The following is a 57,366-nucleotide window of genomic DNA, read 5'->3' as shown; positions in this document are numbered from 1 at the left end:
TGCACCTCAAGACCGGCGCCTCAGTGGCCCGCCCCGTTGGCGTGAAGCGGGTTATAGGCATATGAGCTGGTGCTGTCAACGAGGCTGAAGACAAAACTTCAAAATTTTCACAGGACTGGGGAAACTTTTTCAATAATCGCAAGTCCTGTATTTATATGGTGCGTAAAATCGCATTTTGAACGGCAAAATCATTATTTTCTCGCCAATTCGATTTTTTCTATAATTTTTCAGAGTATCAGCGACAAAATCCAGCCGTATTTTTCTTTCATCAGTTGTTCCCGTCTTCAGCATTGTCTATCAATCGTAACTATGTGATGCGGACATCTGCTGCAGATGGCCTCTCTGCCGATTTGGGGAAAGATAAGTAGCTCGATGAATTCTGGTAGGTTCCATACTAATGGAAGGCCTTCCGTCAATCTTGGCAATGAACCAGCTTGATGGTGGATAGCCTTGCAAGTTCGTCTGACCAGCCTGCGCGACTAAACGGTCGCTGGCTGATTGGAACGATCCTCACCGGCATGACATCTATGGTGTTAATGGGCGGCGCTCTGATGGCAGCTCTTGATGGCCAGTATACTTATAAGACAGCCAAAGCCCCTGCGAGCAACGCGGCAGATCTGACACCACAGCGTAATACCAGCGGAAAAGGCGATCGCCTGACCTCCGCGACCGACGGTTTCTCCAATCGCCAGATTATTGAAGTGAACACCGTGACCCGCAGCGAAGGCCGCGATCACGTGAAAGCCAAGCCGTATGCACTCGTCAGCGCAAGCCTGGAGAGCTTCAAGAAACAGGAAACCGCCGCAGACATTCCGCCATTTGATCCTATTACTATGTATCAGGGTGAACAGGTGGCTCCGCTGCAAGTTGCCAGTGACGCGATCTATGGCGCGGACATTGAGGCGAAGTCTCTATCTCTCAGCGCGATTTCCCACTGGAAGCAATGAGCATGGTCGCTCTTCCCGATCATAAGGAAGAGGCTGTTCAGCAACAGGTAAAGAAGGCAGCGATGTTCATGCTGGATAACTCCACGGACATTGCGGCTATCCCGAGCGTGGAAGACATCAACGCCGGCTTTGCCCCTCTTTCAGAACAGTCATTTGAAAACATCGAAGTTCGTATTACCGAAGAAAACGTCTCCTTCCAGCCGAAATCCCGCAAAACCACTCAGGCCAATCAGATCGAAGAACGCATTGTTCCGATCCTGACCCAGACTGACTTTATTGACATTCTGCTGGATGGTGAAGCGTCCGAGACAGAAGCGGAAGGCTACATCAAGGCGTTTACAGATAACTTCGGCATCGACTCCATTAAAGCCGGCCAGATTTTCCGCCTCTCTCTGAACACTGATCAGATCGAAGAGGACGACGGAATTCTCGTGCGCGTCAGTATCTATGAAGATCAGCGCCATGTCGGCACCATCGCACGAAATGATGAAGGCGAGTTTGTTGTCGCACCAGAGCCAACCACACAGATGGCAGCGGATGCGTTCAACTCGCAGCAGCAGAATTCAGTTGGCCCACGCGCCACATATTATGACTCGATCTACCAGACCGGCCTTGATAACGAAGTTCCATCCTCTCTTATTAAAGAGCTGATCCGCATCTATTCTTATAGTGTGGACTTCAATGCATCCGTGAAGAGCGGCGACGAGATGAGCGTCTTCTATGGTCTGGATGCAGACCAAAACACCGGCGCCTCAGAGATTCTCTATACCTCGATCACCGTGAATGGCCGCAGCCACCGTTTCTACCGCTTCCGCACACCAGATGATGGTGTTGTCGACTACTATGACGAGAACGGTCAAAGCGCGAAGCAGTTCCTGCTCCGCAAGCCAATCGCAGCAGGCCGCTTTACCTCCGGCTTCGGTATGCGCCGTCACCCTGTTCTGAAAACCCGCCGTCTCCATACAGGCACGGACTGGGCAGCTCCACGCGGCACCGCAATCTTTGCAGCGGGCGATGGTGTTATTCAGAAAGCCGCATGGTCTGGCGGATACGGCAAGCGTGTTGAGATCAAACACGCCAACGGTTACGTCACCACCTATAACCACATGACCCGCTTTGCCACTGGCATTCAAAAAGGCCAGCGCATCAGACAGGGTACGGTTATCGGCTACGTCGGCACCACAGGCCTCTCCACCGGTAACCACCTCCACTATGAGGTGAAGGTGAATGGCCGCTTCGTAAACTCACTGAAGATTAAGGTGCCACAGGGCCGTGTTCTCGAAGCGCAAGTGCTTGAAAACTTCAAGCGCGAACGGGATCGCATCAACGCTCTGATGGAAACTGGCCGTCCAAGCCAACGCGTCGCTTCACTGCGAAACTAAGTTTTGCAGTGAGCCACCTGCTTCAGGATCAAATCCACCACATCAGCTGGCTGCTTATCAGAGATGTCAAGCGTCAGCTCATTCTCATGATTGGGCTTGAGCACGGTGGAGTTCCGCACCGCATAGCGTGACCGTTCCGGATCCATACTTTTCAATCGCAGAGCCCGCTCCGGAGAAACCACGCGTTTGGCGATCTCATCCTCATTACAAAGCAGTCTGACAGGCAAAAACCGGGCCTTTCTCCGTTGAGCTGTTTCCCGAATAGCCTCATAGATCTGCCGATCACCGGCATCATCCTCAAAACCTTCATGCGTAAAGATGTAACTTGCATGAGGTGCGCCAAGTGTCGCCACAGTCTCCAGCACCGCGTCTCGCACTTTGTCGATCTGCCTCCAAACACCTTCCGGGTAAGGTGTCAGCCGATCATGATCGAGCAATCCAAAAATCGGATTGTTGATCCATTGATTGTCGACGACTTTGGCGCTTGTAGCCTCAGCCAGTGCCCGGGCAATTGTTAGCTTTCCGGTTCCAGCAAAGCCAACCAGATAAATAAGTACATTTTCCAAATTCAAATCCTCAGGCTCAAAAGCCCAAACACATCAGCGAGAGGCTAAAACACTCCCAACCTTCTGACGCTTCTGCAGCAAAATCAAAACAAACCAAAGATAAGCACCGGTCTCCAAAACCCTCTGCAGCAGACCGCTCAAAGAAGTTTCCAGCATCAGGCTCAGGAACAATGCGAATAAAACCAATCCTGGAACAAACCAGTAAGACCACCCTTCTTGTGCGCGGGCAAGCAGACACAGCCCGACAACAGCACAAAAATAAGCAAATAAGCCAGCAGCGGAATGGATCAGCTGGCTTTGGCTCGGGTCAGCCATCCTGCATTCAAAATCACAGGGAAAGAGCGCGGCAAGACCAATGAAAAGCGGATAGCCTGCGAAAACCACCAGAGCGACACGTTCTGCCCTGCTCCGCATCAGATCAATAAAGCAGATGATGAAGCTCGGCAGCAGCAGAAGCTCAACCGCCAGGAAGCCCCAGAAGTTGACGGTTGGTCCGTGCGGAGCTCCCGTTGCACCAAGAACACTCATGAAATGAGAGATATGGCTGTACCCCGGATAGAACTGGGCGCCAATCGCCACCGTAGCCACGAGCCAGAGATAGCTCATCGCCACAAATAAGAGTGCAATATCAGCTTTTCTCATATCCGCCGCCCGCAAGATGCCCGTCTTCATCCAGCAGAACTAAACACTAAAAACAGATAATCGAAAAGGTACGGATGTCATCTGCCAAGGTAGATAGCAAAAAGGGCCGGAAAATCCGGCCCTTGTCTTCAATTCACAGAGTGGCTCATCAAGCCCTGTCGAACACCAGTCGATCAGACCCGTTAGAGACTTTGATCGTCTGCCCGTCAGAGATGGAACCAGCCAACAACATTTCTGCCAGTGGATCCTGTACCTGTTTCTGGATAACGCGTTTGAGCGGTCGGGCACCGTAAGTTGGGTCATAGCCCTTCTCGGCAAGCCAACCCATTGCACCATCATCCAGATCCAGAACCATCTTCCGGTCATCCAGCAGCTTTTGCAGACGCGTCAGCTGAATTTCGACGATCTTGGACATCTGAGTACGCTGCAAGCGGTGGAACAGAATGATTTCATCCAGTCGGTTCAGGAACTCAGGACGGAAATGCGCTTTCACAGCATCCATCACCGGACCACGAACAGCCTCAGCATCTTCACCCTCGCCCTGAGCTGCGAGGAACTCAGCACCAAGGTTCGAGGTCATGATGATCAGCGTATTGCGGAAGTCCACGGTACGGCCCTGCCCGTCTGTCAGACGGCCATCATCCAGCACCTGAAGCAGAACGTTGAACACATCACCATGTGCTTTTTCTACTTCGTCAAACAGAACGACCTGATATGGCCGGCGACGAACCGCTTCTGTCAGCACACCACCTTCTTCATAGCCAACATAGCCTGGAGGTGCACCAATCAGACGCGCAACGCTGTGCTTTTCCATGAACTCGGACATGTCCACACGCACCATCGCCGTCTCATCATCAAACAGATAGCTGGCAAGTGCCTTGGTCAGTTCCGTTTTACCAACACCGGTTGGGCCGAGGAACATGAACGAACCGATAGGTCTGTTTGGATCCTGCAAACCAGCACGGGAGCGGCGAACAGCGGTGGAAACCGCATGAACAGCTTCCTGCTGGCCAACAACACGTTTGGCAAGCTCGTCTTCCATACGAAGCAGCTTTTCACGCTCACCTTCCAGCATCTTGTCGATCGGAATACCGGTCCAGCGAGAAACAACCTGTGCAATGCTTTCGCTGCTGACGGTCTCATTAAGCATGGTGTTGTCAACATCCTCAGCAGTCTGAGCGTTTGCCAGCTTCTTCTCCAGATCAGGAATAACGCCGTAGCTCAGCTCACCAGCACGCGCCAGATTGCCAACACGTTGGGCCTGCTCCAGTTCAGTGCGGGCTTCATCCAACTGCTCTTTGATCTTCTGCTCACCGCTCAGCTTATCTTTTTCAGCTTGCCAGCGCTGTGTCAGGGCATTGGATTCCTCTTCCAGATCAACCAGCTCTTTTTCAAGACGCTGCAAGCGATCTTTCGTGGCCTCATCATCCTCTTTCTTCAGCGCTTCCCGCTCAATCTTCAGCTGAATAATCCGGCGGTCCAGCTCATCCAGCTCTTCCGGCTTGGAATCCACCTGCATGCGCAGGCGGCTGGCGGCCTCATCAACAAGGTCGATGGCCTTATCCGGCAGGAAGCGGTCTGTGATGTAGCGGTTCGACAGCGTTGCTGCGGAAACAATCGCGCTATCGGAGATGCGCACACCATGGTGAAGCTCATACTTCTCCTTGATACCACGCAGAATAGAAATGGTGTCTTCAACCGTTGGCTCACTTACAAACACAGGTTGGAAACGACGGGCCAATGCCGCGTCTTTTTCAACGTGCTTGCGGTACTCATCCAGCGTGGTCGCACCAACACAGTGCAACTCACCGCGAGCCAGAGCAGGCTTGAGCAGGTTGGAAGCGTCCATCGCTCCGTCTGTCTTACCAGCACCAACAAGCGTATGCATTTCGTCGATGAACAGGATGATCCCGCCATCAGCGGCCTGCACTTCATTCAGAACACCCTTCAGGCGCTCTTCAAATTCACCACGATATTTCGCACCAGCAATCAGCGCGCCCATATCAAGCGCCAGCAGCTGCTTATCTTTCAGGCTTTCCGGCACATCGCCATTGACGATACGCAGTGCCAAGCCTTCCGCAATAGCGGTTTTACCAACACCCGGCTCACCAATCAGAACTGGATTGTTCTTGGTACGGCGGGAAAGAACCTGAATAGCGCGGCGAATTTCTTCATCTCGACCAATCACAGGGTCGAGCTTGCCTTCGCGCGCAGCTTCAGTCAGATCCTGAGCGAACTTCTTCAGCGCATCAAACTGGTTTTCAGCAGAAGCCGAGTCAGCCGTACGTCCTTTACGAAGCTCATTGATCACTTCGTTCAGCGCATTTGGCGTAACACCAGCCTGTGCCAGCGCTTTACCTGCTTTGCTGTCCTTATCCATGGCCAGCGCCAGCAGCAGACGTTCCACGGTGACGAAGCTGTCACCCGCTTTCTCCGCAATCTTCTGCGCTTGCTCAAAAAGACGTGCTGTTTCAGGTGCCAGATACAGCTGTCCGTTGCCGCCACTTACTTTTGGCAGCGCTGCCAGATCAGTCTCGATCTGCAGACGAACATCCTGAACACGACCACCAGCCCGCTCAATAAGACCAGCCGCCATGCCTTCGCTGTCATCCAGCAAGACCTTCAAAATATGTGCGGGAGTAAACTGTTGATGCCCTTGTCCCAGAGCGTATGTTTGCGCAGACTGAATGAACCCACGCGCACGGTCGGTGTATTTTTCAAAGTCCATATATAACTCCTATGTGCCGTGTCACCCGAAGCATGACGAAGCATTTTGGGAGGATCCGAGCCTCATAAAGAGCACCCGAAGCAGGAGACTTCCTCCTGCACTCTTCATATAGTGGTTCAAACTGCCGACAAAAGAGGGCGCTCGCAAGATCTTGCCACAATCCTTTGTTTCTCATAGTTTCCACCAGCTTAAACAACGGAATTTAATATGACTTTTTCGCCTGCGCATATCACCGCACTCGCAACACATCCAGTTAAAGGCCTCACGGCACACCCACTTCAGACGGCAACTGTAGAAGCTGGAGCTGTCTTCCCGCTGGATCGTGCCTACGCTATCGAAAACGGCCCATGCGGTTTTGATCCTGCAGCGCCAAAACACATTTCCAAAAGCAAATTTCTCGTGCTGGTCCGCTACGAAGACGTAGCCCAGGTCAAATGCACCTATGATCTGGAAAACAAAAGCATCACTCTTTCCAAGCCCAGTGAGGATGACGTCACCCTCTCGCTGGAAACCGCCGAAGGACAGGAAGCTCTCGCCGCTTACTTCACTGCGCACATGGGTGATAAAGCAGCTGGCCCACTGAAAGTCCGTCACGCAGACGACCACGCCTTCACCGACACCGCCGAAAACTTCGTGCATGTTGTGAACCTGGCCAGCGTCAAAGCTCTTTCCGAGACCATGGGCGTCGAGATCGACCCAAAACGCTTCCGCGCGAACATCTATGTGGAAGGCCTGCCAGCCTACGAAGAGTTCAACTGGGCCGACAAAAAGATCCGCTCAAGCTCCGGTGTTGAGTTCAAATTTGCCAAACGCACCCGCCGCTGTGCAGCTGTTGACGTCAACCCAACCACTGCAGAGCGCGACACCAACATCAACAAGACCCTCTACGACACTCTGGGCCACATGGACGTTGGCATCTACCTGGAAGTGCTCAACAACGGCACCCTCTCCGTCGGAGATACGCTGATCGTGGAATAAGCCCACGCAAGCTGGCCATATAGCAAAAAGAAAACCCCGCCTTGTGAGCGGGGTTTTTCGTGAAAATCCGAAATCGGTAAAGAGACTAGTGCATCCTCAGATGCTTAGCTTTCACCGTCTCCGGTTGTTTCCAATGCCGCTGGAGCTGGTGCATCCTCTGCAGGAACACGAGCTGCGCGGGTGCGCTGCGTGCGAGCTGCACGTGGAGTACGTGCACGAGGCGTACGGCGTGGCTTAGGAGCTGCCGTTTCATCCTCACCACCTTCAGCCGCTTCAGCAGGAGCTGCTGCACTTGCAGAAGAAGGCGTACGGCGAACACCGCGACCACGAGTGCCACGAACGCGGCGGCGTGGTTTGTCGTCTTCTTCATCACCTGCAGCAGGTGCCTCAGCAGCTTCAGCATTCTCTTCAACCACTGGGGAAGCTTCGATAAACGGCTGAGGCGTATCAAGGCCAATCACAGGCTGCGTGCTTGCAACAGCAACATCCTGCTCTTCGCTTGCCGCCGCACCGTTTGGCGCTTCAACAACAGCTGGTGCAGCTTCTTCTTCTGCGCGAGCAGAAGGAGCAGCACTTTGAGAGTTCTGGGGTTGAGCAGCAGCGACGATACGCTGGTAATGCTCAGCATGCTGATAGTAGTTTTCGGAGGTTACACGGTCTCCGGAGGCCTGAGCATCACGCGCAAGTTGCTGGTACTTTTCAGCAATATGCAATGCGGTACCTCGGATTTTAACATCCGGTCCATTTGACTCATAAGTACGTGTCAATGGATTTGGAGCCTTACGCCCCCGCCCACGCATGCGCTTGTTATTCTGATTTCCTGGTCTCATTCTGCCGTTAACTTTCCGGAATAGCAATCGAACCTACAGCGAGGTTCATGGGAGTAAGTTCTCCCGGATTCCAAATGCCGTTAATAAGCTTGCATGTTGATTAAGCCAAAGGCCACCAACATCGAAATGCAATCGCATTCGATCATATAACTGCTTCAATGCGATATCCGACATCCGATAGCAGCAATACAAATGCATTGCTCTCTCAGTTCTACGATACGAGGGGTCGCTCAACTATCTGCTTTGAAACTATCAACCGACGTCTCTGCCAGGCTCGTCTCACTGTCAGTGAGTGCCCATCCCCATCGTTTTCAGCTGTTAGCTGGTATCGCTTGTCGGCGAGATGAAACTATCTCGTTCCGACGTATTTTCCAAGGGCTTTTTTCCAGATTATTGAATTCTTCGCCAATCATGGAAAAACTACAACAATGACCCTTGGTTGACCGGCCAGATCATGCTCACAACGAACCTCCAGCCCCACAAGTTCCCTTGCAAGAGTTGAAAGTTCCTCCGCTTGATCAAACCCGATCTCCATTAGGAGTCCACTATTTCTCTTAAGAACTCGTTTAGCGTTACCTATCAATTCTTTATAGGCAGTAAGTCCATCGTCTCCACCATCCAGTGCCAGCATCGGGTCATGCTGTTTCACTTCATGGCTCAGCCTTCAATCACAGCGCTGCGGATGTACGGCGGGTTACTCACAACAAAATCAAAAGTCCCGTTCAACGCATCCAGATAAGAACCCCGAACAGGGATAAAACGGCTTTTAAATCCGTTATTTGCTGCGTTTTGTCGCGCAGTCTCCAATGCCTCTTCGCTGATATCAACAGCAACACAAATTGCATTGGGCAACTCACTCAGTAGAGCAATTGCGATGGCACCAGTTCCGGTTCCGATATCCGCAAACACCCATGGCTTATCAAAACCACCATTGGTCTGACAAAATGCCAGTGTCGCCTCAACCAGCGTCTCTGTATCAGGACGCGGCTCCAGTGTTGCCTGTGAAAGAGAAAATTCCAGCCCCCAGAATTCACGCTTACCCAGAATGCGCCCAACCGGTTTACCAGCCAGCCGTTCTTCCGCATATCGCGTGATAACCGTAAGCACTTCTGTCGAGATCTCACGATCATATTCCAGAACCAGATTACGCGGCTCAATACCAAGAGCTTCAGCCGTCAGTACCCGTGCATCCAGATCAGCTTCTGCCAGACCCGCATCACGAAACAGGCTTCGCACCGCAAGGTACAAAGCCTGCACATTTCTGAGCTCAACGTTTTCAAAGATGCCGGACATTAAAGCCCTTCAGCAGCAAGCAGGTTCGCCTGATGGTCCATAATCAGAGCATCAATAACTTCACCTGTCGCTTCACCGGCCATCATCTGATCCAGCTTGTACAGGGTCAGGCCGATACGGTGATCCGTCACGCGCCCCTGCGGGAAGTTATAGGTACGAATGCGCTCGGAGCGGTCACCGGAACCAACCTGAACACGGCGGGCTTCAGTTCGCTCATTCGCAGCACGCTCGCGCTCAACATCATAGATCTTCGCACGCAGCAGCTTCATTGCGCGGTCTTTGTTCTTGTGCTGAGAACGCTCGTCCTGCACGGCTACCACAATACCAGTCGGGTTGTGCGTAATACGAACAGCAGAGTCAGTAGTGTTCACGTGCTGACCACCTGCACCCGATGCACGATAGGTATCGATGCGCAGATCAGCTGGGTTGATGTCCACATCCACTTCTTCCGCCTGCGGAAGCACAGCAACGGTCGCCGCTGATGTGTGAATACGGCCACCAGATTCTGTTTCAGGAACACGCTGTACGCGGTGAACACCGGACTCAAACTTCAGTTTACCGAAAACTTCCTGACCAGTGACCGCAGCAACAATCTCCTTAAAGCCACCCATATCCCCTTCTGAAGAGGACATGACTTCAACCTTCCAACCATTGTTGTCAGCAAAGCGCTGATACATGCGGAACAGGTCGCCTGCAAAAAGCGCAGCTTCGTCACCACCGGTACCAGCGCGCACTTCAAGAATAACGTCGTGAGAGTCAGCTTTATCTTTTGGCAGAAGGCCGATACGAACCTTCTGTGTCAGATCTTCAATCACTTCCGCAAGCTCGTCGCGCTCAAGCTGCGCGAGCTCTTTCATCTCTGCATCGCTTTCAGGATCAGACAGCAGTGCCTCAGCACCTTCCAGATCACCTTCAGCTTTACGCAGATCACGGATGGATTTCACAATCGGCTCAAGTTCCGCGTAGTCCCGAGACAGCTTGATGTAAACCTCTGGCGCAGGACCAGATGCCATCTCAGCCTCAATACCTTCAAAGCGTGCTAGCAGTGTATCTAGTTTTTCTGGTGCCAGCATTTCGCGGCAACTCCTCAAGCGTTCGTCAGCTAAGCAAAAGGCACAACAGCCTCTAAGGTCTGCGGCAATTTAAATTTGCGCTGCTTATACAGGAATATTGTTTTCGGATGCAAAGTTCGAAAGGAACTCGCGAATATCTTCCGACCCTTTACCCGCTTCCAGCTGTTTCAGCAACTCTTCTGAAAGTGCTGATAGATCCAAAGAGCGTAACATCGCCTTAACAGGACCAATGGAAGCCGGAGACATGGAAAGGTTTCTATAGCCGATCGCCAACAGAGCCATCGCAGCAAGCGGCTGGCCACCAAGTTCACCACACAGGGTCACTGGTGTATCCATCTTGTCGCCGACAACGACAATCTTGCGCAAGGCCCGCAGGAAGCTTGGAGACAGCGCTTCAAAACGCTCCGCCACCAGCGTGTTTCCGCGATCAACTGCATAGAAGAACTGGAACAGGTCATTCGAACCAACGGAGACGAAGTCTACTTCTTTGTAAATCTCTTCAAGCTGGTAAAGCAGTGCCGGAACTTCCAACATCACACCAAGCTTCAGCTCTTTTGGCGTATCGTGACCGTGCTGACGCAGATGCTTGAGCTCACGCTCAACGTAATCCCGCGCCTGCTGGAATTCAGCAACATCCGCCACCATTGGGAACATAATGCGTAAAGAGCGCCCTGCCCCTGCATGCAGCATAGCTCTGATCTGGGTGCGCAGCAGGCCCGGACGATCCAGTCCGAAACGAATTGCGCGCCAACCCATAGCCGGGTTCTCTTCTTGCGCAAGACGCAGATACGGCAGAACCTTATCACCACCAATATCCAGAGAACGGAATGTCACCGGCTTGTCGCCAGCCGCATCCAGAACCTTGGAGTACAGCGAGTGCTGCTCCTGCATTCTTGGGAAGGCTGAAGCAACCATGAACTGAAGTTCGGTACGGAACAGACCAACGCCATCCGCACCCGCATCTTCCATGCTCGGCAAGTCAACAAGTAGACCAGCATTCAGCTGAAGCTTAACGTCCACACCGTCTTTGGTAACGGTCGGCTCATCACGAAGCTGGCGATAAATTTCCTGACGCTTGGAGCGCAAGCGAACCTTGTCTGCAAATGCCTGTTCAACATCATTTGCCGGACGCAGGAAGATCTGACCGATCTCACCATCTACGATGATGGCATCAGTCGCTTCCACCAAGGAAACAATGTCTTCAACCTGACCAACTGTTGGAATGCCAAGAGCACGGGCAACAATAGTCACGTGACTGGTCGGGCCGCTCTCTTCCAGAACCAGACCTCGAATACGGTCGCGGTCATAATCCAGCAGCTCAGCAGCGCCCATGTTGCGCGCAATGATGATTGCGTCTTTCGGCAGATCATCTTCGCCGCTGTGGTTCTTACCCATCAGCTCACGAATGAGGCGGTGCGCAAGATCATCCAGATCATGCAGGCGCTCACGCAGGTAAGGATCGGTCTGCCGGAGCATCTGAGCGCGTGTATCGCTCTGAACTTTCTCAACAGCAGCTTCCGCCGTCAAACCATTGCGGATCGCTTCATCAATCTTCCGGATCCAGCCACGGTCATAGGCAAACATCCGGTAAGCTTCCAGAACCTCACGGTGTTCACCGTGCTGGGAAAACTCACCACTGGCCAACATGTGGTCCAGAGATTGGCGCAGACGCGTGACGGATTCTTCAAGACGCTTTTTTTCAGTATCCGCGTCTTCGGCAATCAAATTGGTGATAACAACGCGTGGCTCATGCAAAACAACATGGCCAAGGCCAATGCCATCAGCAAGGGCAACACCCTTCAGATGCATCGGACGGATCACATCAATTGTTGTGCCTTGCTGCGCAATTGCTTCAAGCTCACCAGCCGCGACCATCTCAGCGATAACCATCGCTGTGGTCTGCAGGGCTTCCACTTCATCTTCGAAGTAAGTCCGGTGGTCTTTGTTCTGAACAACAAGCACGCCAAGCGTACGTCCTGCACGCAGGATCGGCACACCAAGGAAGGAGTTGTAATTTTCTTCGCCCGTTTCCGGACGATAAGCAAACGCTGGATGCGCCTGCGCATTTGGTAGGTTCAGCGGTCTAGCATCAGAGGAAATCAAACCAACAAGACCCTCACCGACCTTCAGAGAAGTCTGGTGAACCGCGTCCTTATTCAGGCCCTCTGTCGCATACAGCTCAAGAACCCCATCCGCGCGCAAGATGTACACGGAACACACTTCCGCAACCACATTTGCCGCGATCAGACGTACAATCTTGTCGAGCCGTTCCTGCGCATTAATCGGCTCCGCCATAACTTCACGAAGCTTACGGAGGAGTACGCGCGGTCCGGCCAAGCTGCTGCGCATGCTCCGCCCTACCTATAATTCTGCTGGCCTTTTTAACAGGCCACGTTGTGCCTTGGAAGTTGTCCAAGACACAACAATATTCTCGACAGTAGGAAACCTAGCCGTCAAGTCCGTATAGCGAATGGAGAGTACGAACCGCAAGTTCCGTATACGCGGAATCGATCAGAACAGAGATTTTAATCTCAGATGTCGTAATCGCGCGGATGTTAATCCCCTTCTTAGCCAGGCCTTCAAAACACTGGGCTGCAACACCGGCATGCGAACGCATACCCATGCCGATTACGGAAACTTTTACAACATCAGTAGCGCCTTCGATATTCTCGAAGCCGATTTCCTCGACGTTCTCCTCAATTACCTTGCGCGCACGCTCGTAATCGCTCTCTGGAACGGTAAAGGTGATATCGGTCGTCTTCCCATCTGGAGAGATGTTCTGAACGATCATGTCTACGTTGATGTTGCCTTCGGCCAACGGGCCAAATACTCTGGACGCAATGCCAGGTTTGTCAGCAACGTTGCGGATAGAAATCTGTGCTTCGTCTTTTGAGTAAGCGATGCCAGTGACGACTTGTTGTTCCAAAATCTCGTCCTCGTCGCAAATAAGTGTACCTACAGGGGTTCCGTCAGCGCTAATCTGCGGAGCATCCGGATCATCAAAGCTGGAACGTACAAACGTACGAACGCCGTGAACCATCGCCATCTCAACAGAACGGACCTGCAAAACCTTCGCACCAAGAGACGCCATTTCCAGCATCTCTTCAAACGCAACACGTTCCAGACGCGTCGCCTTGGCCACCACACGTGGGTCAGTGGTATAAACACCGTCCACATCCGTATAGATGTCACAGCGGTCTGCCTGAATAGCCGCAGCAATCGCCACCGCACTGGTGTCAGAACCACCACGTCCAAGCGTCGCCAGCCTGTTGTCAGGCGCTACACCCTGGAAACCAGCGCAAACTGCAACCTGTCCACGCTCAAGGCGTTCAATGAGAGTTTGACCTTCAATACTCTCAATACGCGCTGCGCCGTGGGCTTCATTCGTGCGGATAGGAATTTGCCATCCCTGCCAGGAACGTGCATCCACGCCCATATCTTGCAGCACAATCGCCAACAAGCCGGAAGTCACCTGCTCACCTGAGGCAACAACCGCATCATACTCACGCGCATCATGCAGCGCTGCGGCTTCTTTCGTGTAGCCAACCAGCGTGTTCGTCACACCAGCCATCGCGGATACAACAACGGCAACCTGGTTGCCTGCTTCCACTTCACGCTTCACGTGCCGCGCAACATTTCTGATACGCTCTAGGTCGCAACGGAGGTGCCGCCAAACTTCATAACCAAACGGGCCATCGCTTCCCAAATTCCTCCGAGGGCCTTTGTGATGAACCGATCATCACTACAAACGGCGCTAATCCATACAACTAGCGCCCTTCTATCGCAACCAGCGGCTTGACAAAAACCGCGATTAGACCCACCAGTACCGGGATGAAAGTGGAGAGTTGAGCTATGAGCACCGCGCAAAAACCAAGCAACGCCGCCAAAAACCCGGCACAAACCACAATCGACCCGGCGGAAGTTGCGCATTTCTCATCAATTGCATCGGAATGGTGGGACCCTACTGGAAAATTCCGTCCTCTCCACAAATTCAGCCCAGTCCGCATCTCCTATATTAAAGAGTATGCCTGCGACCACTTTGGCCGGGATGAGACATCCCCTAAAGCCTTAGAAGGTCTACGTATTTTGGACATCGGCTGCGGCGGTGGCCTCCTCTCCGAACCTATGGCTCGCATGGGCGCAACTGTGGTCGGAGCAGACGCATCCGAGACCAACATTAAAGTAGCCACACTTCATGCACAGCAGTCCGGCCTCGATATCGACTATCGCGCGCAAACCGCTGAATCTCTCGTTGAGGCAGGTGAACAGTTCGACATCGTACTCAACATGGAAGTGGTAGAACATGTCGCAGACGTTCCACTGTTCATGAAGTCCTGTGCAGATCTTGTGCGTCCCGGTGGAATGATGTTCGTTGCAACTATCAACAGAACTCTGAAAGCCTACGCCCTCGCAATTGTCGCAGCAGAACGCGTACTCTGCTGGCTACCAAAAGGCACTCACCAATACGAAAAGCTGGTTCGCCCGGAAGAGCTGGAAGCACCGCTTAATGAATCCGGCATGAGCGTCTATGAGCGCTGCGGCGTCAGCTTCAACCCACTGACAGACAGCTGGTCCAGAACGACCGATCTGGATGTAAACTACATGGTAACAGCTCGGAAGCCAGAGTAGCAGCTGGCATCCAATCAAAAAGGAGAATGAAAATGCCAGACACAGCAACAGCAGAAACTGTCGTTTTCATTCCCGGCCTGACCAGCACTGGCGCTTTGTTCGGGCCTCAAATCAACTCTCTGAAAGAGCATCCGATCATCATTGCGGAAACCTGCGGCATGGATTCCATTGAAGCCATGGCAAAAAGACTGCTGGACCACACTCCTGAAAAATTCGCTCTCCTCGGCATGTCCATGGGTGGTTACGTTGCCCTGGAGGTGATTCGACAGGCGTCTGAACGTGTCAGCCGCCTTGCGCTGGTCAACACAAACGCCAGAGACGACACCGCAGCCCAAACACAGCTTCGTCATACACAAATGGAAATTGCAAAGAAGGGTGGCTTTCACAAGATCGCCTCCATGCAATACCTGCAGCTCGTCCACCCTGCCCGCCATGACGACACCGCTCTCAGACAAGTGGTTTTCGATATGGCTGCCGAGATCGGTCCTGAAGATTTCCTGAAGCAGCAAACCGCCATCATCAATCGCCGCGATCAAAGGCCAAACCTCCCGGCAATCCAGTGCCCGACCATGATCATCGCTGGCGAAGAGGACAGCCTGCTCCCGCTCGACAGATGCCGCGAAATGCATGACGCAATCGCAAACAGCAAACTGCACATCATCCCGGATTGCGGCCACATGTCGACGCTGGAACACCCGGTTCATACAAGCGAGCTCGTTCAGGACTGGTTAGCTGCATAGCAGCACCCCCAAGGTTAACAAGTCCTTCAGAAAAAAGCCGCTGAAATCCCTTAGAATCCAGAATATCCTTTTGCCAATATTAGCGCCTATAAACAGGAGGGTGTACGCGGCGTAAGTTACCGGCAAACGAGCTTCTTCCAAAATCCCTGATCGCTCGAAATTTATTGTCTCAAAACCTAAATCGCCGCCCGAGAACTTGATCGGAGTCCGGAGGAGACACGATGCTGAACATGGACAAAGAGATGAAGGAAGCAATGGACCGCTGGACCGTTGCTGCAGATGGAATGCCTTGGCAAGGCTGGTTCTGGGCGCAGGGTGGAGATCAACTATCCAATACGGCTTTGGAGCATGCAATCTCCAACAACAAAGCCATGCTTGAAAGCTATCAGGCAATCATGGCTGCCAACATCGCATTCTTCAACAAACGCATGAAAGCCAACACCGATTTCATTCAGGAGATCTGGGATTGCCCAACAGGCATTGAGCTTTCAAAACTCACCAGTGACTTCATGCAGCAAGCTTTCGAAGATTGCCGCCAGGAAGGCGCCCGCCAGATGAACCAGATGTCCTCAACGATGAAGGGCACAGTTTCCAAAACTCAAAAGGCAACCTCGGAAGCGCTCACCAGCATTGATGATCTCAAAGCAATGGCTCAGGCTGCTCCAACAAAGGTACCTGCCAAACCACGTCGCCGAGTGCCTCGCAAATCCACCAGCACCCGGACACGCGCAAAGAATGCGGACAAACCTTCCGCATCCCGAGCCCCGGGCAAAAAAGGCGTTTCAGCCTGAGTGAGCGAGAAATGAAAAAGGCGCCCTAAACGAGGCGCCTTTCGTTTGTCTGCTATTCAATCTGCAGCCAATCAGTTGCGATCTTCCGGCAAAACAGGAAGCGGCATCAGCTCAATGCCCTCTTCCAAAAGCTCTTTCGCGTCGTCCGGTGTCGTTTCACCGTAAATCCCGCGCTCTTCGCTCTCGCCATAGTGGATCTTGCGTGCCTCTTCAGCAAACTTGTCGCCAACATACTCAGAGTTGGAAACGACCTGTTTGCGGAACTCTCGTAGAGCTTCCACCAGCTCCTTCGCTTTTTCAGGAACTTTCTGCAGATCAACATTGGATGCCGACGTCGCTACAGCCTGCTCTGAACTCGCAGGAGCGGCGGCAGCCGGTTGCTGTTCTTTCGCGACCGCAGCTTCCGATGCTTTCGCCTGAGCTGCTGCAACAGCTTTCGCAGCCTGATGTTCAACCTGCGCCTTCTTCTGGCTTCGCGAGGTCGACACATTTGGCGCCATTAAGCGTTTATGGACTTCTGAACTGTCACAGAACGGGCACGTGACCAGCCCCATTTCTTTCTGCTTGTCGTAGTCGCCAGAATTCCGAAACCAGCCATCAAACTCATGCCCATTATCACAGGCGAGAGAGTAATTAATCACCTGACCATCTCCCCACTCAGGGAAACCGTGGCCACGGAAAAATCTCGTGCATTCTCAATTGCCGGAATGCGGCGGCGGGCTTCATCAACCTTTGCCATATCAAGCTCACCAAGCAATACACCCGGCTCATCATGATCCAGTTCTGCAATCACACGGCCCCACGGATCCACTATCAGGCTGTGCCCATAAGTTTGGCGATCATCTTCATGCGCACCACCTTGTGCAGCGGTCACAACAAAAGCACCGTTTTCAATAGCACGCGATCTTTGCAGTACATGCCAATGCGCCTCACCTGTTTGCTTGGTAAAGGCAGCAGGTCCAGTCAACACTTGAGCACCGGCTTTGGACTGCTCACGGAACAGGGCTGGCTGACGAATATCATAGCAGATAGCCATACCAACCTTGGCAACACCAAGATCAACTACTGGAGAGACACTGCCAGCACTATAGCTTTCAGATTCACGCCAGCTTTCACCGTTCGGCAAGTCCACATCGAACATATGGATCTTGTCATAACGCATTACGACCTCACCTCGCGGGGAAATCATAAAACCACGGTTTGCCAGCTTGTCATCTTCAAGCCGAATAGCCAGAGACCCGATATGAACCCAGATGTTCAACTCATTCGCTAGAATGCCCAGACGCTTCAGGAAGGGATCAGCTTCTTCAAAACTGGAGGCAGCAAGTTGTGCTTTGCGGCTACGTTCCAACACATTGGTCATCTCAGGCGTTTGCACATAAACCGCGCCTTCAGCAGCAGCTTCTCTAACCAACGCCTCACAGACATCAAGATTTTCGAGCGGGTTTCGTCCCGTTCTCATCTGGATACATGCAGCCACAAAACTTGTCATCAAATCTCACTTTCAAAGCGCAGTGTGTAATACGCTTCCTAAGCTTCTTTAAATATCAGCACTTAGCAGACCATCCAAGTGGCCACGACGCTCCAGCGCAAACAGGTCATCACAACCACCAATATGCTCTGATCCAATGAAGATCTGCGGGAAGGTGTTCGCACCGTTCGCCTTGGAAATCATTTCCTTACGGATTGTAGGATCTTCGCTGTAGTTGAATTCTTTATAGTCAACACCCTTCTCATCAAGAAGTCTTTTTGCACGAGCACAGTAACCGCACATGTCACGGGTGTAGATAGTAACTTGAGCCATATTTTTGTCCTTTGGATACACAGCGAAGGCCAATAAAATTCAGCCATCAAAACTGAAGTCTATATGGCTCACAGCCAAATAAACCGCAAGTCCACCTCAACTCAAGTTGATCACTTGGTTATATCAAGCATACAAAACGCCGTTTCAACAGCAGCTAAGCATTATAGTCAGACAGATTTTCAGGATCTACCAGCGCAAAAACCAGTACATCAACTTGCTTTGCACCCGCTGCTTTCAAAACACGCGTGCACTCTTCAACAGTTGCACCGGTTGTCAGCACATCATCAACCAACACCACATGCGCACCGGAAACCTTCGCAAGAAAATACTCTGAAACTTCAAAGGCTCCTTTCACATTAGCTGTCCGCGCTCCCCGCTTAAGCCCCACCTGCTGATTGGTCTTGCGCGTGCGAACCAACCCATCCAGCAAACTCCGCCCACCAAGATGCTTTTGTATCTCGCGAGCAAGTAAAGCAGACTGATTATAGGTCCGCTCTCGCAATCGTGAGCTATGTAATGGAACAGGAACAAGAAAACTCTCAGCTGTAACCAGGTCTGCCCCTGGGTTCAGCATGCAGCCCGCAAGAAACTTGGATAATCGGATCTCACCATAGAACTTGAAGCGCTTCACCAGCTCTTGTGCCGGCCCATTATACAAAGCCGCAGCCCGCGCCCGCTCATAATCAGGAGGGTTTACAAGCGCAGCTGCGCTCCAGGCATTTGGGCCAAGTTCATAATGTAAAAGCACTCCGAGCCGCTCGCAGTATGGCGCTGAAATCAAATCAAGCTTCTGCCAACACGACAGACACAAGCCTCCCTCACCTTGCACCAGCTCGCTACAAACCGGGCAGCAGTGAGGAAACAATGCATCCAAAACGAAACTGAGGCTACGCTTCAAATAAGGAAGCAGCTTGAGATCTTTCAATCGGTGCTTGTCAGGCAGCTCTGCTCTTTCCACTGCATCAGGCAACCATTCCAGAGAAGAAAACTTGTCGCCCATCTATGCTCACCGTATATATCTGCAGATGAATTAGGCTAACAAAGCCTTCCATGGACATCACCCCATGTTCAATGGGGATATAACTTCCAATAGTGCGCACAGCACACTCTGGCCAAAGGCGCCCTCATGAGCGAACATACTCTCTTTGATCGTAACCTCATCGCACACCGGCGCATGACTGCGTTAAAGAGAGCGCAAGACGGCGCTGACTTTCTCATGAAAGCAGCTGCTACAGATCTTCAGGACCGCCTGGAGTTCATCAGCAGAGAGTTTGAAACCGGTATCGACCTAGGTGGACATACCGGACATGTGTTTGAGGTCTTGAAGAGTTCCGGAAAGGTAAAACACCTTCTCCGCGCAGATCTCTTCGCCGCCGACCCGAACCTCCCCAAGCCAGACATGATCGTGGACGACGCAGTTCTGCCATTTGCACCAGAAAGCGTGGACCTGATTGTCTCCACTTTGAATCTGCAAATGCTCGACGATCTGCCAGGCACCCTCATTCAGATTAAACGATCCTTGAAGCCTGACGGTCTTTTCCTCGGTCTTCTGTTAGGAACAGATACTCTGGCTGAGCTCCGTGACTGTCTCATGCGCGCTGAAATGGAAGTAAGCGAAGGCGTCTCTCCACGCGTGATCCCGTTTGCAGATACCAGAGATCTGGGCGGCCTCCTCCAACGTGCAGGCTTCGCACTTCCTGTGAGCGATGTTGACCGCCTCACTGTCAGATATGACACCATGTTCGATCTGATCCGAGATCTACGTGCAATGGGTACAACAAACCCTCTCAAAGAACGTCTGAAGACCCTAACAAGCAAGAAGGTGTTTATGAGAGCTGCGGAGATCTACGCTCAAGATTACTCAGACGCTGACGGCCGCATCCACGCCACCTTCACCTTCGCATCCCTCTCCGGCTGGGCTCCACACGAATCCCAACAAAAACCATTAAAGCCAGGCTCTGCAAAACACAGCCTGGCCGAAGCATTGGGAACGAAAGAGATCAAATCCTGATTTAGCCGGATACAGCAGACAGCAGAGTGTCAGAAATGAACTGAAAGTTGTCGGAGATCGTGCTGCTGATTGCAGTCAGGCTTGCAACAATGGCAAGAACAATCAAACCGGCGAGAATGGCGTATTCAACAGCTGCGGCACCGCGCTCGTCTTCCGTCATATGAGCAATCGTAAAACCACTTTTTTGATTGTGATACGCTTTCTCATTTAACGCCATTACTGCCTCTTGTTCTCCGTGATCTCCCGCTAATAAGACACAAGGTCGATTAGATGCGGGATCAGCGGCTCATCTGCTGGTGGCATGTCATAATCACGCAAACGAACTGCCCGTACCCATTTCAGGTTCTGCCCCTCTGCCCCATGAGGTGTGCCCGACCATCGCCTACAAACGTAAAGTGGCATCAGCAGATGAAAATCTTCGTAAGTGTGGCTAGCGAAACTAAGGGGAGCAAGGCACTCTTTTTTAACCGTAATTCCGAGCTCCTCGGATAATTCACGGATCAGACAATCCTCTGGCGTTTCATTGCTTTCAATCTTACCGCCCGGAAACTCCCAGAATCCCGCCATTGATTTCCCTTCGGGACGTTGAGCAAGCAGAATGCGGTTGTCTTCATCAATGAGGCACACGCCGCAACCATCACAATTTTCATTTATTTTCCCGTTTCACAAAGGACCACCCTGAAAACCTTTTAGAAACCATACCAAAGATCCCGAGTGAAATTTTACTGATTTTCTTAAGGCTGGGCGTCTCGGCAGTAGTGATAGGCATAGGCTTCCCGATATCCAAGGGAATCGTAGAGCTCTACTGCAGGCGCATTCTCAGCAACCACTTGCAGCCACGCTGTCTCGGCCCCTCGTTCGGCACCAAGCCGCTGCACTTCACACATCAACGCATAAGCCAATCCTTGCCGGCGGTAGGCTTCTGCAGTTGCTACACTAAAGATGCCAAGCATATCACCGTCGACAACACCAAGAAGAACTGCTGCGGGGATGCCATCATCAGTTTCCACGACCAGCGCAACCAGCTCAACAGCAACTCTGGAAAGCACATCGTGAAGTGCTTGCACCGTAGCATCAAGAGGCGCACCCGGCTGCGCGCCACCAACCAGCGCATATGTTCTGATCCACTCATCAAGAGAGACTTCACTGAGCTTGTAGCCCTTGGGCACATCAGTATCACCAAGAACCCAGATGGACCGGGACAGCACAAGCGTTTCATCAAGCCGCGTGTAGTTTTGCTCAGTCAGAACCTGATCTACATCTGCTGGAACCAACGGCGTCCAACGTATGTGAAAAGCCACATCGCGCTTCTTAAAGCGTTGACGAGCTGCAACAAGCCGCTCTTCAGCTTCATCGCCATCATTAACATCATAAAAGTTCAGCGAGTTATTGCGGCGAGCGCTTCCACCTGGTGAGAGCCGGGAAATCCAGCTCCCATCATGATGCGTCATTAAGCTTGGAAAGCAGTTCAGGTTCGCCTGCTCCAGCTTCAAAACTGTTTCCAGATCGCAGTTTGGTTGGCGAGGTTGAACCCGCTTAGCTTCTGTAGTCACCATTGATTGCCACATACTCCTTGGTGAGATCGCATGTCCACACAGTCGCGCTGCCATTTCCAATGCCAAGATCAACCTTCAGGACGATCTCATCTTCTTTCATGACTGCGGAAGCTTCATCTTCGCTGTAGTCTGGATCTCGCTCACCATCAACTGCTACGCGGATGTCACCAAACCAGATCGCCAATCGATCACGATCTGCAGGCTCACCAGCTTTACCAACAGCCATAACGACGCGGCCCCAGTTCGCATCCTCACCGGCAAAAGCAGTTTTCATCAGTGGAGAGTTAGCAATCGCCATCGCGATCCGCTTGGCAGAGGCATCGCTCTCAGCACCTTCCACCTTCACTTCAACGAATTTGGTTGCCCCTTCCCCATCACGCACGATCATCTGTGCCAGCTCAAGCATCATGCTGGAGAGAGCTTCGCGGAACTCAACAAGACGTGGATCCGCAGCATCTTCAATCCATTCATCACTTGCAGAACCAGTAGCAGCAAGCAGCACGGTGTCCGAGGTGGATGTATCACTATCAACGGTGATGGAGTTAAAGGAGCCGCCTACACACTCAGAAAGCAAGCTCTGCAAGGCAGGTGCTTTGATTGGAGCGTCAGTGAACAGGAAGCCAAGCATGGTCGCCATGTCAGGCGCGATCATACCCGCGCCTTTCGCGATACCGTTCAAGGTCACTGTCGCCTCACCCAGCTTCACACTTCGGGTGCTCAGCTTTGGATAGGTGTCTGTGGTCATGATCGCTTTAGCAGCATCCATCCACTTGTCAGCAATAGCATCAGTCACAAGGCTATCTGCAACATCTGCAAACTTCTCAGCCGGAAGAGGCTCACCAATCACACCAGTAGAGGCAAGGTACAACTCATCAGCAGCAAAGCCCGTCGCCTTAGACAGGATATCTGCAGACAGCTGAACAGAGGCTAGTCCCTTCTTCCCAGTAAACGCATTCGCATTACCGGAGTTGACCATAATCGCACGAGCAACACCCTTGGAAAGGTTCTGCTTACACCAGTCCACCGGCGCACTGGTACATTTGGATTTTGTGAACACACCGACAATCTGAGCAGGCTCATCAAACACTGCGAGAAGAACATCAGTACGCCCTTCGTACTTCAACCCAGCTGCAGCCGTCGCCATTCGAACGCCCTTAACTTCCGGAAGCTCAGGGTAAGACTTGGGTGCGAGTGGAGAAATAGTCGCGGACATGAAAACCTCCCGAAGATAACAATGCCAATGCATCAAAAAAGTAGCCCCGGAAGGCCTAAGCCATCCGGGGCTACAAAAACAAGATGTTTTATTTCAATAATCAGCAGAGCTAATAAGCAGATGCCTATTACTTGCTTTCTTCAGCCTTCGCTTCATCAGCATCTGCGCCAATGATTTCCACAGTGTTCTTGGCTTTCAGCTCTTCAAGCACTTCACGGAATTTCGCGAGAACCAGCTCCTGACGGATCTGACCTTCAGCAGCTTCCAGAGTTGGCGCTGGCTGAGTGCGGGCTTCCTTGTTCAAAATGACGTGGTAACCAAACTGTGTTTGCACAGGCTCTTTTGTGAACTCGCCTGGTTTCAGAGCAAAAGCAGCGGTTTCAAACTCAGGAACCATCTGGCCTTTACCGAAGAAACCGAGGTCACCACCGTTAGGGCCGGAAGGACCGGTAGACTTCTCTTTTGCAAGTTCGGCAAAGTCCGCACCACCTTCAAGCTGCTTGATGATTTCCTTTGCTTCATCTTCCTTTTCTACAAGGATATGAGCTGCATTGATCTCAGGCGCGCCCTGGTAGTTGGCATACTCAGCGTCATAAGCAGCCTTGACTTCATCTTCAGTAATCGCGCTCTGAATGTACTTCTGGAAGTAGGCATTACGCAGCGCACGAGTACGTTCAAATGCCATCAGGCGTTTAAAGTCGTCAGTTTCTGCGAGTTTTTCTTCCTCACCAGCCTCAGCCAGCAGTTTCATCTCCACCAGCACGTCGGTCAAAACCTTGCGCCATTCGGTTGGAGGAACACGCTGCAGCTGCTGCGCATAGTCCTGCGCGGCATAAGCAAGATCTGCTTCGGTAATAACGCTGTTTCCGACCTTGGCAACTGGCTTGTCTAGATCAGGTGCAGTGTCTGCATCCTGTGCCTGAGCAACATTCAGGCTAATGGCCAGTGCAGCAACTGCAACTGAGCTGCCGAGGATCCCTGTAAATTTACGAAGCATAAGATCTCTTTCTTTCCTGTTTATGGAGAGTTTAAAAAGAGTTGCAAAACAACAAAGCTTTATGTTGCGACGGCAACTGCCGTTGACAACCCTTGAGCCCACTCTTATCTCTCTGTCGCCTGCTTTTTTACGCGCAGGTGCTTAATATGCTGTGACTCATGTCAGAACCACAGAGTTTTGACTGGATAGATCACGAATGTGAAGTTTTTTAGGGCCCGGCCGCGACGTGAAACAACCGGCGCGCCCAACAGAGGAAGGACCGCCACATGGTGGGGCTCGGCGCACTCGCTCGAAAAATATTTGGTTCTGCTAACGACCGTCGGATCAAGACACTCAAGCCTAAAGTAGCTGCTATCAATGCTTTAGAGCCAGAAATGGAAGCTCTGACGGATGATCAGCTGAAAGCCAAAACAGACGAGTTCCGTGAGCAGCTTGCAAATGGCGCAAAGCTGGATGATCTCCTCGTCCCTGCTTTTGCTGTTGTGCGTGAAGCATCTCGCCGTGTTCTTGGCCTTCGTCAGTACGATGTACAGCTCATCGGCGGCATGGTTCTTCATGCTGGTGAAATCACCGAAATGCGTACCGGTGAAGGTAAAACCCTTGTGGCAACCGCACCAGTATACCTTAACGCATTGAGCGGTAAGGGTGTTCACGTTGTAACCGTGAACGATTACCTCGCCTCTCGTGACGTTGAGTGGATGGGCCAGATCTATCGCTTCCTCGGCCTAACAACCGGTCTCATCGTTCACGGCATTTCCGATGAAGAACGTAAAGCAGCTTATGCCGCTGACGTAACTTACGGTACCAACAACGAATTCGGCTTCGATTACCTTCGTGACAACATGAAGTACGATCGTGAGTCCATGGTGCAGCGTCCGCATCACTTTGCAATCGTGGATGAGGTGGACTCCATCCTCGTCGACGAAGCACGTACACCGCTGATCATCTCCGGTCCTCTGGAAGACCGCACCGATTTCTACAATGCCATCGATGCCTTCATTCCTAAGCTTGTAGATGAGGACTTCGAGATTGATGAGAAAGCTCGCTCCGCTACCTTCACTGAAGCAGGTAACGAGAAGCTAGAGCAACTCTTGTCTGAAGCTGACCTCCTGAAAGGTGATTCGCTTTATGATGTGGAAAACGTCACAGCGGTACACCACCTGCAGCAGGGCCTGAAAGCTCACAAACTGTTCCAGCGCGATAAAGACTACATCGTACGCAACGACGAAGTCGTCATCATTGACGAGTTCACCGGTCGTATGATGCCAGGTCGTCGTTTCTCTGAAGGCCTTCACCAGGCTCTGGAAGCAAAAGAAAAAGTTGCGATCCAGCCAGAGAACCAGACCCTCGCGTCTATTACATTCCAGAACTACTTCCGCATGTACGACAAGCTTGCTGGCATGACCGGTACAGCGATGACCGAAGCGGAAGAATTCATGGACATCTACAGCCTGGATGTTGTTGACATTCCAACCAACGTTCCTGTGCAGCGTATTGACGACGACGATGAGTCTACCGCACCGTCGCTGAGAAATACAACGCGATCATGGAGCTGGTTGACGACTGTCACGAACGCGGTCAGCCAGTTCTGGTTGGCACCACATCCATCGAAAAGTCCGAGCTGCTGGCTGAGCTTCTCATGAAGCATGGTTACAAGCAGATCGACGTTTCTGATCCAAAGGCACTTGCTGACTACGCAAAGTCCGCTGGCAAGCAGAAAGTCTTTGCAGTTCTGAACGCGCGTTACCATGAGCAGGAAGCAAGCATCATCGCACAGGCAGGTGTGCCGGGCGCTGTGACCATTGCAACCAACATGGCAGGCCGTGGTACCGACATTCAGCTCGGTGGTAACGTTGAAATGCGCGTTGCGAACGAGCTTGGTGACATGCCTGAAGGCGCAGATCGCACCGCTAAAGAAGAAGCCATCAAGAAAGAAGTTGAAGAGCTGAAGCAAAAAGCTCTTGAAGCTGGTGGCCTTTACGTTGTTGCAACTGAGCGCCACGAAAGCCGCCGCATCGACAACCAGCTGCGTGGTCGTTCCGGTCGTCAGGGTGACCCTGGGCACTCCAAGTTCTTCCTGTCTCTGCAGGATGACCTGATGCGCATCTTCGGTTCTGAGCGCATGGACTCCATGCTTCAGAAGCTCGGTTTGCAGGAAGGCGAGGCAATCGTTCACCCTTGGATCAACAAGGCGCTCGAAAAAGCTCAGCAGAAAGTGGAAGCACGCAACTTCGACATTCGTAAGAACCTGCTGAAGTTCGATGATGTGATGAACGACCAGCGTAAAGTTGTCTTCGATCAGCGTCTCGAAATGATGGATCCAGAAGTCACTCAGGAAGCCGTAGCAGAAATGCGCGAAGAGTTCGTTGAAGACCTCGTTGCAGCACACATTCCGGAACGTGCCTACCCAGAACAGTGGGATACTGAAGGCCTGAAGGAAGAAGTTCGCACCAAGCTGAACCTCGATCTGCCAATCGTTGATTGGGCAAACGAGGAAGGCATCGCGGACGAAGAAGTAACCACGCGCCTGAAGAAAGAAGCCAACGAAGTGATGGCTGCAAAGGCTGCAAACTACGGTCCTGACATCATGCGTCAGATCGAGCGTGCAGTTCTGCTTCAGACCATTGATAATCTGTGGCGTGAGCACCTGGCGAACCTTGACCACCTGCGCTCAGCAGTTGGCCTGCGCGGTTACGCTCAGCGTGATCCTCTTCAGGAATACAAAACTGAGTCCTTCACTCTCTTCGAAAACATGCTGAGCACTCTGCGCCAGACCACAACAAGCCAGCTGATGCATGTTGAACTGGTTCAGCAGCAGGCACCTGAAACACCTCAGATGCCGGCTCACATGGAAGCACATCACACCAATCCACTGACTGGTGAAGATGAAATGGCTGAAGCTGATCGCCAACTGGCAGATGCGCGCGCTGCATCTGCACCAGAAGGCCGAGACTCAGAAGACCCTGAAACATGGGGTCGCGTAGGTCGCAACGAGCCTTGCCCATGTGGTTCTGGCAAAAAGTACAAGCATTGCCACGGCGCACTCGTCTGATCCGGCAATCATTGATTTAGAAAAGGGCTGCTTCGGTGGCCCTTTTTTATTGCGCAATGCCCACTCAATCTTGCTCCAAGGAAATCCGCACCAGAAAGGTGGGAGTATTCCAAACGCCTGAGAATGCTAATCTACGCACCTCTCAGCACCAACTTGCAAGACGCGGCAATCATGAACACCACAAGCACGCTCGCCTTTAACAAGGTCCTCCGACAGCTCACTCCCAAAACCAAACTGGAAAAGACACGAGCATCGGTAGAGGAGCACCTGGGGCAGCGCATTGAAGCATTCTATGCCCCCGCCAAAAACAGCTATCTGGCGCAACTTTGTGACGTCTACGGCAGCGACAAAGGCACCAACTGTCCAGAGACCACTCAGTTCAACTGGGAGCCTCACACCTACACAGACTTCTACAGTATGATCTTTGACCATTGCCGCGACAAGATCACGAACGTGCTGGAGTGCGGCATCGGCACCAATGACACCAGCTGCCTGTCCAACATGGGCAAAGAAGGGAAACCCGGTGCATCCCTCCGCGTCTGGCGAGATTACTTCCCCAACGCCGAGATCACTGGTGTCGATATCGATGAGAAATGCCTGTTCACCGACAGCCGCATTCAGACCTATCAGGTGGACCAGACTAGCCCTGAAAGCATCGCCAACTTCAAAAGCAATGCAAAGCCGGAGCCTTTTGACCTGATCATTGATGACGGCCTGCATCATTTCGAGGCCGGGGTTGTCTTCTTTGAGAACATCATAGACCTGCTCGCAAGCAACGGCGTCTATATGATTGAAGATGTGAATCGGCACGACATCCATCGCTATGCCGAGTATTTCCAAAAGCGCGAGAACGAGTTCAACTGCCGCTGCTTGCTACTCTATCGTCAACACGTAAGCCTACGCGACAACATGCTAGTGATGGTCACACGCAAACACTAACAGCTTCCATCCAGCCAAGTCTCAAAAGCCAAAGATTGACGACTCGAGCACATATATTCTAGTACTAGAATATGATCTTATTCTAAGGCTAGAATAGTATGTCTGAGAGCCTCACTGACAGCGAACTTCTCGTCCTCGGTCTCGTTTCCGAAATGCCTCGCCACGGCTATGAGCTGGAACAGATTATCGAACAGCGCGGCATGCGCGAATGGACGCAAATCGGCTTCTCCTCCATCTACTTCGTTCTCGGCAAGCTGGAAAAGAAAGGCCTCGTCACTGCTGAAAAACCAGCTGGTACGAAAGCGAAGAAGAGCTACCTCATGACAGAGGCTGGCCAACAAGCTCTCATCACCCAAACACTCTCAGCTCTCACCACAGTCCGCCCAACATACTCATCCCTACTCATGGGTATGATCCACTGGCCTGCCTTACAACGCGAGCAAGCTCTCGACGCTCTAAACCAGCGCAACAAGGCAATCCAGGAAGAAATCACCCGAATTGAAGGCATCCAATTAGATCAACAACCCTTGCCCGACCACATCGATACCCTCTTCGACTACTCCATCGCTCAGCTCAAATCAGAGGCCGACTGGCTTCAGAAAACTCTGGACTACATGACCTGCAAACCATGGAACACATGAGGACACAGCTATGACGACAACCGATTTCAGAGACAGGCTCTATGAACTATACCGCCCACCAAGCGACCATTTCACGTTTGTCGATGTTCCCGACATGCAATTTGCTGTGATTGATGGTGATGGCAACCCTGAAGGCGAGGTCTTTGCCAAAGCAATCAAATGGCTTTTCACCACGATCTACCCCATCAAACAGGATGCAAAGAAGCGGATGGGAAAACGCTTTGCAGAACCACCTTTGGAATGCCTGTGGTGGGCCGATGATATGAGTGATCTCATCCTTAGAAACAAAGATAAGTTAAAATGGCGTTTGATGATCGTCTTGCCTCATTGGACCGATGACGCCCTCTTCGAACAAGGCGTTGAAACCGCAGTTGGGAGACTGGGAGAAAAGCCTACAACACTGCGCAGAGAAGTCATGAAAGAAGGTCGCTCAGTCCAAATCCTGCATAAAGGGCCCTATGAGGAGCTGGAAGAGATCAACACCAAGCTCTACCAGGATTTCCTGCCAGAACACGATCTGAAACCCAACGGCTTCCATCATCAAATCTATCTGGACGACCCAACTCGAACCGCCTCACAAAAGAGAAAGACCATCATCAGACAACCAGTAATTTGAGGCACAAGCTCAGCGCAAAGTAGAAAACAACCACTCAACCTCCCCTAAGAGCTTCAGTAGAACCGCACAACACAACTTAAGCTTTCCTAGGCGAAACTTTGCTAGGCTCCTGCGAAAACAACAAGAATGGCGCGTCCCCAACCGCAGCCATCAGGAGCAAGAGATGGCCTCAACTGTCTTGAAAAATGCAGCCCGTCAGCTTCTAACATTAATGTTAGTGGGTGGGTTTTCAATAAGCATATTCGCACTACCTGCTGCAGCTCAATCAGATACCTCGGACAATCAAGAGCAGGATCAAGTCCCGTCTTCCGACACAAGCTCAGATCAGTCCGGCGCCGACCAATCCCAACAGGTCCACCCCGGTTACTACAGCCAAGTCGACCAAAGCCTCGGCGCCCTACTCTCGATCTACGATGCGCCCTCTGATGAAGCAGCAGTCATCGTGCAGCTGCCGGGCGATACGATCCTGAACTCAAGTGGTGAGGAAAAACAGATTGACGATACACGCTGGCAGCATGTCAGCATCGGAGAGATTGAGGGCTGGGTCCATGCAGACAAACTGAAAGCCGCAGTCCCCGTTCCATTCTCAGGCACTGATCTTCCTGTGCTTGGTGTATGCGGCGGAACTGAACCGTCCTGGAGCATTGAATGGAACTCCAACGTCGTCACCTACTCCAACATCATCGGCCTGCTCCACCGCGTGCCCTTCCAGTCTGTCACAGCGGAGAATGACAAGAACGCAACGCTTTTAAAAGCAGGCGACAAAGGCATCGAGCTTCAGATGACGATCACCGAAAAGCAGTGCACCTTCACGCCATTGGACTCATTCGTCTGGGGCGAAGCCGTTGCCACGGTCACTCAGCCGGGACAAAAGCCGGTCACTCTCAAAGGCTGTTGCCGCCCCGTTTCAGATGGTTACAAGTAAGCAAGTCAACCAGCCCAACAAAAAACCCGGGTCGCCCCGGGTTTCATTCGCTTCACATGTCACTCGTGATCAGTTCACGATAACCTTTGCACCAATGTCCACCTGCTCATACAGGTAGGAAACATCTTCGTTGAACATACGGATGCAGCCTGAAGATACCGCGTGGCCGATGCTCCAGTCTTCGGTAGTACCGTGAATACGATAGATCGTAGCACCTAGGTAGAGCGCACGTGCACCCAGTGGATTGTCTGGACCACCCTTCATGTAACGCGGCAGAATGCGACCCTTTTTCGCTTCACGACGGCGCATTTCTTCTGGCGGAGTCCAGCCCGGCCACTTCGCTTTACGGGTGATACGCTCAGTACCATTCCACTCAAAACCTTCACGACCAACGCCGATGCCATAACGCATCGCTTTGCCGTTGTCCTGTACGTGATAGAGGTAGCGCTTATCGGTATCAATAATGATGGTACCTGGCTTCTCATTTGTGCGGTAAGTAATCAGCTTGCGCTTGTATTTACGGCGCGCAGAGCTGGATGCCATGGCAGGAGTATCCGGGAAGATGTCCCATTGGCGTGTCTCTGGATTCCACAGCTTGCCCGCGCTTGCTGGTGCCACGAATACAAAGCTAACCAACGTACAAATGACAGCAAATATTCCCTTGCGAAGATGTCCTCGCATCGTCACCCCCTGAAATTGGCAGTAGTCCCTGACCTGCGGGACTTGTCGAATTTTAAAAATGAATCAGCACCGAGAAAGAATAAACTCTACCAAAAATTTTCTCGGCCCTCTGAGCTTCCATATGTTTCAAACTGAGACTGATTATCAACATCTGATAATCGATATCCAAGCAAAACCTCATTTCCGCGGGTCAATTGTTTCACTTTTTTGAAATTTTGCGAGGCCGAGCAAAATTTTCATCCAAATTCATCAGTCCTTATGCTGATAAAAAAATCCTGCCTTAGCCTAAGTCACAGGTAAACCTCCGAATGAAAGGGGCATATAATACGCTTAATGGGAGGCCTTATATGAATATCGATAGTATCCAAGATGTAACCTGCCTGCCTTTCACGGCCTTTGGTCCTGAAAGCGCAGAACCAATTATTTTCATCCATGGCTTTGGCGGTGACGCCAGCACATGGCGCAATATTCAAGTCCAATTAGAAAACAAACGCCGCACGATAGCCTTCGATCTGCCGGCCCACGGTCGCGCACTTGCAGACTTTGAGCCATGCAACGCTGTTGGCTCTGCCAAAGCGGTCGTGAAGTCTCTTGATGCATTGAAGCTCGATCGTGTCCATTTGGTCGGCCATAGCATGGGCGGCGCAATCGCAGCACTAATTGCAATGCGCAGTCCAGAACGCATCGCAAGCCTTACCCTACTGGCCCCTGGTGGTTTCGGTCCGGAAATCAACGCCAAACTCCTGCGCCGCTACGCAGTCGGGCAAACCGAAGCAGAACAGCAGGTGTTGCTGGAACAGTTCGTTGGTCTTGAGTTTGAGCTTCCTAGAAAGCTGGCCGATTACGTTGCCACCCAACGTTCAACTCCAGGTGCAGCTGAAGCACTGAAAGCGGTTTCCGGGCTAATTCTGGAAGGTGAAAGCCAAGGCGTACTGCCAACAGACAAGCTGGGCGAGCTACCGATGCCAATCAAAGTGGTGTGGGGCACACAGGACAAGATCCTGCCAACGCGCCAATGCCACAAACTGCCAGGCCCAATCGCCTGCCACGTCTTCGATCGTGTTGGCCACATGGTCCATATGGAGATCCCACAGGAAGTTATCCGGCTTATTCTGGAAAACACACGCTAACAAAAAGCCCCATCAAGGATGGAGCTTCGCTCATCAATCAGCGTGCCGGAAAACTTCTGGCACGCTTTTCTGTTTCTGAACTTATGCAGGTGGAAGCAGACCTTCCTTCCACTCCTGTCCAATCACACGACGTGCCATCATATGTGAGCGTGGGTGATTGATGCTATCAACCGCGATCAGCTTGCCCTTCTCCAGATACGCCACATAGAAGCTGTCAGCACTGGTATCGCCAACCAGCACAGCCTCATCATACCCATTGGAAAGACCAGCGATCTGCAGCTTGATGTTATGTTGATCGGACCAGAACCACGGCAGTGGATCATAATCATGGCTGTGGTCATTTGCAGGATCGGTCAGGGCAACAGCAACAGCCTTCGCCTGATCAATCGCATTCTGCACGCTCTCCAGCCGAATGCTTCTGCCATAACGCTCTGAGAAGAAGCGCACACAGTCACCACATGCATAAACATCTTCATGAGATGTCTGCCCTGCCCCATCGACAAGAATGCCATCATCCACATCAAGGCCAGCGGCAGCAGCAAGTTCAGAGTTTGGAACAGCACCGACGGCAGAAAGCACCAGATCACATGGCAGCTCGGTACCATCAGCAAGCTTCACACCTGTAACCTTGCCGTCTTCGCCTTCAATACTGGTCACACCAGTTCCGCAATGCAGTTCAGCACCACGGCCGGCATGCAAATTATGGAAGAAAGAGGATACATCCGGTGAAACAACACGCTTCAACAAACGCTCCTGTGCTTCCAGCACAACAACATCCAGCCCCATACCTTTTGCAACAGCGGTTACTTCAAGGCCGATGTAACCACCACCGATAACAACCAGTTTCTTGCCAGGAGCAAATAGCTTCTTAATCAGCTCAACATCACCGATGGAGCGTAGCGTCACAACGCCTTCCAGATCAGCACCCGGCAGAGGCAGGTCGCGAGCACGGGTTCCGGTTGCCAGCAGCAGCTTATCCCAGCTTACCGCTTCACCACTCGCCAGAGTGACGCTCTTATTTTCCAGATCAATACGATCAACCTGCGCATTCAGCTTTAGGTCAATGTTGTTCATCTCATAAAACGCTTCCGGGCGAATGAACAGCGCATCCGGCTCCACTTCGCCACTCAGAAACTTCTTGGAAAGCGGCGGGCGTTGATAAGGTGGCTGCGGCTCGTTGCCAAGCATCACGAGCTCACCTTCATATCCCTTTTGTCGAAGAGTTTGCGCGGCCTGCACACCTGCCTGTCCAGCGCCCACCACAACAATCTTATTTATCATTCTCAAAACCCGTATTAGCCGCAGAAAGACAGCACCTCACAGCCGTGCTGCCTGCTTTGCTCAACAAACCCGTACCGCAAAAGCAATGTGGCGCTTAGCTCCGGCAAACACCAGAGGCAAGCGCCACATTTAAAATGATAATTTGTGAAGATCTTTAGGCAGCACGCACTTTTTCAAGGAATGCACCAACAGTGTTGTTGATGTGGTCAGCCTGCCGCGAAAGCGCATCCGCCAAATCAGAGACCGTATCGCCGGTGCTGCGTGCGTTATCAGAAGCATTCTCAACCATCTGCATCGCATTGGCACCCTGCTGAGAGCTCTGCGTCGCATTCGCCACGTTTTCCGTGATCGCCTGAATAGCCGCATTCTGCTGTTCAACAGAAGCAGCAACCGCAGAAGCAATCTGGCTCATCTCGTGAATAACATCGCTCACATCACCAATTGCCCCAACAGCCTCCGCAGAAGCTTCCTGAATAGAGCCGACCTGCTGTGCAATCTCTTCAGTTGCCTGTGAGGTCTGGTTCGCCAGCATCTTCACTTCAGAGGCCACCACCGCAAAGCCTTTGCCATGTTCACCTGCACGCGCCGCTTCAATGGTCGCATTCAGCGCAAGAAGGTTGGTCTGGTTTGCAATGTCACGGATAAGGCCAACGGCCTCACCAATACGGTTGGCTGCATCACTCAGCAGACTCATAGTCTCAGCAGTTGCCTTGGAACCTTCAACAGCACGGTCTGCAACACGGGTCGACTGCTCAGCCTGCCCGGCAATCTCGTTGATGGACATAGCCAGTTCTTCTGTGGCAGCAGACGCACTGGAAACATTCTCCGCTGCATTCTCAACCGCACGGCCAGCAGACTCAGCTTCTTTCGAAACATTGTCAGCAGCAGATCCCACATCATTAGAAGCTTCACCCAGACCATCAGCAGCACTGTGCAAGCTGTTCAGAGCCTCGGCAACGGTCTGCTCAAAGCCCATAATGAGCGTATCAACCTGCTCGGCTCGTGCTTGCTTTTCAGAGTTTTCATGATCCTGCTGTTCACGCAGCTTGCGGCGTTCTTCAATGTTGTCGCGGAACACCTGCAGCGTCTGCGCCATCGCAGAGATTTCTTTGCCACCTTTATTGAGGGGAATAACCGCAGAAAGGTCGTTCTTCGCCAACAGCGCCATGGCATTACGCAGCGCATTCAGATTGCGCAGAATGCCGAAAATCAGCAGCGATCCGAGAATAAACAGCGTCAGCGCAATACCACCAACGGCAACGCCTAGATAAAGGTTGGTCTGCTGGGTCGTCTCGGTCAAGCGCGCCTGCGCATCACTTGCGCCCTGTACAGCAGAGTTCTTCAAATCATTCAGGCGTGGTGGCAGAAGATCGAACAAGTTCGCCAACAGCTCTGAGCTGGTTGCCCGCTTGTCATAAGCTTGGTGTACGCCTCAAACGCCTTTTTATAGGCCGCCATGTTGGTTTTGACCTTCTCGGCCACAGCCGGGTCAATCTGTGCTCGGGGAATGGTGCGCTCATAGCGGGAGAACGCCACTTCAAAAGCGCCCTGAGAATTCTGGCTCCCAGTGATCGCATAATCCAGCTGCGCACGCGCCAGATCACTAAACGTATGCATCAACTTCAGCGTATTGGGGTCTTTGCTGCGTCGATGCTTCTGTTTTACCGCGGCTTCCGCCTGTGAAAGTGAAGCGGAAAGTTCCTTTTGCAAACCTCGGTCTGCATCATAGCCAAGCGTGGACTGATAACCGTGCAGCATCTCAAAAGCGCCACTGATCGCATCAATCGTGTCGCGTGCGTCAGAAATTTCCAGGAAGTAATCCATGGCAACAGGAAGCGCATTCAGCTCCTGCAGTTCCTTCTGCGCTTCGCCAACAAGCTCGTCGAATCGGCTCTTCAGGCTATCGCTCGGCACATTTTCATAATCTTTTTGGGTGGATTGCAGGACGCCCGCCGTAATGGCAATTGCCTGACTCAACTCAGCAAGCTCGGTGTAATCCTTGGACTGCTGGAAGGCGGCTTCCGTTTGCTGCTGACCCCAAAGATAAACCAGCCCAACACCACCGAAACCGATAAGTGTCAGAATACCCAGTGTAATTGCCCGAAACCGAATACTTGCATTCCGGGTGGACGAGAAAAATCTATTTCCCGTAGATGAAATAGCCCGCTTCCAATCTACTCGCATCGGAGACCCCTGTACCGATAAAATTACTAATAGTATTTTTAATTATTACTCACAGGTATAGGTTCAAATCGTTTAAAGATTACAAATAATGCATCGCACAAATGATTTTGTTGCTCATCCCACCCAGCGTCATGTGCCAAAGACGCTTAAAAATAAGACACACCATTGCTCTCATTCACTAAGTTAGTTCCCATTATTTTCGTTTTGCTCTGGTCGACGGGTTTCATCGGCGCGCGCTTGGTGCCCCTTATTCTGAGCCCTTCGCCTTTCTCAGCATGCGCTTTCTGTTGGTTTTGCCGTTGATGGGCCTCATCGTCTGGCTCTCCGGCAGAAGCTTCGCACTCACCCGCAGCCAGATCATCCACGCCGTGATTACCGGCATGTTAGTGCACGGCGCATATCTCTCAGGTGTGTTCTGGGCCATCGATAATGGCATGCCAGCAGGCGTCACAGCACTCATCACCGGCCTGCAACCCTTTATCACCGGCACCCTCGCCTATTTTCTGCTGAAAGAAGATGTCACCCCACGCCAATGGGCAGGTCTCGCTGCCGGCTTCGTTGGCATTGTGCTCGTCATCCTGCCAAAGATGGGAAGCGGTGTCGCGCAAATCCCTCTCTGGACGGTTCCAGCAGCCTTCGCTGCTACCCTCGGCATTGCCTTCGGCACCACATGGCAGAAACGCCAGCCTATGAACACTGATTTGGTCACAGGCACTTTCTACCAGTACTTCGGCGCGCTTCTCGTCACGCTGCCACTTTCCATGACAGAGAGCTGGGAAATCACGTGGTCTGGAGATCTTATCTTCGCTCTGGCTTGGCTGGTGATTGTGCTCTCAGTAGGTGCCGTATTGCTGCTCATGTACCTGCTCCAGCATGGTGCAGCCTCCACCACAGCAACGCTGTTCTATCTCACCCCTGTTGCAGCAGCTATTGAGAGCTACTTCCTCTTCGGTGAAACGCTCAACGCGATACAGTTGGTAGGCATGGCAATCGTTGTGGTCGCAATCGCGGTGTGTCGGCCAAAGCAGAAAGCTTAGTTCTCGTCTTCAGCCTCTAAGCAAGGACCACCCTCCACGCGCTGATTCACACGACGCACCCGCATCAGTGCCGCGTTGAACTCACCGCCCAGAATAAAGATGACGGCTGTCAGATACATGAAGATGATAGCCGTCATTATACCAGCCAGACCGGCATATAAAGACACGTAGTTCGCCCACCGCGCCAGATAAGCACCGAACGCTGTACCTGCCACGATCCAGAGGATCATCGTCAAAGCAATCCCGGGCAGCACTTCAAGGAAGCGCCGTCGACCAGCTGGCAGATACATATGCGCAGCCAGCAAGGCAAACAGCAGCAGCAAAGATGTAATGCCATAGCGAACGATATTTGCCTTGTAGCTGAACTTCTCCATCACCGGGGCCAGATGAACCGCCCATTCCCAAGCCAGAGGCCCGAAAACGATCAGGAAGGTAGAAACCATCAGAACCGCCGTCCCAATCAGCACCGCGAGGATGGATTGCGTCCGGCAGAAAAACCAGCTGCGGTTATCTCGTACACGATAGGCACGGTTCAACCCAACCCGCATAGCCTCAACGCCATTGGACGAGAACCACAGCGTGACAACCACACCAAAGGTCAACAAGTCCCCACGCGGCTGGGTCAGAACAGCTTTGATTTCACCAGAAACCGGACCGGCCACACGCTCGGGCCAAACATCAAAGATCAACTCTGTCGCACTTTGAGCAACTGAGTTCAGTCCGAGAAAGCCAGAGAACGCGGCAACAAAAATTAGGAAGGGAAACAGAGCCATCAAAGATGACAGAGCCACATGGCTGGCGACAGCATAGCCATCATCAGAGTTGAAATGCCCGAGAGCATCTGCAAGCACCTGATACGATTTTCCCCAAAGGCCGCGTTTCTTCATAAAACTGATCTGGTCTGTCTCTTCGTGAGTTTCAAGTTAGATAATAGGCCCGACTTCAAGAAATATTCATGAAGAAAGCTCCCACCTTTAGGGCATTGCACAAATACACATCCCATTTAAGTTTGCAGTGCACAATGACCGAATGGATTGAGGGAGGCAAGCTGTGTCGGAAACGGTGAATACACTAGAACAAGCAGACGCACCATCTAAAGAAACCCGTGCTCTGGCGCTTAAATCACTTGAAGCCCTGCTGGGTATCGCACGCAAAAATGTAAAACAGCGCGTACTCAAAGATGGAAGAATTGCCTCCGCACTCATGGAGCAGGAACAGCGCGCCACCCACGGTTTGGCTTGGCTCGCAACCTACGTTGAAGCACTCAAGCAGCTCAACGCCTATGGAGAGCGACTAGCAACGGAAGGCACCTTCGGCGAAGTGGAGAGCCTGATCCTGCGCATCGGCTTTGCAGAATACACTGCTCAAGTCTTCGGCGGCCTGCCAATGAGCCAGGGCGAGATCCTGCGTTTGTCAGACCTCGGCATCAGCCGACAAGAAGCCAACAGTCATCACACAGATGCAGTGGAAGCCGTAATCGCAGATGGCTCACAGCCAGCCCTGCGCACGCGCCTTGCAGAGCTCATGCAACATGCAGAAGGCAAGTCCACCATCGGAGCAACCGGTCTGGATGAGACCTACGAGCAAATTCGCGAAGAAATGCGCAAGTTTGCTGAAGCAAAAGTCACCCCGTTTGCTCACGAATGGCATCTGAAAAACGAATATATCCCACTCGAGATCATCAGCGAAATGGCTGAGATGGGCGTATTCGGTCTCACAATTCCTGAAGAGTTCGGCGGAATGGGCCTCGGCAAAGAGTCCATGTGCGTGGTCTCAGAAGAGCTTTCCCGCGCCTATATCGGCGTCGGCTCCCTCGGCACCCGATCCGAAATCGCAGCAGAACTCATTCTCGGTGGAGGCACTGAGGACCAAAAAGCCAAGTGGCTGCCACGCATTGCTTCTGGCGAAACCCTGCCTACAGCTGTGTTCACTGAACCAAACACCGGCTCCGACCTGGCATCGCTAAAAACCCGTGCCGTGAAAGAAGGCGACACGTGGAAGGTCTACGGCAACAAAACCTGGATCACGCACCCGGTCCGCGCCGACATCATGACCCTGCTCACCCGCACCAAACCGGAAGAGCCGGGCTACAAAGGCCTGTCCATGTTCATCGCGGAAAAGCCACGCGGATCAGACGAAGAGCCCTTCCCGGCAGAAGGCATGTCTGGTGGCGAGATCGAAGTGCTCGGCTATCGTGGCATGAAGGAATACGAAATCGCTTTCGACGGGTTTGAAGTCAAAGATGAAAACCTGCTGGGTCAGGTAGAAGGTCAGGGCTTCAAACAGCTCATGCAGACTTTCGAATCCGCCCGCATTCAGACAGCAGCTCGCGCAATCGGCGTTGCTCAGTGCGCTTTGGATCTCGGCCTGCGATACGCTCAGGAGCGTATCCAGTTCGGGAAATCGCTCATCAACTTCCCGCGCGTATCTGATAAGCTGGCCATCATCGCCTGCGAAACCATGATCGCCCGTCAGCTCACCTACTTCTCTGCTTGGGAGAAAGACAGCGGTCGACGTTGTGATCTTGAAGCAGGCATGGCGAAACTACTTGGCGCACGCGTAGCTTGGGCAGCAGCGGATAATGCCCTGCAAATCCATGGCGGTAACGGCTTTGCACAGGAGTACCCGATTTCTCGCGTACTCTGCGATGCACGTATTCTCTCAATCTTTGAGGGTGCAGCTGAAATTCAGGCGCAGGTCATCGCTCGTCGTCTGCTGGACGAAACTGAGCTGTAAGACCTGCTCTAACCAAATAGGGAAGCGCGATTATTTGCGTCGCGCTTCTTCATAAACTGAAAGTTCAAGGCGCTTATCCATGAGCGCCTTTCTTATTTCAAAACGCTCGTCACTTTTGGTCGTGGTTTTAAGCTGGTCTTCCAATGTGGAGATCTCGCGGCGCAGCGTCAGTTCTCCCTGAATGCTACCACCAGCCCCATTCACAACACTCATTTGCGCACTACGAGCAAAGTTTGTCCCGGACCTTCTGGGGATTGGTTTTCCCTCACCTTCAAGGTGATCCATAGAACCATTCATCTGTGATCGGCGTATTTGTTGCTCGATTAGTCGATCTATTCCCATAAAACAGACCTCTATCCTTTGTTTTTATTAGAGCATTCTGTCCGAACACTGTGGCTGCAAAGTGGTCATTTGCAATTTTTCTTAATTTTATCGATGAATGCAATTAACTCACAGTCGCACCAAATTATCGATTTTAACTTTACGGTAATAAATACACCATCCACAGTTGCATTATGCAATTTACGCGCTACATTTTAGTTAAATTTTTATTTAATTTATATCGGAATGGAGAACGCGATGTTGCGGCCTCTTATTGTTGCAAGTTGTTTCTTAGGGTCAGCATTGGTTTTAGCTGGCAGCACCTGGGCACTCACACAGACCCGTGCCACCGGTCCTGGCCTTACGCAAATCAGCGCTCCTTCTAAAAATGCATTGAAGCCAATTACGGGCGATAGCAAACTAAAGCCCTACCCGGCCAAGTCTGCTCTGAAGCCGCTGAAAGCTAAATCCAAGCTCGTGCGTTATGAGCCAAAATCCAAGCTCATCCGCTATCCAGTCAAAACAGCTAGTAAGACCATTCCGCCCCAACCGAAGTCACTGACCTACGCGCATGTGACAGGTGTTCTCAGCTATGTCCCACGTGAGAAATTGGACGAGCTTCTCGCCTTTCTCAACAAGGACATCTACCAGCTCACAGACACACACTCAGCAGCAGGGCTGGTGCATCAGACCTCGTGGCGGCTGGAACAGCAAGGCGACCAGATGATGGAGAAGGTCTCCTCCTACCTGCCATAAGCAGCTCAAACTGCAGAGGCGAGCAACACCAGCACGCCTCTTCGCTTTTGCGCCAGCTGCATCAGGCAGCCAGCGGATAGCTCTCCTCCACCAGATACGGTCCGCCACCCACTGCCGCTTTCGCAGAGTAGAGCACAAACCGCCCAGCGGTAAACGCGGGCGCAGAAAACTCACCACGCATCTCAAGCCAATGCGCCAGTTCTCCGGGTGAAGTTCCCCTCAAACGAGCCAAAGTCACATGCGGTGTATACTTGCGACGTTCCGCTTGCAGGCCGAGACGTTGCAAAATGCGCTCTTGCTCCGCTTGCAACTCCGCAAGTTCTTGAGTCGGCTCTACACGTGCCCAAAGCGCATGAGGCTTGCTACCCCCAAACGTTCCAAGCCCGGTCAGCTTGATCGTCAGCGGTGCACGATGAACCCGCGCCAGCTCATAGGCAACTTCATCGGCAATGCGATCATCAATGTCGCCAATAAATCGCAATGTGATGTGGTAGTTTTCGGGGTCGACCCAACGAGCGCCGCGCAGTCCTCCGCGCATGAGGCTCAACATCATCCCGGTGCTCGATGGCAGCTCAAGGCCAGTAAAAAGACGAGGCATATCAGGACCCTCCGCTAATGCAGATGATAAATTAGCTCACGTTTAGCGCCAGAGTACAAGCAGAAAATCACAGCTCTACGAACATCAGGGGATTTTCTATCCAACCCCATTCACAAAAAAGCCGAAGCCCCTCACAGGCTCCGGCTTCCTATTAGTCGTCAGAGGACGAAAGCAGTTACCCTGTCCCTTACGGGCAAGGGTTAGTGTACTGCAGGTGGATCTCGTTGATCCGTTTTTCGATCTCTTCTGTGATTTCAAAATCAGCAGCACCGATGTCTGTCGCCAGCTGTTCCATGTTGGTTGCACCGATAATTACGGAGGTCACGAAAGAACGGGAATGCGCAAACGCCAGCGCCATCACGGAAGGATCAATGCCCAGTTCCGCAGCCAGATCGCAATACGCATCAATCGCTTGCTGACCAAATGCATTCTCATAACGACCAAGGCGTTTGAACAAGGTCTTACGCGCACCAGCAGGCAACGCGCCATTGCGGTATTTACCGGTCAGATAACCCTGTGCCAGTGAGGAGTAAGCCAACAAGCCAACGTTCTCACGATGAGCAATCTCAGCGCCACCCACTTCAAACAGGCGGTTCACGAGAGAATATGCATTCTGGATGGACTGAACGCGCGGAAGACCACGAGCTTCAGATTCCTGCACAAACTTCATAGTGCCCCATGGGCTTTCGTTGGAAAGACCGATGTGACGAACTTTACCGGCTTTCACCAGTTCCTGCAGAACCTCAAGGGTTTCATGGATCGCGTTTTCATCTTCAGCCGGCTCCACAGCCTGCCAGATGTTGCTGACAGAACCAAAACCAGAAACGTTACGGTCTGGCCAGTGCAGCTGATACAGGTCGATGTAGTCTGTCTGCAAACGCTTCAGGCTGCCATCAACCGCTTCCATGATCTGCGCACGGGACAGCTGGCTGGTAGAGCCATCCTTACGGTGCCAGTCCTGCACAGAACGGCCAACAACCTTGGTTGCCAGAACGACTTTGTCACGGTTGCCGGATTTCTTGAACCAGGTACCGATAATCTCTTCCGTACGCCCCTTTGTCTCCGGCTTAGGCGGAACAGCGTAAAGCTCTGCGGTGTCAAAGAAATTGATGCCCTTCTCCAGGGCATAATCCATCTGAGCGTGACCTTCAGCTTCGGTGTTCTGTTCACCCCATGTCATCGTACCAAGACAGATGCTGGAGACGTTGAGGTCTGTACGCCCCAATCTACGAAATTCCATATATTCCCCGTTTGCAGCCCAAGGCCGCTTCTTGTTTTTCACGCCCCTCTGCCGGGCGTAGAGGACACTGAACCCGTCTCGTCCAAAGACAAGAGATCACGCCCCGAATTCGCTGCTGAATCTGCCATTGGATGGAGGTCGGCAGAAAAAGAGGCTCAGCGGTCATCACCAAGCGCTCTTTGAAAAGTAGGCAGTGTTTTTCCGACAAGAAGGCGCAGTAAGTCAATACTTTAAAGCAGACTCTGCGTACCAGCATGAAGTCGGAGTGCTCTCAGCCTTTTAAGATTTAGTCTGTTCGATGAGCATTTCAACGGAAGGCAGGATCTTTTCGACAATGATCGAAACCCCCTCACCTGTCGGGTGCATGCCATCGCCAAGGTTCAGCTTAGGCTCCGCTGCCACACCGTCCAGAAAGAACGGATAAAGCAGCGCATCATGCTTTTCAGCCAGATCACCGTAAATGGAGTTGAACTCCTGACCGTACTGATCACCCAGATTAGGCGGCGCCATCATACCGGCAAGCAACACCGGAATATCGCGGGAGCTCAAGCGAGCCAGCATTGCATCAAGGTTTTTGCGGGTTGTTGAGGGATCCAGACCACGCAGCGCATCATTGGCACCCAGCTCAAGGATCACACCATCAACATCATCACCGATGGACCAGTCCAACCGGGAAAGGCCACCCGAGGTGGTATCACCAGAAACACCAGCATTCACAATCGTGATGTTGTAACCTCGCTCTTGCAGGGCTTTTTCCAGCTTTACAGGAAAGGCATCTTCAGGTGGCAATTGATAGCCTGCGGTCAGACTATCGCCAAACGCGACCAGCTTCACCGGCTCGGCTCCATCCTGCGCCATTCCGGCAGAAGCACCCGTAAGAGCAAGGCCCAGCGCAACAACGGCACCACTGAAAAAACGTAGCACACCAGATTTAGCTTCAACTTTTCGTGATCCAGACATTCAAATACCTTAGATTTTTTCAAACCGAGCTGGACGATGCAATCCACCCTACCCATATGCTTCCCAAGTGCGGCTGCGACAAGAGCAGCCAAGCAATTTATTATAAGATGTAATTCAGGGATTTGCATCGCCTGCACATCAAGGTGGAAGAATGACAGGTAATCCGGCACTAGACTTAAACGGCGTTCATCTTAGCCTGGGCCACGGCGCAGGCCGCACCCATATTCTTAAAGGCATTGATCTTTCTATCAACACCGGCGAAAGCGTTGGCCTCGTCGGCCCATCCGGCTCAGGTAAATCTACCTGCTTATGGTCATGGCAGGCCTCGAACGGGCTGACAAAGGCACCGTAAAGGCCGCCGGACAAGAGCTGGGCGCCATGAACGAAGACGAGCTCGCCCGCTTCCGCGGCCAGAACGTTGGCATCATCTTCCAGTCCTTCCACCTGGTCCCAAACATGACCGCTCTTGAAAATGTTGCTGTTCCACTTGAGCTTTCCGGCGATCCAAAAGCCTTTGAGCGTGCGAAAGAAGAGCTTGAAGCTGTTGGCCTTGGTCACCGCCTCAACCATTACCCAACCCAGCTCTCCGGTGGTGAACAGCAGCGCGTCGCCGTTGCCCGCGCTCTCGTCACCGACCCGGAAATCCTCATCGCCGACGAACCGACCGGCAACCTGGACGAAACAACAGGTGAACAGATCATCGAACTGATGTTCAACGCGCAGGAGCGCAAGAACACCACTCTGGTCCTTGTCACCCACGATCCATCTCTGGCAGACCGCTGTCAACGTAAGATCCGCGTGCATTCCGGCACCATCGATGAAGAAACACCAGCCGTACGTGAGGTACGTGCGCGATGAGCCAAACCACCTCCAACGGCTATCAACCCGGCTTTGGCCTCGCAGCCCGCTTCGCCCTGCGCGAAATGCGGGGTGGCCTCAAAGGGTTCTACGTCTTCATCGCTTGTATCGCACTGGGCGTGGCCGCTATCGCTGGCGTTGCCTCCTTCTCCCGTGCGCTGACGGAAGGCATCTCCGCAGAAGGTCAGGCCATTCTGGGCGGCGACCTTTCATTCTCTCTAATCCACCGCGAAGCCACACCAGATCAGTTGGCTTACCTGAACAGACTGGGCGCCACCTCCCAGATCTCCAGCCTACGCGCCATGGCTCGCACGGATTCAGCGGGCAACCAGACGCTTGTGGAACTGAAAGCGGTTGATGATCCTTACCCGCTTATCGGCAATTTTGAGCTCACCTCCGGCAAAGAACTGCAAGAAACCATCAATGGCAGAACGGAGGGCCTGCGCAACGCAGTGGCAGAAGTCGCCCTCCTTGCACGCCTTGGTCTTGAAGTTGGCGACGAAATTTCCGTCGGCAAAACCAACTTCCGCATCGCCGATACCATTGAGCTGGAACCGGACAAACTCTCTTCCGGCATGACGGTTGGTCCGCGCCTCCTTATCTCACAGGAAGCTTTGCAGGAAACCGGCCTGGTCCAGCCCGGCTCATTGATCCGTTATATCTACCGCGTCCGTATGGGCTACAACGTGCCAGAAGCACAGTTGCAGCAAGCCATTGATCAGACAAACACTCTGTTCCCAGATGCAGGCTGGCGCATCCGCTCCAAACTGGAAGCAGCTCCAAGCCTGCAGCGAAACATCCAACGCTTCGCTCAGTTCCTAACGCTCATCGGCATCACCTCCCTTGTGGTTGGCGGTGTTGGCGTGGCGAATGCTGTACGCAGCTACATGGATACCCGCCGTGAAGTCATCGCCAGCTTCAAATGCCTTGGCGCCTCGGGCGGATTTGTCTTCAAGGTTTACCTCATTCAGATGATGGTCCTCGCAACCATCGGCATTGTGGTTGGAATGGCGTTGGGAGCCTAATCCCACTCGTCGCCATGGCAGCCTTACAATCCATCCTGCCTATCAATGCAGTGCAAGCAGTCTACCCGCTCCAACTGCTGCTTGGCATGGCATACGGTTACCTGACGGCCCTCGCCTTCGCGCTCTGGCCACTTGGCAGAGCCCACGACATCGCACCAACAGTTCTGTTCCGCGACGAAGTGAGCACCCGTAGCCGCTATCCAAAGCCGCTCTACATCGCAGGTGCTGCGGTCACGCTGGTTCTGCTGGCAGGCCTTGCCCTCGTCATGGCCTACGACAAAACCATCGCCCTCATCTTCATCGGTGCATGTACAGGCACCTATCTGTTGTTGCTGGTGGTCGCCCGCCTCATCATGCAGCAGCTCGCAAGGTACCAACAGTCCGCTCAACCGAGCTGCGCCTGGCAATCACCAACATCTATCGCCCCGGCGCTTTGACACCTTCCGTCGTGCTCTCTCTCGGCCTTGGTCTGTCTCTGCTCGTTGCACTTGCCCTCATTGATGGCAACCTGCGCCGCGAACTCAATCAGGCTGCACAGGAACAGGCACCGAGCTTCTTCTTCGTAGACATTCAAAACCACGAAAAAGACGCCTTCCAGTCTCTGATTGCGGAAAAGGCAGCTGGCACAGAGTTCAACGCTGTCCCAATGCTCCGTGGCCATATCGTCTCGCTGAAGGGCATTCCCGCTGCGGACTATCCGGCTCCACCTGAAGCAGAATGGATCCTGCGCGGCGACCGCGGCATCACCTACTCCGAGACACTGCCAGAAAACTCAGTCATCACGGCTGGCGAATGGTGGCCGAAGGATTACACCGGTGAACCGCTGGTTTCCTTCTCTGATGACAATGCCCGCGAACTGGGCCTGAAGGTCGGTGATACGGTCACTGTGAACGTCCTCGGACGCCAGATCACAGCGAAGATCGCCAACTTCCGCACGGTGGACTGGGAAAGCATGTCCATCAACTTCGTGATGATCTTCTCGCCCAACACCTTTGCAGGCGCACCGCACACCCATCTGGCAACCGTCGGCTGGCCGGGCGAAGCCACCTTGCAACAGGAGCTGGACCTGCTGAAGGAAGTCACACAGGCCTTCCCAACCATCACCTCGATCCGGGTGAAAGACGCCATCGCACAGGTGAATGAGCTTGTCGGCCAGTTGGCGTGGGCTATCCGTGGAGCATCCTCCATCACACTGCTCGCAAGTGTGCTCGTGCTGGCAGGTGCATTGGCCGCAGGACACCAGAGCCGCATCTATGATGCTGTTATCCTGAAAACACTGGGCGCCACACGTGGTCGTCTCATCAAGGCATATATTCTCGAATATCTGATCCTTGGTGGAACCACCGCCATTTTCGCCCTGTTTGCGGGTTCTCTGGCCGCTTACTTCATCATCACCGGTGTGATGGAAGGTACCTTCACCCTACTGCCGATCACCGCAATTGCGGCGATCATCGGTGCTCTCATCTTCACAGTTGGCTTCGGTCTGCTGGGCACCTGGAGGGTGTTGGGAGAAAAACCTGCACCCGTTTTACGAAATCTGTAAAACTCCGTGGACTGCATCAAGTAAAAAAACGTTGATCGACGCAGATGCAGTCCACATCTCTCAGAATTATTTATTAACAGACCAACTCTTCTATTTTCCGGCTAAGGTCTTGCAGCACCTGCAACATTACAATCGGTTAATAATAGGGTCCGGTTTTACCAAGTTTATACCAAAAGACCTTGTCGTGAGGGCCAATTCTACAAAAATCAGTAGGGTGCACCCTTGTCTTACGCCCTTTTTCCTACCATATTTGCTGATATGTAACTCGGGTCAGTCACCCGTGCTGTTTGGTGCGTCCAACAGCGAATATGTGTTTAACAAGAGAGAGGATCCACATGGCGACCTTCGACCGCAATAATTCTACGCGGTATGGAATGGCTGGCTCTCATGCCAATGCAGCCGCATTTGACGCTGGTCTGCGCGCCTACATGCTTCGCGTTTACAACTACATGGCGATCGGTATCGCAATTACCGGCGTTGTAGCTTATGCAGCCTTCCAGATGGCTGTTTCTAACGGAGCACTGACAGAATTCGGTGTATTGCTGTTCACCAGCCCTTTGCGCTGGGTAGTAATGCTTGCTCCTCTTGGCTTCGTGTTCTTCCTGAGCGCACGTATCCATAAGATGAGCGCATCAGGTGCACAGCTTGCATTCTGGCTCTTTGCTGGCGCGATGGGTCTGTCCTTGTCGTCGATCTTCCTCGTCTACACTGGTAACTCCATTGCTCGTGTATTCTTCATCACCGCAGCTTCCTTTGGCGCGCTGAGCCTGTTCGGCTACACCACCAAGAAAGACCTCTCCGCATGGGGCTCCTTCTTGTTCATGGGCCTGATCGGCATCATCATCGCGTCTCTGGTCAACCTGTTCCTTGCTTCTTCTGCCCTGCAGTTCGCAATCTCTGTGGTTGGCGTTCTGGTGTTCGCAGGCCTCACCGCTTACGACACTCAGCAGATCAAGGAAATGTATGCTGCTGTTGATGACAGCGAAGTAGCAGGCAAGAAAGCCATTATGGGCGCGCTGCGTCTGTACCTGGACTTCATCAACCTGTTCATCATGCTTCTGTCCCTGTTCGGCAACCGCGAGTAATCGCAGCCGCTATCAGGCGTACACTTCAAAGAAAGCCCGAGGCACCCGCCCCGGGCTTTTTTCTTGGCCAAGTACCAACGCAGATATAGGCTTCAACCACACACCCTCCACTGCCCCACACTGCAGGACACCAAATGTACGGACCGCTCTCACTCTTCTATTGGTATGAACGCAAAGTCTTCCAGTTCAGGAACTTCCACAAAACCAACACGACCATCGCCGAGCGCTACTACATGATCGTGGGAATTCTAACCGCCATCGCAGCTATCGCAATCGCCTTCGTTATGCCCATCATGCTGTTTCTTGCAGGAATTGCCTATATCCTGCTGCAACCATTTAGCTACATAATCAATCGGGCCAAAGAGAAACGAAACAGCGTTTACAACTCAGCTTTCCCGCGGAAGCGGTGGTACGGCGCAGCAAATCAATGGAAACCTAACACTGTGCAATCCGCCTTGGTAAAAGCCGTATTCCCTGATTTATAGCCAGTAAAATGCAGCCAACACGCACAGATAACCACAACGTAACCGCTTAGTTTTCAGGGGTACAACCAAATTTCACTAGCCAAGATCAGTAAGAAGATTTATTTTCTTAACGTAGCGTATCATATGTTTTTCTAAGCAATTTTCTGCTTGTTCCAACAGCATTTGTAGGGGCAAAAAATGCCAAGACATTCGCCTTGTGCCATCGCCAATGAATTTTTAAGACGTCGTGGTAGTCCTACCTACCCTTCCCAGATGTACATTCAAAAGCTGGTGGCAATTGCGAACGGATGGAACCTCGCAATCAACGGCGAGCCTCTGGTCAGCGAAGCACCGCAAGCATGGGTCAACGGCCCGGTCTTCAGGCAGATATGGGACTTTGTGAAGGAAGGCGGCTTTAAGGGGCCAAACAGCGAAATCGTTGACCCCATCACAGGCCAGATCATCACTTCAAAAATAAGCGGTAATGAGGAAGAAATCCTCGATCACGTTTGGAAGAAATACCGCAACTACACACCACAGCAACTGTCAGATCTCACCCATCAGGCGAATTCTCCATGGGCCTATGCCTATTTTGAAAAGGGGAGAAACGCAGAAATCGATACAGAACGCACTCGGCAATACTACATCAAACTCGCCTTAGCAGGCCGCTCCAATGCAGAACAGGAGCAGGCCCTACAAACAGCGGGTCGGATCAATGCCGCCTAACGACACTTTCGACGACACGCTCGACAAACCTCTCACCGTTGATGATATCGACGCTGCAGCCCTTAAGCTGCCCATAGAGGTCGACCCTCCAGCCAAGATCGGCATGGAGCAGTTGCTGAAAGACCGGCAGGCCCTTTCTGACGACAACACCCAGCTGCAGAACGAGCTCATGGAGCTCAAATCCAAACTCGCCACCAAGCGCGAGCTGGACGCCCTTATCAAACCCTACGCAGGCAAAGCCTACTGGTTCATGTGTGTCTATTGCGGCACTGTCGCGCTCATCCTCGTGCTCGCAGGCTTCAAAAACGTCTACGGCAACTCGTTCATTCTGGCAGACAGCGTGCTGGAGTTCCTCGTAGGAAGCACAGCAACCACTGTCATCGGCCTCGTCGGCATGGTCCTCACCGGCATCTTTGTCGGCGCCAGAAAGTAGCGCACCTCACCCAATCAGTGACCGGATAGCACCAGCACCTTCACTGGGAAGGCAAGCGCCTGGAAGCGTAAGATCAGTGCATGCATGATCGAGGTGGCATCCACCATGTGGTAGTAGAGCCCACCCCAGAAGCCGAACTCGCCCGCCGCAATCTGCTCACCATAGTTGCTATAGGCATTGGCAATACACTTGCTGCCCGGAGGGATACCCTTCGTATCATCCTCATAAAGCGGCTCCATGATCACTAGTAGCGTTCCCGGTCGCGCAACATCCTGTGCATCCACGAGCTGGTCTGTCGGGCGGAACTGACCGGAAGAGATAAAGTCCTGCGTATCCACCACCACCATGGGGATGACCTCAAAGGGCCGCGACGCACAGGTGATCTCCGCCGCCATCCCAACTTTGATCACAGAAGCCGTAATCTGACCAAACCCAGCCTGAAACCGCCCACGCCCCGTTGAATCTGGCACAAGAATACCAGCTGGGCGCAGAATAGGACTGACAATATCTCCCGGCTGTAAAATGAACTGAGTCACCACGCCATCAACGCCCGCATACACGAACTTCTTGTGATAGGCAGACTCCGCCTGATGCAGTCTGGCAATCGCACTGGTCCGCTGCGCTGGCAGGCTCACGGTAATCTTCGTCTGCACGATATCCCGGTTGGCAACAGCTGCATCCAGCTGCCCTTTACGCACCACCACCTGGTTTTCACGCGTATCGATTTCTTTCTGCGTCACCACATCAGAATTACGCCGCTGCAGATCCAGCGTCCGCTCCAACTCGCTGACAGCCTGATTATAGGCACCCTGCGCCTGAGAGATCATGGCCTCTGCGCTGATCAGCTCAGAGTTTGCCAAAGCAATCTCGGCATCAATCTCATCCACTTCACTCTGCGCCGTATCCACCTGCGCCTTCTCCGTGGAAGAATCCAACGTAAACAGCAGCTGCCCAGCTTTCACGTGCTGATTGTTCTCCACCATCACCAGATCAACCCGCCCGGCAGTTTCCGGAAGAATGGAAACGGTACGGTACAGCGACAGTACGTTGGATGTGGTTGGGTGATAAAAGAAAACCAGCGTGATCAAAGCGATAGTCAGCATCAGCGCACCGGTAATCCCCCAGCGCAGCTCATACCAGACCGTGAAAAACGTAATCTCATGCCCAATCCGCTTGCCCTGCCGATAACGACGAAACAGATAGTCCGGCAGGATCGTCACAAGCGAGCAAAGAAGAAACTCAATCATCCTGTTTCTTCCCCTTTATCGTCTTGCGCAAAGACTGAGCGATGGTGTTCAGCGGTGTCTCGTAATCCGGCAGGTTGATCGCAGCCAGCAGCAGCGCAGCAATCCAGAAATAGTTGTTGTGCGTGAACAGCGCGAGCACAGCCAGTATGGCCACGATCTGCATGTGCGATCGCCCGTACTTATGCGCCATCTTCTCCGGCAAAGCATGAAGGGAAAAGTAAAAGACACCCGCCAGCAACACGGCGCCAATGGCGATGAAGATGGTCACCACCATCAAAACATCTGTGCTGCCCGGTGCAGTGATAAAGATCGGAAGATGCCCAGCAAACTGCTCATGTTCGCCACCAGAAGCCATAGCCAAGTCCGCTCGTCTCTCAGGGGTTTCATGACACCAGCGCAACAACACCGGCAGGATGGAGCATCTTTCATGCCCCATTCATGGTTACCCTGAGAGAAACGGACGAGGAGAAACTCAGCGAAAATGGAAGGTTTCCAGCCTTAAGGTAAAAGCCCGCTAAGCGAAAACAGGCGAATTCACATATAAACTTAGGCGTCATCTGTTTTCATCAAATCATGACGCACAGATCAAAAATGCATTTAAGTAGCTTAATCGCTAGCCTTACTCTTAGACTGTCCAATTATGATCGAGGCTGCACCTTTGCATTGACGCTGCAGCTTTTCAAAAGCAGGACGACAGTCTTTCTTTAAGTTTTGGAGAGGGCGCAGGATATTACTAAGCACCGCCGCATTAGAGTTTAGCTGCTTAGCTAACTCAGACCCTGAAGTTTCCCCACGAATGTGCTTGGATACTATCTCAGCTTCGGTCTCATAAAACTTCGCCATAGCATGCCAATTTGCTGCTGCTGCAATTTTTGACATCTGAGCACTTTCAAAAGCATTCACTTTCAGAGCCCACAAAAGGTCTTTGTCACTTCCCCTAAGATTGTGTTGTGCCGTTTTCTGATAGTTAAGCTGAACGTGGCCCCGCAAACACAAAAGAAAGCATTGTTTTTCAACTGGGTTCAAGTTTGGGATGATTTCTTGCGCAGTCGGAACGTAAAGTTCTCTTTGAATGTCACTAGACCACGTTTTAATTGCATCCCCCCGCTCAACTTTTGCAGCCAACCGCTCCCAACAACTCACTAAATCCTGATAGTCATGCCTCGGATCATAACACCCAGCAACAGCACTACTAAGCTCTTGTCCATCATAAGAGATCATCGCCTCATAGATTTTTGCGAGCGCTTTGATTTCTCTGGGATGTATTGCCTTTAGCTCAGCAATACAGGCCTCTTGAGAACGATCACGAAGAGTACACCGCTTCATAAATCTCTCAACATGCGATTGCTTCAAGCGAACACTAGCTTCAAAAAGCTGATTCAAATCTTCAGCAACTGAACCTGAGCTAAAGGCGAATAAGACAAGTATCGCAAAAATGTGTCGAGCTAACATAAACGTTCCCAATCAGATGACATCTCGCGCGTTTATAAGAAAACTCCGACAATTGCGATGATGATAGTACTGAGAGTTATTATGTTCGCACTGTTTAATCAAACAGCAGCCAGCTCTTCCCGCGCTTTCATGAAGAGCGGTGCCAATGCCTGCGACAGAGCAAAACTCTTCTCAGCATCAGCTTCGGTGTAAGCGTGATCCGCATCCAGCAGGTTCACCGTACCGATCACCTCACCCAGCACCACCACAGGCAGATTCAGCGTAGCACCAAGCCCCATGGCTGCGATCTTCTCGTGATCGGGAAAGTAATCCTTCACATCATCGATGGTGTATCCCAGAAACGGCTTTTGCTGCACCAGCACCCGTTCATACCAGCCACCTTCTTTTTCAATTGGCTTGGTACCGGATGTCCCATAGGAGTTCTCTGCACTGGAATACAGCCGCACCACATGGCTTCCGTCGGGATGCGTCACCGTCAGCGTAAAAAGCTTGTAACCGGGAAATTTGGAGAACAGTTCGCCCGCTTTTTTCGCGGCCTCCTGCAAGCTGGAGCTACCCGCTACAGCCTGCACAAACGCAATATGATCAACCACTTCAAATACCTGCAATCTTGAAATGCAGATAGTTTAGCGGCTCACCCGGTGCCTTCAAGTCAGAGAAACTCAACTAAGCCATTGCCTTGGGTCAGTCCCGGTTCAGCACCTTGAAGTCCCCCTCATCCGCCGAGAACTTGTCGTCGATACAGCACTCTTCGCGCAACGTTTGCAGCACCTGATCCAGCTGCTCATACTGCGCCACGCAATAAAGCACACGCCCTTCACGGCGCTGCTTGATCAATCCGGCAGACGCCAAACCAGACAAATGGTGCGACAGTGTTGAGCCCGGAATTTCCAGTTCTTCCTGCAAAGTGCCCACGGCAAGGCCTTTATAGCCAGCTTTCACAAGACGCTTGTAAATTGTTAACCGCGTCACATGTCCCAACTCTTTCAGAGCCTTAGCCGTTTTTTCGATATCCATCTCGCTCACCAGCATTTCTTATATTTCGATATTACTAGAAATATCTTGACATGAAAAGCTTTCATTCTATTATTTCGATAAATCCGGAAATATAGTAATAAGGATCACACCCATGTCACTGTCCTCGGAAATGCTCATAAGCAGCCTGGAGATGTTTGCATTCCTTGCTGTGGAACTAACCATCCTCTTTCTGGCAATCAGCTACTTCGTTGGCATCTTGCAGGAGTACATTCCACCAAGCCGCGTGCAGAAGATCCTCAGCAGTCAAAACGGCAAAGGCTATGTCACAGCAGCAGCACTCGGTGTCATCACCCCGTTCTGCTCCTGCTCCACCATTCCGTTCTTGAAAGGCCTGCTCCGCGCCCGCGCTGGCTTTGGCACCATGATGGTCTTCCTGTTCGCCAGCCCACTGCTGAACCCGGTCATCATCGGCCTGTTCGCCATCACCTTCGGCATTCAGGTAACAGTATTCTACTTCACCATCGCATTGGCAGTTTCCATCATTGCGGGCTACACGCTGGAAAAGCTTGGCTTTGAAAAGTTCGTGAAAGAAGAAGCCTACGCGGCCCCATCCACCTCCTCATGCGGCAGCAGCTGCGGAGGCAGCGCGCCAGTACAGAGCAAGTGGGCAAGAGTTTGGAACTCAACATGGACCGACTTCAAGAAAGTCCTGCCATACCTCATCGGCGGCATCGCCATTGGCTCCGTCATTTACGGCTTCATGCCAACAGACTTGGTGTCCTCATGGGCAGGAAAAGATAACGTCTTCGCCATTCCGGTCGCCGCCGTCATCGGCATCCCACTCTACATCCGCGCAGAAGCCGTCATCCCGCTCACCGCAGCACTGGCTGGCAAAGGTATGGGACTGGGCGCCATCATGGCCCTCATCATCGGCAGCGCAGGCGCCAGCCTGACAGAGGTGATCCTGCTCAAGTCCCTCTTCAAAAACCAGATGATCGCCGCATTCCTCGTCGTCATCCTCGGCATGGCAGTGAGCGCAGGCGTGCTCTACTCACTGATCTTTTGATCCCAGAAAACACCAGAAACTCAGCATGCACAAAAAAACAGGCCTGAGTTTCTGGCTAATCAATCAAGGATTGGCAAAAATTTACTCTATATGCATCAGCTGCAATTTTCTTACGCTGATCCGGGGACAGCATAACCCACCCCTCCCCATCAACGATCCTGCGAGCTTTATCAGTAAAACTTTCCCATATCATTCCGAGAGCAAATTCTAAACTTGGTGCATCAAGATACTCTGCAAGATAGTAGCTTAATTCTTCGCCAACAGTCTCAGGACTACGCCGTAGCTCGCCTAGAGTTGTATGAAGCACTGCATAGCCTCTTTGAAAATGAACCTCATGCTCATCATTCGCGACTATCTTTGCCAAAGCAGAACAATGCCAATGAGCTGTACCCTCTTCGATTTGCTCGAGAGTACTTGCCGCTTGAGCAGAGTTGGTAACCAGCATAGTCCCAATGAAACTGATGAAGAACACTAAACGCCACATCAATCTATTCCTCCCAATAAATCATTTCATAGCTTCCAGAAAACACCAGAAACTCAACAACTCATACAAATCAGCCCCTACTAACAATCAGGTTAGTAAGGGCTGATTTTTAATCTCGAATGATCTCCAGAAAGGCCGGGCCGAAGCGTTCCAGTTTGGACTCGCCGACACCTGAAATCTCCAGCATCTCTTCAAGTCGCTGCGGACGTTCTACCGCCATCTCGATCAGAGTCTTATCGTTGAAGATCACATAAGGCGGAACATTCCGCTCCCGCGCCAGCTCCATCCGCCGCGCACGAAGTTTCTCAAACAGCTCCTGATCCGCAATGTCTTCAATCTGAGCCTTTGCCGGTGCTTTCGCACCCCGCTCGATCTTGGCTGAGTTGGCAAGCTGATCCACCTTCAGCTCAATAGTCTGGCGCTCTTTCAAAAACGCCATGCCCATCGCCGTCATCTTCAACGCCCCATGGGCATCATGGTCCGCAAAGATAAGCCTGCGGCCAACAGCTGACGAGTAATCGCATTCCATTGGATCTTGGTGAACTCACCGCCGATATCAAAGGTCGACAGCTGGTCATGTCCACGGGAGATAATCCGCTCATTGGCATTGCCCAGCAAAACATCAATCACATAGTTCGCACCAAAGCTTTGCCCGGTGCGCAAAATGCAGGAGAGCAGCTTTTGCGCGGCGATGGTGCCATCCATAGTCTTCGGCGGGTTGAGGCAGGTATCACAGTTGCCACAAGGCTCGCACTCATCCCCGAAGTAGCGCAGCAGAACAGAACGCCGGCAGGTCGCCGTTTCACAGTAAGCGAGGAAAGAGCGCAGCTTTTGCCGCTCAATCTGCTTCTGGTTCTCAGGCGCCTCGCTGCGGTCAATCATCTGGTTCAGCAGAACCACATCCTGCATGCCATAGATCATCCAGGCTTCAGACGGCAGACCATCGCGCCCAGCGCGGCCTGTTTCCTGATAGTAAGCCTCAATGTTCTTCGGCAAATCCAGATGCGCCACAAACCGCACGTTGGGCTTATCAATGCCCATACCAAACGCAACAGTCGCCACCATAATCAGGCCTTCTTCCTTGATGAAGCGATCCTGATTGGCCTCACGTACTGAGTTATCGAACCCTGCATGATAAGGCAGAGCATCAAACCCTTCTTCCACCAGCCAGGCAGCCGTCTCCTCCACCTTCTTGCGCGACAGGCAGTAGATGATGCCACTCTCACCTGCAGGACGCTCTTTGAGGAACCGACGCAACTGCTGCTTCGGGTTATGCTTGATGCCCACGGTGTAGGTGATGTTAGGGCGGTCAAATCCTGAGGAGATCAAACGCGGCAGATTGAGCCGTTCCTGAATGTCCTTCCGCGTCGGCTCATCCGCCGTCGCCGTCACCGCCAAGCAAGGCACACCTTCGAGTTTTGCCCGCACATTGGTCAGCTCGCGATATTCAGGGCGGAAGTCATGGCCCCACTGGCTGATGCAGTGCGCCTCATCAATCGCCAGCAGAGCAATCAAGCCCCGCTGGTTCAGCTCTTCCAGCAAACCAACAAACTCAGGCCGCACCAGACGTTCTGGAGCGACATAGAGCAGATCCAGCTCCCCAGCCCGCAAATCACGATAGGCAGCCTGAACTTCATCATAGGAAAGAGCGGAGTTGATGGATGTCGCCCGCACGCCAAGCTCGCGCAGTGTCGCGATCTGGTCCTGCATCAGCGCAATCAGCGGCGAAACAACAATGCCCACCCCACGACGACACAAGGCAGGCACCTGATAACACAGAGACTTCCCCGCCCCTGTCGGCATAAGAACACAGCAGCTCTCGCCAGCCATCACGCTATCTATCACAACCTGCTGATTGCCGCGAAATGCGTCATAGCCGAATACTTTTTTCAGAACATCATTCGGCGAGGCAACAATATCTTGCGTGGGTGTCATGAGCAGCAGCACTTACCTGAAGAAAATGGAGAGGTAGCCTCTACCTCTACCCTTCTGACCCAACCACGCAAGAACTATCTGCCACTCGGGCACATAAACTTCGGGCCTCTGATCACCGGTACTTGGCTGCGGAGATGAACTCGCCAAAGGTTTCGCACCACACCAGCACGGTGTTGTACTTCTCAATATCAACGCCCTCCGGCACATCCAGCAGGAAACCATCAAAGGTTTTGACATCACCAATCAGAACAGAGTTGCCTTTGACCGGCAGAAACTCATCTTCGTGCTCAACGAACTCATGAACCAGGTAAACCTTGTAATCAGGCCCCGGAGCAAGACGGCCTGATGCACAATCATGGTTGGAGAAACGCTCACCTTGCCCTCACCCCAATGCAGGAAGTCACTGCCGCGCTGGTCGCGGCTGAACTCCGCAGTGTACTGCGCGTTTTGAGCTTCCTGCTCCAGCACGGCTGTCTCAGGAGAATCCGGCGCTGTCAGGATCGGCAGGAAATAGACCCCAAGCGCAAAGCCAACAGCCAGCACTACGGTGTGCGAAACGAGCAATGCAACAAAACGGATCATAAGAGTTCTCTCAGTCTACAGGTCAAAATCACTTGATCGCAAAAGCGATCACTTCAATTTGTCTAACAACCATGCGTTGGGAAGGCAACAAACCTACCCCTTTGTAATCAATCCCAAAATCTCAAAACACTGTGAGATGTCGTGAAAGCACTGCTCCCACCCAAAGAACGTACATTTCACATCCTTCAGGCAAACCACCATACAGAAAAAC

At 52.3% G+C, this 57,366-nt stretch carries 53 protein-coding genes and 7 pseudogenes; 23 read left to right on the top strand and 37 right to left on the bottom strand.

The genetic code is table 11. From position 1 onward, the window contains the following. Positions 1-437 precede the first annotated feature (437 nt). Positions 438-947, top strand: coding sequence for a hypothetical protein (locus tag JCM12308_RS31045; RefSeq protein WP_208978937.1), 510 nt, complete (start codon positions 438-440; stop codon positions 945-947). 2 nt (positions 948-949) lie between these two features. Beyond that, complete coding sequence (locus JCM12308_RS25075; protein WP_208978936.1) at positions 950-2,329, top strand: M23 family metallopeptidase; 1,380 nt, start codon at positions 950-952, stop codon at positions 2,327-2,329. On the opposite strand, the gene JCM12308_RS25070 is transcribed toward JCM12308_RS25075, so the two are convergent. From JCM12308_RS25070 to clpB, 3 genes are all read right to left on the bottom strand, one after another. Next, positions 2,326-2,895, bottom strand: a complete 570-nt coding sequence (locus JCM12308_RS25070) for a P-loop nucleotide/nucleoside kinase family protein (protein WP_054785453.1) — start codon at positions 2,893-2,895, stop codon at positions 2,326-2,328. The genes JCM12308_RS25075 and JCM12308_RS25070 overlap by 4 nt on opposite strands. Before the next feature lie 33 nt (positions 2,896-2,928). Next, positions 2,929-3,537 carry a DUF998 domain-containing protein gene (locus JCM12308_RS25065; protein WP_054785452.1) on the bottom strand — a complete coding sequence of 203 codons (609 nt, stop codon included), beginning with the start codon at positions 3,535-3,537 and terminating at the stop codon, positions 2,929-2,931. 148 nt (positions 3,538-3,685) lie between these two features. Next, positions 3,686-6,265, bottom strand: coding sequence for an ATP-dependent chaperone ClpB (clpB, locus tag JCM12308_RS25060; RefSeq protein WP_054785451.1), 2,580 nt, complete (start codon positions 6,263-6,265; stop codon positions 3,686-3,688). Between the two features lie 207 nt (positions 6,266-6,472). Here clpB and JCM12308_RS25055 point away from each other — a divergent pair, with 207 nt between their 5' ends. Then, positions 6,473-7,243: an MOSC domain-containing protein gene (locus JCM12308_RS25055; protein WP_054785450.1), complete on the top strand. Its 771-nt coding sequence runs from the start codon at positions 6,473-6,475 to the stop codon at positions 7,241-7,243. 104 nt (positions 7,244-7,347) lie between these two features. Here JCM12308_RS25055 and JCM12308_RS25050 read toward each other — a convergent pair whose 3' ends face one another. From JCM12308_RS25050 to JCM12308_RS25030, 6 genes and pseudogenes are all read right to left on the bottom strand, one after another. Next, positions 7,348-8,043: a DUF4167 domain-containing protein gene (locus tag JCM12308_RS25050; protein ID WP_128647486.1), complete on the bottom strand. Its 696-nt coding sequence runs from the start codon at positions 8,041-8,043 to the stop codon at positions 7,348-7,350. A 439-nt stretch (positions 8,044-8,482) separates the two neighbouring features. Further along, a complete protein-coding gene (locus tag JCM12308_RS31040; RefSeq protein ID WP_208978935.1) occupies positions 8,483-8,722 on the bottom strand; it encodes a class I SAM-dependent methyltransferase in 240 nt (79 codons plus the stop codon). 8 nt (positions 8,723-8,730) lie between these two features. Next, positions 8,731-9,366 carry a N5-glutamine methyltransferase family protein gene (locus tag JCM12308_RS25045; protein ID WP_208978934.1) on the bottom strand — a complete coding sequence of 212 codons (636 nt, stop codon included), beginning with the start codon at positions 9,364-9,366 and terminating at the stop codon, positions 8,731-8,733. Further along, on the bottom strand, positions 9,366-10,439 hold the full coding sequence (gene prfA / locus JCM12308_RS25040) for a peptide chain release factor 1 (protein WP_054785449.1): 1,074 nt from the start codon (positions 10,437-10,439) through the stop codon (positions 9,366-9,368). Before prfA ends, JCM12308_RS25045 begins: the two co-directional genes overlap by 1 nt. Before the next feature lie 84 nt (positions 10,440-10,523). Continuing rightward, the gene (ptsP, locus tag JCM12308_RS25035) at positions 10,524-12,788 is read right to left on the bottom strand and encodes a phosphoenolpyruvate--protein phosphotransferase (RefSeq protein WP_054785448.1); all 2,265 of its coding nucleotides are present in this window, start codon (positions 12,786-12,788) and stop codon (positions 10,524-10,526) included. A gap of 97 nt (positions 12,789-12,885) precedes the next feature. Continuing rightward, positions 12,886-14,135 (bottom strand): annotated as a pseudogene (locus tag JCM12308_RS25030) (aspartate kinase). A gap of 156 nt (positions 14,136-14,291) precedes the next feature. Here JCM12308_RS25030 and ubiG point away from each other — a divergent pair. The 3 genes from ubiG to JCM12308_RS25015 all read left to right on the top strand — a co-directional run bounded on the left by ubiG (position 14,292) and on the right by JCM12308_RS25015 (position 16,599). Next, a complete protein-coding gene (ubiG, locus tag JCM12308_RS25025; RefSeq protein WP_054785447.1) occupies positions 14,292-15,068 on the top strand; it encodes a bifunctional 2-polyprenyl-6-hydroxyphenol methylase/3-demethylubiquinol 3-O-methyltransferase UbiG in 777 nt (258 codons plus the stop codon). A gap of 32 nt (positions 15,069-15,100) precedes the next feature. Continuing rightward, complete coding sequence (locus JCM12308_RS25020; RefSeq protein ID WP_208608867.1) at positions 15,101-15,808, top strand: alpha/beta fold hydrolase; 708 nt, start codon at positions 15,101-15,103, stop codon at positions 15,806-15,808. Positions 15,809-16,029: 221 nt separating this feature from the next. Beyond that, positions 16,030-16,599 (top strand): phasin family protein, encoded by a 570-nt coding sequence (locus JCM12308_RS25015; protein WP_054785445.1) that lies wholly within the window; start codon positions 16,030-16,032, stop codon positions 16,597-16,599. Between the two features lie 71 nt (positions 16,600-16,670). On the opposite strand, the gene JCM12308_RS25010 is transcribed toward JCM12308_RS25015, so the two are convergent. The 5 genes and pseudogenes from JCM12308_RS25010 to JCM12308_RS31940 all read right to left on the bottom strand — a co-directional run. After that, complete coding sequence (locus JCM12308_RS25010) at positions 16,671-17,240, bottom strand: DUF1178 family protein (RefSeq protein WP_054785444.1); 570 nt, start codon at positions 17,238-17,240, stop codon at positions 16,671-16,673. Then, positions 17,237-18,091, bottom strand: coding sequence for a carbon-nitrogen hydrolase family protein (locus tag JCM12308_RS25005; protein WP_054785443.1), 855 nt, complete (start codon positions 18,089-18,091; stop codon positions 17,237-17,239). Before JCM12308_RS25005 ends, JCM12308_RS25010 begins: the two co-directional genes overlap by 4 nt. A 48-nt stretch (positions 18,092-18,139) precedes the next feature. Next, complete coding sequence (gene grxC / locus JCM12308_RS25000; protein WP_008550285.1) at positions 18,140-18,403, bottom strand: glutaredoxin 3; 264 nt, start codon at positions 18,401-18,403, stop codon at positions 18,140-18,142. 154 nt (positions 18,404-18,557) lie between these two features. Continuing rightward, positions 18,558-19,151 carry a ComF family protein gene (locus JCM12308_RS24995; protein WP_208978933.1) on the bottom strand — a complete coding sequence of 198 codons (594 nt, stop codon included), beginning with the start codon at positions 19,149-19,151 and terminating at the stop codon, positions 18,558-18,560. After that, a pseudogene (locus tag JCM12308_RS31940) lies at positions 19,152-19,403 on the bottom strand (double zinc ribbon domain-containing protein); the annotation flags it as partial. A gap of 126 nt (positions 19,404-19,529) precedes the next feature. Between JCM12308_RS31940 and JCM12308_RS24990 the strand changes: the two are divergent. Continuing rightward, entirely contained in the window at positions 19,530-20,414 is an 885-nt protein-coding gene (locus JCM12308_RS24990) for a methyltransferase domain-containing protein (protein ID WP_054785441.1), read from the top strand. Between the two features lies 1 nt (position 20,415). Here the strand turns inward: JCM12308_RS24990 and JCM12308_RS24985 are convergent, their stop codons facing one another. From JCM12308_RS24985 to JCM12308_RS24965, 5 genes and pseudogenes are all read right to left on the bottom strand, one after another. Beyond that, positions 20,416-20,631, bottom strand: a complete 216-nt coding sequence (locus tag JCM12308_RS24985) for a Flp family type IVb pilin (RefSeq protein WP_041767730.1) — start codon at positions 20,629-20,631, stop codon at positions 20,416-20,418. A gap of 29 nt (positions 20,632-20,660) precedes the next feature. Continuing rightward, a pseudogene (gene mutT / locus JCM12308_RS24980) lies at positions 20,661-21,064 on the bottom strand (8-oxo-dGTP diphosphatase MutT). An 84-nt stretch (positions 21,065-21,148) separates the two neighbouring features. Continuing rightward, positions 21,149-21,970 carry a GNAT family N-acetyltransferase gene (locus JCM12308_RS24975; protein WP_054785440.1) on the bottom strand — a complete coding sequence of 274 codons (822 nt, stop codon included), beginning with the start codon at positions 21,968-21,970 and terminating at the stop codon, positions 21,149-21,151. Continuing rightward, entirely contained in the window at positions 21,951-23,183 is a 1,233-nt protein-coding gene (argJ, locus tag JCM12308_RS24970) for a bifunctional glutamate N-acetyltransferase/amino-acid acetyltransferase ArgJ (RefSeq protein ID WP_054785439.1), read from the bottom strand. Before argJ ends, JCM12308_RS24975 begins: the two co-directional genes overlap by 20 nt. A gap of 127 nt (positions 23,184-23,310) precedes the next feature. Then, the gene (locus JCM12308_RS24965) at positions 23,311-24,180 is read right to left on the bottom strand and encodes a peptidylprolyl isomerase (protein ID WP_054785438.1); all 870 of its coding nucleotides are present in this window, start codon (positions 24,178-24,180) and stop codon (positions 23,311-23,313) included. Between the two features lie 266 nt (positions 24,181-24,446). On the opposite strand from JCM12308_RS24965, the pseudogene secA reads away from it, so the two are divergent. The 5 genes and pseudogenes from secA (at position 24,447) to JCM12308_RS24940 (ending at position 30,353) form a co-directional block, all read left to right on the top strand. Then, positions 24,447-27,232 (top strand): annotated as a pseudogene (secA, locus tag JCM12308_RS24960) (preprotein translocase subunit SecA). A 123-nt stretch (positions 27,233-27,355) separates the two neighbouring features. Next, positions 27,356-28,171, top strand: coding sequence for a class I SAM-dependent methyltransferase (locus tag JCM12308_RS24955; RefSeq protein WP_054785437.1), 816 nt, complete (start codon positions 27,356-27,358; stop codon positions 28,169-28,171). A 98-nt stretch (positions 28,172-28,269) separates the two neighbouring features. Continuing rightward, complete coding sequence (locus tag JCM12308_RS24950; protein ID WP_054785436.1) at positions 28,270-28,812, top strand: PadR family transcriptional regulator; 543 nt, start codon at positions 28,270-28,272, stop codon at positions 28,810-28,812. 10 nt (positions 28,813-28,822) lie between these two features. Continuing rightward, a complete protein-coding gene (locus tag JCM12308_RS24945; RefSeq protein WP_054785435.1) occupies positions 28,823-29,428 on the top strand; it encodes a GyrI-like domain-containing protein in 606 nt (201 codons plus the stop codon). A 163-nt stretch (positions 29,429-29,591) separates the two neighbouring features. Further along, positions 29,592-30,353, top strand: coding sequence for an SH3 domain-containing protein (locus JCM12308_RS24940; protein WP_054785434.1), 762 nt, complete (start codon positions 29,592-29,594; stop codon positions 30,351-30,353). Positions 30,354-30,422: 69 nt separating this feature from the next. Here JCM12308_RS24940 and JCM12308_RS24935 read toward each other — a convergent pair whose 3' ends face one another. Further along, on the bottom strand, positions 30,423-31,034 hold the full coding sequence (locus tag JCM12308_RS24935; protein ID WP_041767733.1) for a L,D-transpeptidase: 612 nt from the start codon (positions 31,032-31,034) through the stop codon (positions 30,423-30,425). Positions 31,035-31,381: 347 nt separating this feature from the next. On the opposite strand from JCM12308_RS24935, the gene JCM12308_RS24930 reads away from it, so the two are divergent. Beyond that, positions 31,382-32,164, top strand: a complete 783-nt coding sequence (locus tag JCM12308_RS24930) for an alpha/beta fold hydrolase (RefSeq protein ID WP_008550137.1) — start codon at positions 31,382-31,384, stop codon at positions 32,162-32,164. Between the two features lie 81 nt (positions 32,165-32,245). Here the strand turns inward: JCM12308_RS24930 and JCM12308_RS24925 are convergent, their stop codons facing one another. The 3 genes from JCM12308_RS24925 to JCM12308_RS31030 form a co-directional block, all read right to left on the bottom strand. Beyond that, the gene (locus JCM12308_RS24925; protein ID WP_054785433.1) at positions 32,246-33,445 is read right to left on the bottom strand and encodes an NAD(P)/FAD-dependent oxidoreductase; all 1,200 of its coding nucleotides are present in this window, start codon (positions 33,443-33,445) and stop codon (positions 32,246-32,248) included. A 154-nt stretch (positions 33,446-33,599) separates the two neighbouring features. After that, complete coding sequence (locus JCM12308_RS31035) at positions 33,600-34,832, bottom strand: methyl-accepting chemotaxis protein (protein ID WP_208978932.1); 1,233 nt, start codon at positions 34,830-34,832, stop codon at positions 33,600-33,602. Beyond that, positions 34,796-35,629, bottom strand: a complete 834-nt coding sequence (locus JCM12308_RS31030) for a hypothetical protein (RefSeq protein WP_208978931.1) — start codon at positions 35,627-35,629, stop codon at positions 34,796-34,798. The genes JCM12308_RS31035 and JCM12308_RS31030 overlap by 37 nt, the downstream gene beginning before the upstream one ends. Before the next feature lie 275 nt (positions 35,630-35,904). Between JCM12308_RS31030 and JCM12308_RS24915 the strand changes: the two genes are divergently transcribed. After that, positions 35,905-36,666 carry a DMT family transporter gene (locus tag JCM12308_RS24915; RefSeq protein WP_208978930.1) on the top strand — a complete coding sequence of 254 codons (762 nt, stop codon included), beginning with the start codon at positions 35,905-35,907 and terminating at the stop codon, positions 36,664-36,666. On the opposite strand, the gene JCM12308_RS24910 is transcribed toward JCM12308_RS24915, so the two are convergent. Next, positions 36,663-37,553 carry a YihY/virulence factor BrkB family protein gene (locus JCM12308_RS24910; protein ID WP_008550676.1) on the bottom strand — a complete coding sequence of 297 codons (891 nt, stop codon included), beginning with the start codon at positions 37,551-37,553 and terminating at the stop codon, positions 36,663-36,665. The genes JCM12308_RS24915 and JCM12308_RS24910 overlap by 4 nt on opposite strands. Positions 37,554-37,728: 175 nt before the next feature. Between JCM12308_RS24910 and JCM12308_RS24905 the strand changes: the two genes are divergently transcribed. After that, entirely contained in the window at positions 37,729-39,402 is a 1,674-nt protein-coding gene (locus JCM12308_RS24905; RefSeq protein ID WP_037037428.1) for an acyl-CoA dehydrogenase family protein, read from the top strand. A gap of 30 nt (positions 39,403-39,432) precedes the next feature. On the opposite strand, the gene JCM12308_RS24900 is transcribed toward JCM12308_RS24905, so the two are convergent. Beyond that, positions 39,433-39,744 carry a DnaJ family domain-containing protein gene (locus tag JCM12308_RS24900; protein WP_083416766.1) on the bottom strand — a complete coding sequence of 104 codons (312 nt, stop codon included), beginning with the start codon at positions 39,742-39,744 and terminating at the stop codon, positions 39,433-39,435. 237 nt (positions 39,745-39,981) lie between these two features. On the opposite strand from JCM12308_RS24900, the gene JCM12308_RS24895 reads away from it, so the two are divergent. Further along, the gene (locus JCM12308_RS24895; RefSeq protein ID WP_208608869.1) at positions 39,982-40,479 is read left to right on the top strand and encodes a hypothetical protein; all 498 of its coding nucleotides are present in this window, start codon (positions 39,982-39,984) and stop codon (positions 40,477-40,479) included. A gap of 61 nt (positions 40,480-40,540) precedes the next feature. Here JCM12308_RS24895 and thpR read toward each other — a convergent pair whose 3' ends face one another. The 3 genes from thpR to JCM12308_RS24880 form a co-directional block, all read right to left on the bottom strand. After that, entirely contained in the window at positions 40,541-41,077 is a 537-nt protein-coding gene (gene thpR / locus JCM12308_RS24890; protein ID WP_054785431.1) for an RNA 2',3'-cyclic phosphodiesterase, read from the bottom strand. A 187-nt stretch (positions 41,078-41,264) separates the two neighbouring features. Next, positions 41,265-42,317 (bottom strand): aldo/keto reductase, encoded by a 1,053-nt coding sequence (locus JCM12308_RS24885; protein ID WP_054785455.1) that lies wholly within the window; start codon positions 42,315-42,317, stop codon positions 41,265-41,267. A 279-nt stretch (positions 42,318-42,596) separates the two neighbouring features. Beyond that, entirely contained in the window at positions 42,597-43,277 is a 681-nt protein-coding gene (locus JCM12308_RS24880) for an arylesterase (protein ID WP_054785430.1), read from the bottom strand. Positions 43,278-43,428: 151 nt separating this feature from the next. Here JCM12308_RS24880 and JCM12308_RS24875 point away from each other — a divergent pair. The 6 genes and pseudogenes from JCM12308_RS24875 to JCM12308_RS24850 all read left to right on the top strand — a co-directional run bounded on the left by JCM12308_RS24875 (position 43,429) and on the right by JCM12308_RS24850 (position 49,411). After that, a pseudogene (locus tag JCM12308_RS24875) lies at positions 43,429-44,135 on the top strand (ABC transporter ATP-binding protein). Then, a pseudogene (locus JCM12308_RS24870) lies at positions 44,132-46,703 on the top strand (ABC transporter permease). The pseudogenes JCM12308_RS24875 and JCM12308_RS24870 overlap by 4 nt, the downstream one beginning before the upstream one ends. Positions 46,704-47,038: 335 nt before the next feature. Next, positions 47,039-47,788, top strand: a complete 750-nt coding sequence (locus tag JCM12308_RS24865; protein WP_008550595.1) for a Bax inhibitor-1/YccA family protein — start codon at positions 47,039-47,041, stop codon at positions 47,786-47,788. Positions 47,789-47,922: 134 nt separating this feature from the next. Beyond that, positions 47,923-48,273, top strand: coding sequence for a hypothetical protein (locus JCM12308_RS24860; RefSeq protein ID WP_054785429.1), 351 nt, complete (start codon positions 47,923-47,925; stop codon positions 48,271-48,273). A gap of 177 nt (positions 48,274-48,450) precedes the next feature. After that, positions 48,451-48,978, top strand: coding sequence for a Panacea domain-containing protein (locus JCM12308_RS24855; protein WP_128647485.1), 528 nt, complete (start codon positions 48,451-48,453; stop codon positions 48,976-48,978). Continuing rightward, positions 48,968-49,411 carry a hypothetical protein gene (locus JCM12308_RS24850; protein ID WP_008550420.1) on the top strand — a complete coding sequence of 148 codons (444 nt, stop codon included), beginning with the start codon at positions 48,968-48,970 and terminating at the stop codon, positions 49,409-49,411. Before JCM12308_RS24855 ends, JCM12308_RS24850 begins: the two co-directional genes overlap by 11 nt. A gap of 14 nt (positions 49,412-49,425) precedes the next feature. On the opposite strand, the gene JCM12308_RS24845 is transcribed toward JCM12308_RS24850, so the two are convergent. The 5 genes from JCM12308_RS24845 to JCM12308_RS24825 form a co-directional block, all read right to left on the bottom strand. Beyond that, complete coding sequence (locus tag JCM12308_RS24845; protein ID WP_054785428.1) at positions 49,426-50,658, bottom strand: HlyD family secretion protein; 1,233 nt, start codon at positions 50,656-50,658, stop codon at positions 49,426-49,428. Then, a complete protein-coding gene (locus JCM12308_RS24840; RefSeq protein WP_208608870.1) occupies positions 50,651-51,094 on the bottom strand; it encodes a hypothetical protein in 444 nt (147 codons plus the stop codon). Before JCM12308_RS24840 ends, JCM12308_RS24845 begins: the two co-directional genes overlap by 8 nt. Before the next feature lie 170 nt (positions 51,095-51,264). Beyond that, the gene (locus JCM12308_RS24835) at positions 51,265-52,110 is read right to left on the bottom strand and encodes a hypothetical protein (RefSeq protein ID WP_054785427.1); all 846 of its coding nucleotides are present in this window, start codon (positions 52,108-52,110) and stop codon (positions 51,265-51,267) included. 98 nt (positions 52,111-52,208) lie between these two features. Further along, a complete protein-coding gene (locus tag JCM12308_RS24830; protein WP_208608871.1) occupies positions 52,209-52,703 on the bottom strand; it encodes a GAF domain-containing protein in 495 nt (164 codons plus the stop codon). Positions 52,704-52,794: 91 nt separating this feature from the next. After that, positions 52,795-53,127 carry an ArsR/SmtB family transcription factor gene (locus JCM12308_RS24825; RefSeq protein ID WP_054785454.1) on the bottom strand — a complete coding sequence of 111 codons (333 nt, stop codon included), beginning with the start codon at positions 53,125-53,127 and terminating at the stop codon, positions 52,795-52,797. Positions 53,128-53,239: 112 nt separating this feature from the next. On the opposite strand from JCM12308_RS24825, the gene JCM12308_RS24820 reads away from it, so the two are divergent. Beyond that, a complete protein-coding gene (locus JCM12308_RS24820) occupies positions 53,240-54,154 on the top strand; it encodes a permease (protein WP_054785425.1) in 915 nt (304 codons plus the stop codon). A 55-nt stretch (positions 54,155-54,209) separates the two neighbouring features. On the opposite strand, the gene JCM12308_RS24815 is transcribed toward JCM12308_RS24820, so the two are convergent. From JCM12308_RS24815 to JCM12308_RS24805, 4 genes and pseudogenes are all read right to left on the bottom strand, one after another. Then, entirely contained in the window at positions 54,210-54,641 is a 432-nt protein-coding gene (locus JCM12308_RS24815; protein WP_128647484.1) for a hypothetical protein, read from the bottom strand. A 106-nt stretch (positions 54,642-54,747) separates the two neighbouring features. After that, positions 54,748-56,585 (bottom strand): annotated as a pseudogene (gene recQ, locus JCM12308_RS24810) (DNA helicase RecQ). A 100-nt stretch (positions 56,586-56,685) separates the two neighbouring features. Then, positions 56,686-56,844 carry a DM13 domain-containing protein gene (locus JCM12308_RS31935; RefSeq protein WP_244272024.1) on the bottom strand — a complete coding sequence of 53 codons (159 nt, stop codon included), beginning with the start codon at positions 56,842-56,844 and terminating at the stop codon, positions 56,686-56,688. Next, on the bottom strand, positions 56,817-57,155 hold the full coding sequence (locus JCM12308_RS24805) for a hypothetical protein (RefSeq protein WP_244272023.1): 339 nt from the start codon (positions 57,153-57,155) through the stop codon (positions 56,817-56,819). Before JCM12308_RS24805 ends, JCM12308_RS31935 begins: the two co-directional genes overlap by 28 nt. Positions 57,156-57,366 lie beyond the last annotated feature (211 nt).

This window comes from Pseudovibrio denitrificans JCM 12308 (genome assembly GCF_001310815.1).
Lineage (GTDB): Bacteria > Pseudomonadota > Alphaproteobacteria > Rhizobiales > Stappiaceae > Pseudovibrio > Pseudovibrio denitrificans.
The sequence above is the reverse complement of the archived record's forward strand: the minus strand, read 5'-3'. Positions and strand labels throughout refer to the sequence as shown.

Excerpts from the sequence above, each read along its gene's own strand:
- JCM12308_RS25005 (WP_054785443.1), bottom strand. The coding sequence starts at position 18,091 with ATGACAAGTTTTGTGGCTGCATGTATCCAGATGAGAACGGGACGAAAC.
- JCM12308_RS24965 (WP_054785438.1), bottom strand. The coding sequence starts at position 24,180 with ATGCTTCGTAAATTTACAGGGATCCTCGGCAGCTCAGTTGCAGTTGCT.
- JCM12308_RS24885 (WP_054785455.1), bottom strand. The coding sequence starts at position 42,317 with ATGGAATTTCGTAGATTGGGGCGTACAGACCTCAACGTCTCCAGCATC.
- thpR (WP_054785431.1), bottom strand. The coding sequence starts at position 41,077 with ATGCCTCGTCTTTTTACTGGCCTTGAGCTGCCATCGAGCACCGGGATG.
- JCM12308_RS25050 (WP_128647486.1), bottom strand. The coding sequence starts at position 8,043 with ATGCGTGGGCGGGGGCGTAAGGCTCCAAATCCATTGACACGTACTTAT.
- JCM12308_RS24930 (WP_008550137.1), top strand. The coding sequence starts at position 31,382 with ATGAATATCGATAGTATCCAAGATGTAACCTGCCTGCCTTTCACGGCC.
- JCM12308_RS24895 (WP_208608869.1), top strand. The coding sequence starts at position 39,982 with ATGTTGCGGCCTCTTATTGTTGCAAGTTGTTTCTTAGGGTCAGCATTG.
- JCM12308_RS25020 (WP_208608867.1), top strand. The coding sequence starts at position 15,101 with ATGCCAGACACAGCAACAGCAGAAACTGTCGTTTTCATTCCCGGCCTG.
- clpB (WP_054785451.1), bottom strand. The coding sequence starts at position 6,265 with ATGGACTTTGAAAAATACACCGACCGTGCGCGTGGGTTCATTCAGTCT.
- JCM12308_RS24975 (WP_054785440.1), bottom strand. The coding sequence starts at position 21,970 with ATGGTGACTACAGAAGCTAAGCGGGTTCAACCTCGCCAACCAAACTGC.
- JCM12308_RS24850 (WP_008550420.1), top strand. The coding sequence starts at position 48,968 with ATGCCGCCTAACGACACTTTCGACGACACGCTCGACAAACCTCTCACC.
- JCM12308_RS24855 (WP_128647485.1), top strand. The coding sequence starts at position 48,451 with ATGCCAAGACATTCGCCTTGTGCCATCGCCAATGAATTTTTAAGACGT.
- JCM12308_RS24945 (WP_054785435.1), top strand. The coding sequence starts at position 28,823 with ATGACGACAACCGATTTCAGAGACAGGCTCTATGAACTATACCGCCCA.
- JCM12308_RS24955 (WP_054785437.1), top strand. The coding sequence starts at position 27,356 with ATGCTAATCTACGCACCTCTCAGCACCAACTTGCAAGACGCGGCAATC.
- JCM12308_RS24940 (WP_054785434.1), top strand. The coding sequence starts at position 29,592 with ATGGCCTCAACTGTCTTGAAAAATGCAGCCCGTCAGCTTCTAACATTA.
- argJ (WP_054785439.1), bottom strand. The coding sequence starts at position 23,183 with ATGTCCGCGACTATTTCTCCACTCGCACCCAAGTCTTACCCTGAGCTT.
- JCM12308_RS25045 (WP_208978934.1), bottom strand. The coding sequence starts at position 9,366 with ATGTCCGGCATCTTTGAAAACGTTGAGCTCAGAAATGTGCAGGCTTTG.
- prfA (WP_054785449.1), bottom strand. The coding sequence starts at position 10,439 with ATGCTGGCACCAGAAAAACTAGATACACTGCTAGCACGCTTTGAAGGT.
- JCM12308_RS24935 (WP_041767733.1), bottom strand. The coding sequence starts at position 31,034 with ATGCGAGGACATCTTCGCAAGGGAATATTTGCTGTCATTTGTACGTTG.
- JCM12308_RS24805 (WP_244272023.1), bottom strand. The coding sequence starts at position 57,155 with ATGATCCGTTTTGTTGCATTGCTCGTTTCGCACACCGTAGTGCTGGCT.
- JCM12308_RS24990 (WP_054785441.1), top strand. The coding sequence starts at position 19,530 with ATGAGCGAACATACTCTCTTTGATCGTAACCTCATCGCACACCGGCGC.
- JCM12308_RS24915 (WP_208978930.1), top strand. The coding sequence starts at position 35,905 with ATGCGCTTTCTGTTGGTTTTGCCGTTGATGGGCCTCATCGTCTGGCTC.
- JCM12308_RS24860 (WP_054785429.1), top strand. The coding sequence starts at position 47,923 with ATGTACGGACCGCTCTCACTCTTCTATTGGTATGAACGCAAAGTCTTC.
- ptsP (WP_054785448.1), bottom strand. The coding sequence starts at position 12,788 with ATGCGCAGCAGCTTGGCCGGACCGCGCGTACTCCTCCGTAAGCTTCGT.
- grxC (WP_008550285.1), bottom strand. The coding sequence starts at position 18,403 with ATGGCTCAAGTTACTATCTACACCCGTGACATGTGCGGTTACTGTGCT.
- JCM12308_RS24825 (WP_054785454.1), bottom strand. The coding sequence starts at position 53,127 with ATGGATATCGAAAAAACGGCTAAGGCTCTGAAAGAGTTGGGACATGTG.
- JCM12308_RS24820 (WP_054785425.1), top strand. The coding sequence starts at position 53,240 with ATGTCACTGTCCTCGGAAATGCTCATAAGCAGCCTGGAGATGTTTGCA.
- JCM12308_RS24900 (WP_083416766.1), bottom strand. The coding sequence starts at position 39,744 with ATGGGAATAGATCGACTAATCGAGCAACAAATACGCCGATCACAGATG.
- JCM12308_RS24985 (WP_041767730.1), bottom strand. The coding sequence starts at position 20,631 with ATGGCGTTAAATGAGAAAGCGTATCACAATCAAAAAAGTGGTTTTACG.
- JCM12308_RS25065 (WP_054785452.1), bottom strand. The coding sequence starts at position 3,537 with ATGAGAAAAGCTGATATTGCACTCTTATTTGTGGCGATGAGCTATCTC.
- JCM12308_RS24880 (WP_054785430.1), bottom strand. The coding sequence starts at position 43,277 with ATGTCTGGATCACGAAAAGTTGAAGCTAAATCTGGTGTGCTACGTTTT.
- JCM12308_RS24865 (WP_008550595.1), top strand. The coding sequence starts at position 47,039 with ATGGCGACCTTCGACCGCAATAATTCTACGCGGTATGGAATGGCTGGC.
- JCM12308_RS31030 (WP_208978931.1), bottom strand. The coding sequence starts at position 35,629 with ATGCGAGTAGATTGGAAGCGGGCTATTTCATCTACGGGAAATAGATTT.
- JCM12308_RS24840 (WP_208608870.1), bottom strand. The coding sequence starts at position 51,094 with ATGGGGCATGAAAGATGCTCCATCCTGCCGGTGTTGTTGCGCTGGTGT.
- JCM12308_RS25075 (WP_208978936.1), top strand. The coding sequence starts at position 950 with ATGGTCGCTCTTCCCGATCATAAGGAAGAGGCTGTTCAGCAACAGGTA.
- JCM12308_RS24835 (WP_054785427.1), bottom strand. The coding sequence starts at position 52,110 with ATGTTAGCTCGACACATTTTTGCGATACTTGTCTTATTCGCCTTTAGC.
- JCM12308_RS25055 (WP_054785450.1), top strand. The coding sequence starts at position 6,473 with ATGACTTTTTCGCCTGCGCATATCACCGCACTCGCAACACATCCAGTT.
- JCM12308_RS24845 (WP_054785428.1), bottom strand. The coding sequence starts at position 50,658 with ATGATTGAGTTTCTTCTTTGCTCGCTTGTGACGATCCTGCCGGACTAT.
- JCM12308_RS24950 (WP_054785436.1), top strand. The coding sequence starts at position 28,270 with ATGTCTGAGAGCCTCACTGACAGCGAACTTCTCGTCCTCGGTCTCGTT.
- JCM12308_RS24925 (WP_054785433.1), bottom strand. The coding sequence starts at position 33,445 with ATGATAAATAAGATTGTTGTGGTGGGCGCTGGACAGGCAGGTGTGCAG.
- ubiG (WP_054785447.1), top strand. The coding sequence starts at position 14,292 with ATGAGCACCGCGCAAAAACCAAGCAACGCCGCCAAAAACCCGGCACAA.
- JCM12308_RS31045 (WP_208978937.1), top strand. The coding sequence starts at position 438 with ATGGTGGATAGCCTTGCAAGTTCGTCTGACCAGCCTGCGCGACTAAAC.
- JCM12308_RS24910 (WP_008550676.1), bottom strand. The coding sequence starts at position 37,553 with ATGAAGAAACGCGGCCTTTGGGGAAAATCGTATCAGGTGCTTGCAGAT.
- JCM12308_RS25015 (WP_054785445.1), top strand. The coding sequence starts at position 16,030 with ATGCTGAACATGGACAAAGAGATGAAGGAAGCAATGGACCGCTGGACC.